This is a genomic window from Sphingomonas sp. dw_22 (genome assembly GCF_018449795.1).
In the GTDB taxonomy this organism is placed as follows: Bacteria; Pseudomonadota; Alphaproteobacteria; order Sphingomonadales; family Sphingomonadaceae; genus Sphingomonas.
Genome location: NZ_JAAVVE010000012.1, coordinates 1 through 52,539, shown reverse-complemented (window position 1 = coordinate 52,539; position 52,539 = coordinate 1). Strand labels below are relative to the sequence as shown.

The 52,539-nt window shown below is 66.8% G+C and carries 61 protein-coding genes and 2 tRNA genes (1 of these 63 only partly in view); 40 read left to right on the top strand and 23 right to left on the bottom strand.

Annotation, left to right across the window (positions count from 1 at the left end):
• Window positions 1-256: the beginning of a class I SAM-dependent methyltransferase gene (locus HB724_RS07940; RefSeq protein WP_213980380.1), read on the bottom strand. The gene continues 341 nt to the left of window position 1, outside the view; 256 of the gene's 597 nt are visible here — the first part of the coding sequence; it begins with the start codon at window positions 254-256; its stop codon lies beyond the left edge, outside the window.
• A gap of 91 nt (window positions 257-347) precedes the next feature.
• Between HB724_RS07940 and HB724_RS07935 the strand changes: the two genes are divergently transcribed.
• Complete coding sequence (locus HB724_RS07935) at window positions 348-518, top strand: CsbD family protein (protein WP_213980379.1); 171 nt, start codon at window positions 348-350, stop codon at window positions 516-518.
• Between the two features lie 71 nt (window positions 519-589).
• On the top strand, window positions 590-1,303 hold the full coding sequence (locus HB724_RS07930; RefSeq protein WP_213980378.1) for an ankyrin repeat domain-containing protein: 714 nt from the start codon (window positions 590-592) through the stop codon (window positions 1,301-1,303).
• Here the strand turns inward: HB724_RS07930 and HB724_RS07925 are convergent.
• Window positions 1,279-2,085, bottom strand: a complete 807-nt coding sequence (locus tag HB724_RS07925; RefSeq protein ID WP_213980377.1) for an SDR family oxidoreductase — start codon at window positions 2,083-2,085, stop codon at window positions 1,279-1,281. The genes HB724_RS07930 and HB724_RS07925 overlap by 25 nt on opposite strands.
• Window positions 2,086-2,153: 68 nt before the next feature.
• Between HB724_RS07925 and HB724_RS07920 the strand changes: the two genes are divergently transcribed.
• On the top strand, window positions 2,154-2,639 hold the full coding sequence (locus HB724_RS07920) for a helix-turn-helix domain-containing protein (protein WP_213980376.1): 486 nt from the start codon (window positions 2,154-2,156) through the stop codon (window positions 2,637-2,639).
• On the opposite strand, the gene HB724_RS07915 is transcribed toward HB724_RS07920, so the two are convergent.
• Both HB724_RS07915 and HB724_RS07910 read right to left on the bottom strand, forming a co-directional pair.
• Window positions 2,599-4,251, bottom strand: coding sequence for a thiamine pyrophosphate-binding protein (locus tag HB724_RS07915; RefSeq protein ID WP_213980375.1), 1,653 nt, complete (start codon window positions 4,249-4,251; stop codon window positions 2,599-2,601). The two genes, HB724_RS07920 and HB724_RS07915, sit on opposite strands and share 41 nt — an antisense overlap.
• 183 nt (window positions 4,252-4,434) lie before the next feature.
• Window positions 4,435-4,965, bottom strand: coding sequence for a porin family protein (locus HB724_RS07910; protein WP_213980374.1), 531 nt, complete (start codon window positions 4,963-4,965; stop codon window positions 4,435-4,437).
• A gap of 228 nt (window positions 4,966-5,193) precedes the next feature.
• Between HB724_RS07910 and HB724_RS07905 the strand changes: the two genes are divergently transcribed.
• The 8 genes from HB724_RS07905 (at window position 5,194) to HB724_RS07870 (ending at window position 11,912) form a co-directional block, all read left to right on the top strand.
• The gene (locus HB724_RS07905; RefSeq protein ID WP_213980373.1) at window positions 5,194-5,901 is read left to right on the top strand and encodes a CoA transferase subunit A; all 708 of its coding nucleotides are present in this window, start codon (window positions 5,194-5,196) and stop codon (window positions 5,899-5,901) included.
• Window positions 5,898-6,989: an HAD family acid phosphatase gene (locus tag HB724_RS07900; protein WP_213980372.1), complete on the top strand. Its 1,092-nt coding sequence runs from the start codon at window positions 5,898-5,900 to the stop codon at window positions 6,987-6,989. The genes HB724_RS07905 and HB724_RS07900 overlap by 4 nt, the downstream gene beginning before the upstream one ends.
• On the top strand, window positions 6,989-7,639 hold the full coding sequence (locus HB724_RS07895) for a CoA transferase subunit B (RefSeq protein ID WP_213980371.1): 651 nt from the start codon (window positions 6,989-6,991) through the stop codon (window positions 7,637-7,639). The genes HB724_RS07900 and HB724_RS07895 overlap by 1 nt, the downstream gene beginning before the upstream one ends.
• Window positions 7,640-7,861: 222 nt before the next feature.
• Window positions 7,862-8,545 carry a ferritin-like domain-containing protein gene (locus HB724_RS07890; protein WP_213980370.1) on the top strand — a complete coding sequence of 228 codons (684 nt, stop codon included), beginning with the start codon at window positions 7,862-7,864 and terminating at the stop codon, window positions 8,543-8,545.
• 71 nt (window positions 8,546-8,616) lie between these two features.
• Window positions 8,617-10,068 carry a 3-isopropylmalate dehydratase large subunit gene (gene leuC, locus HB724_RS07885; protein ID WP_213980369.1) on the top strand — a complete coding sequence of 484 codons (1,452 nt, stop codon included), beginning with the start codon at window positions 8,617-8,619 and terminating at the stop codon, window positions 10,066-10,068.
• Between the two features lie 3 nt (window positions 10,069-10,071).
• Window positions 10,072-10,209, top strand: coding sequence for a hypothetical protein (locus HB724_RS07880; protein ID WP_213980368.1), 138 nt, complete (start codon window positions 10,072-10,074; stop codon window positions 10,207-10,209).
• Between the two features lie 109 nt (window positions 10,210-10,318).
• On the top strand, window positions 10,319-10,948 hold the full coding sequence (leuD, locus tag HB724_RS07875) for a 3-isopropylmalate dehydratase small subunit (protein ID WP_213980367.1): 630 nt from the start codon (window positions 10,319-10,321) through the stop codon (window positions 10,946-10,948).
• Entirely contained in the window at window positions 10,911-11,912 is a 1,002-nt protein-coding gene (locus HB724_RS07870; RefSeq protein WP_213980366.1) for an NADPH:quinone oxidoreductase family protein, read from the top strand. Before leuD ends, HB724_RS07870 begins: the two co-directional genes overlap by 38 nt.
• A 143-nt stretch (window positions 11,913-12,055) precedes the next feature.
• Here HB724_RS07870 and HB724_RS07865 read toward each other — a convergent pair whose 3' ends face one another.
• Window positions 12,056-12,376 (bottom strand): hypothetical protein, encoded by a 321-nt coding sequence (locus HB724_RS07865; RefSeq protein WP_213980365.1) that lies wholly within the window; start codon window positions 12,374-12,376, stop codon window positions 12,056-12,058.
• Window positions 12,377-12,536: 160 nt separating this feature from the next.
• Here HB724_RS07865 and HB724_RS07860 point away from each other — a divergent pair, with 160 nt between their 5' ends.
• The 3 genes from HB724_RS07860 to grxD are packed head-to-tail and all read left to right on the top strand — an operon-like array spanning window position 12,537 to window position 13,438.
• Entirely contained in the window at window positions 12,537-12,860 is a 324-nt protein-coding gene (locus HB724_RS07860; RefSeq protein WP_213980364.1) for a DUF1476 domain-containing protein, read from the top strand.
• A complete protein-coding gene (locus tag HB724_RS07855) occupies window positions 12,860-13,099 on the top strand; it encodes a BolA family transcriptional regulator (RefSeq protein WP_213980363.1) in 240 nt (79 codons plus the stop codon). Before HB724_RS07860 ends, HB724_RS07855 begins: the two co-directional genes overlap by 1 nt.
• A gap of 6 nt (window positions 13,100-13,105) precedes the next feature.
• Window positions 13,106-13,438, top strand: a complete 333-nt coding sequence (gene grxD / locus HB724_RS07850; protein WP_213980362.1) for a Grx4 family monothiol glutaredoxin — start codon at window positions 13,106-13,108, stop codon at window positions 13,436-13,438.
• Between the two features lie 340 nt (window positions 13,439-13,778).
• On the opposite strand, the gene HB724_RS07845 is transcribed toward grxD, so the two are convergent.
• Window positions 13,779-15,185, bottom strand: a complete 1,407-nt coding sequence (locus tag HB724_RS07845) for a N,N-dimethylformamidase beta subunit family domain-containing protein (protein ID WP_213980361.1) — start codon at window positions 15,183-15,185, stop codon at window positions 13,779-13,781.
• Between the two features lie 171 nt (window positions 15,186-15,356).
• Here HB724_RS07845 and HB724_RS07840 point away from each other — a divergent pair, with 171 nt between their 5' ends.
• The 7 genes from HB724_RS07840 (at window position 15,357) to HB724_RS07810 (ending at window position 21,440) form a co-directional block, all read left to right on the top strand.
• A complete protein-coding gene (locus HB724_RS07840) occupies window positions 15,357-15,725 on the top strand; it encodes a BlaI/MecI/CopY family transcriptional regulator (protein ID WP_213980360.1) in 369 nt (122 codons plus the stop codon).
• On the top strand, window positions 15,722-17,299 hold the full coding sequence (locus HB724_RS07835) for a M56 family metallopeptidase (protein WP_213980359.1): 1,578 nt from the start codon (window positions 15,722-15,724) through the stop codon (window positions 17,297-17,299). The genes HB724_RS07840 and HB724_RS07835 overlap by 4 nt, the downstream gene beginning before the upstream one ends.
• 170 nt (window positions 17,300-17,469) lie before the next feature.
• Entirely contained in the window at window positions 17,470-18,330 is an 861-nt protein-coding gene (locus HB724_RS07830) for an MBL fold metallo-hydrolase (protein ID WP_213980358.1), read from the top strand.
• Window positions 18,327-19,019: a DUF4230 domain-containing protein gene (locus tag HB724_RS07825; protein ID WP_213980357.1), complete on the top strand. Its 693-nt coding sequence runs from the start codon at window positions 18,327-18,329 to the stop codon at window positions 19,017-19,019. The genes HB724_RS07830 and HB724_RS07825 overlap by 4 nt, the downstream gene beginning before the upstream one ends.
• A gap of 61 nt (window positions 19,020-19,080) precedes the next feature.
• Window positions 19,081-19,857, top strand: coding sequence for a hypothetical protein (locus tag HB724_RS07820; RefSeq protein ID WP_256731381.1), 777 nt, complete (start codon window positions 19,081-19,083; stop codon window positions 19,855-19,857).
• A gap of 52 nt (window positions 19,858-19,909) precedes the next feature.
• Window positions 19,910-20,920, top strand: a complete 1,011-nt coding sequence (gene nadA, locus HB724_RS07815; RefSeq protein ID WP_213980356.1) for a quinolinate synthase NadA — start codon at window positions 19,910-19,912, stop codon at window positions 20,918-20,920.
• A 58-nt stretch (window positions 20,921-20,978) separates the two neighbouring features.
• On the top strand, window positions 20,979-21,440 hold the full coding sequence (locus HB724_RS07810; RefSeq protein WP_213980355.1) for a hypothetical protein: 462 nt from the start codon (window positions 20,979-20,981) through the stop codon (window positions 21,438-21,440).
• Between the two features lie 138 nt (window positions 21,441-21,578).
• Here HB724_RS07810 and HB724_RS07805 read toward each other — a convergent pair whose 3' ends face one another.
• A complete protein-coding gene (locus HB724_RS07805; RefSeq protein ID WP_213980354.1) occupies window positions 21,579-21,962 on the bottom strand; it encodes a helix-turn-helix transcriptional regulator in 384 nt (127 codons plus the stop codon).
• Between the two features lie 195 nt (window positions 21,963-22,157).
• Between HB724_RS07805 and HB724_RS07800 the strand changes: the two genes are divergently transcribed.
• From HB724_RS07800 to HB724_RS07790, 3 genes are read left to right on the top strand one after another with little or no spacing between them, the layout of a single operon-like run.
• Window positions 22,158-23,057: an ArsR family transcriptional regulator gene (locus HB724_RS07800; RefSeq protein ID WP_346344692.1), complete on the top strand. Its 900-nt coding sequence runs from the start codon at window positions 22,158-22,160 to the stop codon at window positions 23,055-23,057.
• Window positions 23,058-23,078: 21 nt separating this feature from the next.
• Window positions 23,079-23,927: a carboxylating nicotinate-nucleotide diphosphorylase gene (nadC, locus tag HB724_RS07795; protein WP_213980352.1), complete on the top strand. Its 849-nt coding sequence runs from the start codon at window positions 23,079-23,081 to the stop codon at window positions 23,925-23,927.
• Between the two features lie 17 nt (window positions 23,928-23,944).
• Window positions 23,945-24,652, top strand: coding sequence for a ribonuclease T (locus HB724_RS07790; protein WP_346344694.1), 708 nt, complete (start codon window positions 23,945-23,947; stop codon window positions 24,650-24,652).
• A 133-nt stretch (window positions 24,653-24,785) separates the two neighbouring features.
• Here the strand turns inward: HB724_RS07790 and HB724_RS07785 are convergent, their stop codons facing one another.
• Window positions 24,786-25,193: a DUF4112 domain-containing protein gene (locus HB724_RS07785; RefSeq protein WP_213980423.1), complete on the bottom strand. Its 408-nt coding sequence runs from the start codon at window positions 25,191-25,193 to the stop codon at window positions 24,786-24,788.
• A gap of 25 nt (window positions 25,194-25,218) precedes the next feature.
• Complete coding sequence (locus HB724_RS07780) at window positions 25,219-26,685, bottom strand: ABC transporter substrate-binding protein (RefSeq protein ID WP_213980351.1); 1,467 nt, start codon at window positions 26,683-26,685, stop codon at window positions 25,219-25,221.
• 165 nt (window positions 26,686-26,850) lie between these two features.
• On the opposite strand from HB724_RS07780, the gene HB724_RS07775 reads away from it, so the two are divergent.
• Entirely contained in the window at window positions 26,851-27,084 is a 234-nt protein-coding gene (locus tag HB724_RS07775; protein ID WP_213980350.1) for a hypothetical protein, read from the top strand.
• A gap of 13 nt (window positions 27,085-27,097) precedes the next feature.
• Here HB724_RS07775 and HB724_RS07770 read toward each other — a convergent pair.
• The 3 genes from HB724_RS07770 to rpsA form a co-directional block, all read right to left on the bottom strand.
• A tRNA-Leu gene (locus HB724_RS07770) sits at window positions 27,098-27,184 on the bottom strand.
• A gap of 56 nt (window positions 27,185-27,240) precedes the next feature.
• Complete coding sequence (locus HB724_RS07765) at window positions 27,241-27,519, bottom strand: integration host factor subunit beta (protein WP_213980349.1); 279 nt, start codon at window positions 27,517-27,519, stop codon at window positions 27,241-27,243.
• 174 nt (window positions 27,520-27,693) lie between these two features.
• Window positions 27,694-29,415, bottom strand: coding sequence for a 30S ribosomal protein S1 (gene rpsA / locus HB724_RS07760; protein ID WP_213980348.1), 1,722 nt, complete (start codon window positions 29,413-29,415; stop codon window positions 27,694-27,696).
• A 335-nt stretch (window positions 29,416-29,750) separates the two neighbouring features.
• Here rpsA and HB724_RS07755 point away from each other — a divergent pair, with 335 nt between their 5' ends.
• A complete protein-coding gene (locus HB724_RS07755) occupies window positions 29,751-30,503 on the top strand; it encodes a hypothetical protein (RefSeq protein WP_213980347.1) in 753 nt (250 codons plus the stop codon).
• A 3-nt stretch (window positions 30,504-30,506) separates the two neighbouring features.
• On the opposite strand, the gene HB724_RS07750 is transcribed toward HB724_RS07755, so the two are convergent.
• The 3 genes from HB724_RS07750 to aroA are packed head-to-tail and all read right to left on the bottom strand — an operon-like array spanning window position 30,507 to window position 33,544.
• Window positions 30,507-31,136 carry a d(CMP) kinase gene (locus HB724_RS07750; protein WP_213980346.1) on the bottom strand — a complete coding sequence of 210 codons (630 nt, stop codon included), beginning with the start codon at window positions 31,134-31,136 and terminating at the stop codon, window positions 30,507-30,509.
• Between the two features lie 59 nt (window positions 31,137-31,195).
• A complete protein-coding gene (locus HB724_RS07745) occupies window positions 31,196-32,182 on the bottom strand; it encodes a proline iminopeptidase-family hydrolase (RefSeq protein ID WP_213980345.1) in 987 nt (328 codons plus the stop codon).
• A gap of 33 nt (window positions 32,183-32,215) precedes the next feature.
• Entirely contained in the window at window positions 32,216-33,544 is a 1,329-nt protein-coding gene (gene aroA / locus HB724_RS07740) for a 3-phosphoshikimate 1-carboxyvinyltransferase (RefSeq protein ID WP_213980344.1), read from the bottom strand.
• A 102-nt stretch (window positions 33,545-33,646) separates the two neighbouring features.
• Here aroA and HB724_RS07735 point away from each other — a divergent pair, with 102 nt between their 5' ends.
• Together HB724_RS07735 and HB724_RS07730 are read left to right on the top strand one after the other, a co-directional pair.
• Window positions 33,647-33,970, top strand: coding sequence for a TIGR02300 family protein (locus HB724_RS07735; RefSeq protein ID WP_213980343.1), 324 nt, complete (start codon window positions 33,647-33,649; stop codon window positions 33,968-33,970).
• Window positions 33,971-34,053: 83 nt separating this feature from the next.
• A tRNA-Ala gene (locus HB724_RS07730) sits at window positions 34,054-34,129 on the top strand.
• A 56-nt stretch (window positions 34,130-34,185) separates the two neighbouring features.
• On the opposite strand, the gene HB724_RS07725 is transcribed toward HB724_RS07730, so the two are convergent.
• On the bottom strand, window positions 34,186-35,070 hold the full coding sequence (locus tag HB724_RS07725; protein ID WP_213980342.1) for a metallophosphoesterase: 885 nt from the start codon (window positions 35,068-35,070) through the stop codon (window positions 34,186-34,188).
• A gap of 210 nt (window positions 35,071-35,280) precedes the next feature.
• Between HB724_RS07725 and HB724_RS07720 the strand changes: the two genes are divergently transcribed.
• The 5 genes from HB724_RS07720 to HB724_RS07700 all read left to right on the top strand — a co-directional run bounded on the left by HB724_RS07720 (window position 35,281) and on the right by HB724_RS07700 (window position 41,323).
• Window positions 35,281-35,817, top strand: a complete 537-nt coding sequence (locus HB724_RS07720) for a sigma-70 family RNA polymerase sigma factor (protein WP_213980341.1) — start codon at window positions 35,281-35,283, stop codon at window positions 35,815-35,817.
• Window positions 35,814-36,740 carry a FecR domain-containing protein gene (locus tag HB724_RS07715; protein ID WP_213980340.1) on the top strand — a complete coding sequence of 309 codons (927 nt, stop codon included), beginning with the start codon at window positions 35,814-35,816 and terminating at the stop codon, window positions 36,738-36,740. The genes HB724_RS07720 and HB724_RS07715 overlap by 4 nt, the downstream gene beginning before the upstream one ends.
• 115 nt (window positions 36,741-36,855) lie before the next feature.
• Window positions 36,856-39,846 carry a TonB-dependent receptor gene (locus HB724_RS07710; protein ID WP_213980339.1) on the top strand — a complete coding sequence of 997 codons (2,991 nt, stop codon included), beginning with the start codon at window positions 36,856-36,858 and terminating at the stop codon, window positions 39,844-39,846.
• 180 nt (window positions 39,847-40,026) lie between these two features.
• On the top strand, window positions 40,027-41,037 hold the full coding sequence (locus tag HB724_RS07705) for a LacI family DNA-binding transcriptional regulator (RefSeq protein ID WP_213980338.1): 1,011 nt from the start codon (window positions 40,027-40,029) through the stop codon (window positions 41,035-41,037).
• A gap of 118 nt (window positions 41,038-41,155) precedes the next feature.
• Window positions 41,156-41,323 (top strand): hypothetical protein, encoded by a 168-nt coding sequence (locus tag HB724_RS07700; protein WP_213980337.1) that lies wholly within the window; start codon window positions 41,156-41,158, stop codon window positions 41,321-41,323.
• Window positions 41,324-41,412: 89 nt separating this feature from the next.
• Here the strand turns inward: HB724_RS07700 and HB724_RS07695 are convergent, their stop codons facing one another.
• Window positions 41,413-42,711: an MFS transporter gene (locus tag HB724_RS07695; protein WP_213980336.1), complete on the bottom strand. Its 1,299-nt coding sequence runs from the start codon at window positions 42,709-42,711 to the stop codon at window positions 41,413-41,415.
• A 200-nt stretch (window positions 42,712-42,911) separates the two neighbouring features.
• On the opposite strand from HB724_RS07695, the gene pgsA reads away from it, so the two are divergent.
• Genes pgsA through HB724_RS07670 form a run of 5 tightly spaced genes read left to right on the top strand, consistent with a single transcriptional unit; the run spans window position 42,912 to window position 44,767 of the window.
• The gene (pgsA, locus tag HB724_RS07690) at window positions 42,912-43,466 is read left to right on the top strand and encodes a CDP-diacylglycerol--glycerol-3-phosphate 3-phosphatidyltransferase (protein WP_213980335.1); all 555 of its coding nucleotides are present in this window, start codon (window positions 42,912-42,914) and stop codon (window positions 43,464-43,466) included.
• A complete protein-coding gene (moaD, locus tag HB724_RS07685) occupies window positions 43,466-43,723 on the top strand; it encodes a molybdopterin converting factor subunit 1 (RefSeq protein WP_213980334.1) in 258 nt (85 codons plus the stop codon). The genes pgsA and moaD overlap by 1 nt, the downstream gene beginning before the upstream one ends.
• Window positions 43,720-44,157: a molybdenum cofactor biosynthesis protein MoaE gene (locus HB724_RS07680; protein WP_213980333.1), complete on the top strand. Its 438-nt coding sequence runs from the start codon at window positions 43,720-43,722 to the stop codon at window positions 44,155-44,157. Before moaD ends, HB724_RS07680 begins: the two co-directional genes overlap by 4 nt.
• Window positions 44,158-44,189: 32 nt before the next feature.
• Window positions 44,190-44,456: an addiction module antitoxin gene (locus HB724_RS07675; RefSeq protein WP_213980332.1), complete on the top strand. Its 267-nt coding sequence runs from the start codon at window positions 44,190-44,192 to the stop codon at window positions 44,454-44,456.
• The gene (locus tag HB724_RS07670) at window positions 44,453-44,767 is read left to right on the top strand and encodes a type II toxin-antitoxin system RelE/ParE family toxin (protein WP_213980331.1); all 315 of its coding nucleotides are present in this window, start codon (window positions 44,453-44,455) and stop codon (window positions 44,765-44,767) included. The genes HB724_RS07675 and HB724_RS07670 overlap by 4 nt, the downstream gene beginning before the upstream one ends.
• A 7-nt stretch (window positions 44,768-44,774) precedes the next feature.
• On the opposite strand, the gene HB724_RS07665 is transcribed toward HB724_RS07670, so the two are convergent.
• From HB724_RS07665 to HB724_RS07650, 4 genes are all read right to left on the bottom strand, one after another.
• On the bottom strand, window positions 44,775-45,674 hold the full coding sequence (locus HB724_RS07665) for a hydrogen peroxide-inducible genes activator (protein ID WP_213980422.1): 900 nt from the start codon (window positions 45,672-45,674) through the stop codon (window positions 44,775-44,777).
• A gap of 95 nt (window positions 45,675-45,769) precedes the next feature.
• Window positions 45,770-47,347: an alkyl hydroperoxide reductase subunit F gene (gene ahpF / locus HB724_RS07660; RefSeq protein ID WP_213980330.1), complete on the bottom strand. Its 1,578-nt coding sequence runs from the start codon at window positions 47,345-47,347 to the stop codon at window positions 45,770-45,772.
• A 180-nt stretch (window positions 47,348-47,527) separates the two neighbouring features.
• Window positions 47,528-48,091, bottom strand: coding sequence for an alkyl hydroperoxide reductase subunit C (gene ahpC / locus HB724_RS07655; RefSeq protein ID WP_213980329.1), 564 nt, complete (start codon window positions 48,089-48,091; stop codon window positions 47,528-47,530).
• Window positions 48,092-48,230: 139 nt separating this feature from the next.
• Entirely contained in the window at window positions 48,231-48,989 is a 759-nt protein-coding gene (locus tag HB724_RS07650; RefSeq protein WP_213980328.1) for a sulfite exporter TauE/SafE family protein, read from the bottom strand.
• Between the two features lie 156 nt (window positions 48,990-49,145).
• On the opposite strand from HB724_RS07650, the gene epsC reads away from it, so the two are divergent.
• Both epsC and HB724_RS07640 read left to right on the top strand, forming a co-directional pair.
• The gene (gene epsC, locus HB724_RS07645) at window positions 49,146-49,838 is read left to right on the top strand and encodes a serine O-acetyltransferase EpsC (RefSeq protein WP_213980327.1); all 693 of its coding nucleotides are present in this window, start codon (window positions 49,146-49,148) and stop codon (window positions 49,836-49,838) included.
• Window positions 49,838-50,176 (top strand): DUF2794 domain-containing protein, encoded by a 339-nt coding sequence (locus tag HB724_RS07640; protein ID WP_213980326.1) that lies wholly within the window; start codon window positions 49,838-49,840, stop codon window positions 50,174-50,176. The genes epsC and HB724_RS07640 overlap by 1 nt, the downstream gene beginning before the upstream one ends.
• Window positions 50,177-50,227: 51 nt before the next feature.
• On the opposite strand, the gene HB724_RS07635 is transcribed toward HB724_RS07640, so the two are convergent.
• Window positions 50,228-51,340, bottom strand: a complete 1,113-nt coding sequence (locus HB724_RS07635; RefSeq protein ID WP_213980325.1) for a hypothetical protein — start codon at window positions 51,338-51,340, stop codon at window positions 50,228-50,230.
• A gap of 71 nt (window positions 51,341-51,411) precedes the next feature.
• Window positions 51,412-52,302, bottom strand: a complete 891-nt coding sequence (locus tag HB724_RS07630) for an SDR family NAD(P)-dependent oxidoreductase (protein WP_213980324.1) — start codon at window positions 52,300-52,302, stop codon at window positions 51,412-51,414.
• Window positions 52,303-52,539 lie beyond the last annotated feature (237 nt).

Sequence of the window (52,539 nt, the reverse complement as noted above, 5' to 3'; positions counted from 1 at the left end):
GATGGCGGGCGAAGCGGGTGCTGGCGAGGCCGATCAGGGCTTGGGAGAGATCGACTCCGGTGAGCGCATGGCCGCGATCGATCAGGTAGCGGGCGATCGGCTCGCCGCCGCCGCAGCCGAGATCGAGGACATGGCCGCCCCGGGAAACGCCCAGCAGGAAGCGATCCAGCCACGGCCTTTCGACGAAGCGCTCGCGCCGCGCGGCATCGAAGGCGTGCGCGTTGCGTTCATAATGTGCGGCAATTCGATCGGGCATCGGGGGAACCTCGCCGGGCGCGAGCCGTTGTTTTTTCTAGAACGGAACCGGATGCGACCAAGCGCCGGCTCACTGCCAGGAGATTGAAATCATGGGCGAACTTACCGACAAGATCAAGGGCAACGTCAATGAGGCGCTCGGCAAGCTCAAGCAGAACAGCGACGATCCCGCCACCCGCGACAAGGGCGCCGCCCAGGAGATCAAGGGCAAGGCGCAGCAGGCGATCGGCAAGGTCAAGGGCGCGCTCGGCGACGATATCTGAGGCCGGATTTTCGGCAAGGAAAGGGCCACTCCGGAATGCCGGGGTGGCCCTCTTCATGTTAGCCTTGCGCCATGGTTTCGAAGACGAGCCTGCGCGAGAGCGTGCGTGCCCATCGCTGGGCGGAAGTGGCGGAGGGGCTTGCCGCCCGGCCGGACCTGCTCGGCGTGCGGGACGAGCGCGGGCGGGGCTGGCTGCACCAGGCCTGCATGGCGCCTGCGGCCGATGCGGGTGCCGCCATCCGCACCGCCGATCTGCTGCTCGGGCTGGGATTGGGGCTGAACGATGCTGCCTTCACCGAAGGCGCGTGGAAGGCGACGCCGCTCTGGCATGCCGTTTCGCGGGGACGGAACCTCGCGCTGGTGGAGCATCTGCTGAAGCTCGGCTGTGATCCCGACTATTGTCTGTTCGCCGCGGCGTGGAACGAGGATCGGGCGGCGATCCGCCTGCTGCTCGCGCATGGCGCGGACATCGAGGAGGGCGCCGCGCGTGGCGAGACGCCGCTGCTCGGCGCGATCGCGTGGAGCAAGTTCGGGCCGGCGGAGGAATTGCTGATCGGCGGAGCGAACCCCGATTTCCAGGATCCGAAGGGCCGGACGGCGCTGCACCTGATGCTCAAGAAGGGCAGCGCGGCCGAGCATTTCGCGATGTTCGTGCGGCACGGCGCGCGCGGCGATATCCCCGATGGCGAGGGCCGCACCGCCGCCGAATTGCTCCGGCGGAAGCGCGACCCCGGCTATCATGCCGTCGCGGACAGGCTCGCTCAGGCGTCGACTGTCTCGCGGTAGCGCGGCGCGACATCGCGGTGCGAGAGGTGCGGCGCGAGTGCGACGCGCGCTTGGGTGTAGGTCTCCCACAGCCCTTCGTCGGCGAGCGGGGGGATGGTGACGGTCTCGCCGCGATCGAAGCCGAGCAGCGAGGCGTCGACCAGGTCGTCCACGCCCATCACCATCTCGGGTGGGAAGCTGTCGACATCCTTGCCCGAACGCGCCCAGATCTCGGTGCGCGTGGCGCCGGGGAGGACGGCCTGGACATGGACGCCGTTCTCCGCGAGTTGCTGGGAAAGCGAGAGCGACAGGTTGAGCAGATAGGCCTTGGTGCCGCTATAGACGCCGTCGAACATCTCCGGGACGAGCGCCAGCACCGAGGCGATGTTGATGATCGCGCCCTTGCCGCGTGCCTTGAACGCCTTGCCGGCGGCCGAGGCGAGCAGGGTCGGCGCGGTGATGTTGAGCGTGACGATGCGCTCCAGCGCCGGTGCCTCGTTGTCGAGCAGCCCGCCGTTCAGCGACATGCCGGCATTGTTGACGAGCAGGGTGATCGAGGCGTCGGCGGCGAGCCGCTTCGCGACGCGGTCGAGATCGTCGCCGTCGGTCAGGTCGGCGGGGAGGACTTCGATCGCGCGGCCGGTATCGGCGCGCAGTTTTTCGGCAAGCGTCTCCATGCGGGCGCCGTCGCGGGCGACGAGGATCAGGTCATGGCCGCGGCGGGCCAGGCGATCGGCATAGACCGCGCCGATGCCGGACGAAGCGCCGGTGATCAGGGCAGCGCCAAGGGAAGAATTGGTCATTTTCATGTCTCCATGCGGCCCTGAAGCGAGTCGCTTGCATTTTAATAGTAACTCACTATCATTATGCAATGGACCCGAGAGAAGAAAATTCGACTTGCTGCCCGATCGCCCGCAGCGTGGCGCGGGTGGGCGATGCGTGGAGCATGCTGATCCTGCGCGACGTGAGCCTGGGGCTGACCCGGTTCGATCAGTTGCGCACCAGCCTGAAGATCGCGCCGAACATCCTGACGGCGCGGCTGCGCGCGCTCACCGAGGCGGGGGTGCTGGAGAAGCGCCGCTACAGCGAGCGGCCGCCGCGCGACGAATATGTGCTGACCGCGGCGGGGCGCGATTTCCTGCCGGTGCTTCATGTGCTGGGCGAATGGGGCCGCACGCATCATGGCGAGGGCGGCGTCACCCGGCTGGTCGATCAGGAGACCGGCAAGCTGGTCGAGCCGATGGTGGTCGACCGGCTGACCGGTGTGCCGCTGGCGGGCCGGGCGCTCGGCGTCGTCCAGCCCGACGATCCGCTGGTCAGCGGTTCCGGAGCGCGGAGATCGTGGTTGCTGGAGTGATGAACTCCACATCGGTCTTGAGGTGGAGCAGCTTGACGCCCGGCTGCTCCAGCGCGCGGGCGAGGGCGGGGGCGAATTGCGCGGTGGTCTCCACCGTGTCCGCCCAGCAGCCATAGGCGCGGCCGAGCGCGGCGAAATCGGGGTTCTTGAGCGCGGTGCCCGATAGGCGCGCGGGATATTCGCGCTCCTGGTGCATGCGGATCGTGCCGTAGGTGGAATTGTCGACGACGATGACCAGCATGTCCGCGCCGTGCTGGACGGCGGTGGCGAGTTCCTGGCCGTTCATCAGGAAATCGCCGTCGCCCGCGACCGCCACGACCTTCCGATCGGGCGCGCGGAGCGCTGCGGCGACGGCGGCGGGGACGCCATAGCCCATCGCGCCGGCGGTGGGGGCGAGCTGGCTCGGCTGGGTGCCATAGCGCCAGTAGCGGTGCCACCAGCTCGAGAAATTGCCGGCGCCGTTGCAGATGATCGTGTCCGCCGGCATCGCCTCGCGCATCGCCAGCACGCATTGGCCGAGGTCGAGCGTCACGCCTTCGCGAGGCTTGGGGGTAGACCATTCGAGCCATTCGGCATGGGCTTCGGCGCCGGCAAATACCGGCAGATCGAGCTGCTCCTCGGCTGCAATCGCCACCGCGAACTCGAAGGGTCGCGCGCAGATCGGCAGATCGGCGCGATAGGTACGGTTGAGCTCATTGGGATCGGGGTGGACGTGGATCAGCGTCTGGCCGGGATGATCGGGCGTAACCAGCGTATAGCCGTCCGTGGTCGCCTCGCCGAGCCGGGCGCCGACGACGAGCAGCAGATCGGCTTCCTTGATCCGCTGGACCAGCTTTGGATTAGGGCCATAGCCGAGATTGCCGGCCCAGGCCGGCGAACTGTTGAGGATCGAATCCTGCCGCCGGAATGCGCCGGCGACGGGCAGGCCGATCCGCTCGGCGAATTTGGCGAAGTCCTGACCCGTCTCCGCGTCCCAGCCGGCGCCGCCGACGATCGCGATCGGTCGCTTCGCCGTGCGGAGCTGCGCGAACATCAGGTCGAGGTCATAGGCGTCGGGGGCCTGGAGCGGGGGCACGAGCTCGGGCCGATCCACCGCATCGACCACATCGCACAGCATGTCCTCGGGTAGTGCGATCACCACCGGCCCCGGGCGGCCCGAGGTCGCGACGTGCCAGGCGCGTGCGACATATTCGGGGATGCGGCGGGCGTCCTCGATCCGGGTCGCCCATTTGGCGAGCGGCGCGAACATCGCGGGGAAGTCGACTTCCTGGAAGCCTTCGCGATCGCGCATCCCGCGATCGACATCGCCGATGAACAGCAGCATCGGCTGGGAGTCCTGCATCGCGACATGGACGCCGATCGAAGCGTTGGTTGCCCCCGGCCCGCGAGTCACGAAGGCCACGCCCGGCCTGCCGGTCATCGCCCCGTCCGCGCAAGCCATGAAGCCGACCCCGCCCTCCTGCCGGCACGTCACCAGATCGATCTCCAGCGTGTCGTGCAGCGCGTCGAGCACGGCGAGGAAGCTCTCACCCGGCACATGGAAGATACGGTCGCAGCCCTGCGCGACCAGATTGTCGACGAGGATCCGGCCCCCGGTTCGTTTCGCGGTCATGCGGCCTGTCTAGTTCGGGTGGGAGGCTCGCGTAACCCCCGGCGCCATTCCGATCCTTGGCGGGGGTGTGCCGCCCGGCATTGGGGGCGACGATGGGGTTTTCGGCCGCCCAAAACATCCGCCCCAGGCACGAAAAAGGCCGCGCGGCGAGTGCCGCGCGGCCCTTTCTCGATCGTCGTCGGATCAGAAGCGGACGCCGAGGCCCGCCAGAACCTGGTGACGCTCCACGTCCTGGCTGTAGTTCGAGTAGCGATACTCGACCTTGCCATAGAACTTGCCGAAGCTGCGCTCCAGGCCGGCGCCCAGGCGGAAGCCGTCCAGGTTGTCGGCGACGTGCACGTCGGCGGTCTCGCCGATCACGCGGGCGTTGGTGTAGCCGCCCTTCACGTAGAGCAGCGTGCTCGGCAGGATGACATAGCCCGCGCGGACGCCGGCATAGAAGTCGCGGCCGGCCTTCAGCGTGACGTCGTTCTCGGTCTTCTTGGCGGTCGAGCCGGTGATTTCACCCTCGACGCCGAACACCGCGTTGCCGCGCTGCAGGTCATAGCCCGCCGCACCGCCATAGACGAAGCCCGAGGCGTTCTGATCGGCGCCTTCGACATGGTCCCAGCCGCCGACGATCTCGGCGCGCGGACCCTGGAACGAGCCATCCTGGGCGAGGGCGGGGGTAGCGGCTGCCGTCAGGGCGAGCGCCGCCGTTGCGAGAATTCGCATTGTTTTTCCTACTCTTTTGGACTTTTACTCTAACTTCGGATGGCCATCCGAGCCGCTACGTAAGCACCCGTTTCGCGGGTGCAATATGGCAATTTAATTACAACCTATAATGTGACTTTTTCGCCACAGCGCCACATTGTGTCGAAACCTGAAAGTCGGTTCAGGTTCGCTTGACCGATGCGATGCCGCAGGATTATCGCCGCCACGCAGTCAGGAGAGAATCGGCGCATGGACAAGCTCTACCCCAACGCGGAAGCAGCGCTGGAAGGGCTGCTGTTCGACGGCATGACGCTCTGCGCGGGCGGCTTCGGCCTGTGCGGCATCCCGGAGCGGCTGATCGATGCGATCCAGGCCTCGGGCGTCACCGGGCTCACCATCGCCTCCAACAATGCCGGCATCGATAACGAAGGGCTCGGCAAGCTGCTGCGCAGCCGCCAGGTGAAGAAGATGATCTCCTCCTATGTCGGCGAGAACAAGGAATTCGAGCGGCAATATCTCGCCGGCGAGCTGGAGGTGGAGTTCTGCCCCCAGGGTACCCTGGCCGAGCGCTGCCGCGCGGGCGGGGCGGGCATTCCGGGCTTTTACACCCGGACCGGCGTCGGCACCCAGGTCGCCGAGGGCAAGGAAGTGAAGCTCTTCGACGGCGAGGAATATATCCTCGAGCGCGGCATCCGCAGCGACGTCTCGATCATCAAGGGCTGGAAGGCCGACGAAAGCGGCAACCTCATTTTCCGCAAGACCGCGCGCAATTTCAACCAGCCGATGGCGACCGCGGGCAAGGTCTGCGTGGCCGAGGTGGAGGAAGTGGTGCCGGTGGGCAGCCTCGATCCCGACCAGATCCACTTGCCGGGCATCTATGTGCAGCGGCTGATCGTCGGCGCGCCCTATGACAAGAAGATCGAGTTCCGCACGACGCGGCCGCGCGAGGCGGCATGACCTTGTCCGCCTGCGGGCGCGCGATCGGCGGAATCGTCGCGGCGTCGCTGCTGTCGGGCTGCATCGCGGCGGCGGCGGTACCCGTCGTGGCGGCGGGCGGAGTCGTCAAGTCGCGGCAGGATTCGCAGAAGCGCAAGCAGCGGCGCGCGCCGCAGCCGCAACCTGCCAGGCCGCTGAACGTGCAGGTGCCCGAGGGCAATTGGCAGGTGACCCAGCTCAAGGAACTGCCGGCGCCCACCGGCGCGCCCGGCCAGCCGCCGGTCGCGGCCTTGCCGACCTCCGCGGGCGCGGTGCCGGTGCCGCCGGGGATGCAATATCTCTACGGATCGGGCGAGGCGGCGGCGCTGAGCGTCCAAGCCTATCAGGCGCTCTGGTCCTATGTCCGCAACCGCGCGCTCGATCGCAAGACGGGCGGCAATGTCTGGTCGGTCGTGCTGGCGCCCGAGGGCACGCTGGCGGCACCCAAGTTCACGTCGTGCGAGAAGAAGCCGCTCGCCGTGGTGCTCGACATCGACGAGACGGCTTTGCTCAACCTGGGCTATGAGGCGTCGGACGCCCAGCGCCAGGGCGCCTATGACGAGCAGCGCTGGGAACGCTGGGAGCAGACCGGCGCCGACAGGGTGGCGGCGGTGCCGGGCGCGGTCGACGCGCTCCAGGCGGCGCGGCGCGAGGGCGTGACGGTGATCTTCAATTCCAATCGCCTGGCGGCCAATGCCGCGCAGACCGAGGCCGCGATCGACGGCGCCGGGCTGGGGCCGGCCGAGCATGGCAAGACGCTGTGGCTGCGCGGTGACGACGGCACGACGAGCAGCGCCAAGGATGCGCGGCGCTGGCAGATCGCCGATCGCTACTGCGTGATCGCGCTGGTGGGCGACCAGCTCGGCGATTTCAGCGACCTGTTCAACGCCAAGGAGCTCGGCCCGGCGATGCGGCGCAACGCCGCGACCGAGACGATGGTGGCGCCGCTCTGGGGCGCGGGCTGGTTCATGCTTCCCAACCCCGTTTACGGCAGCGGCCTGAAGGGCAGCTTCGACGAGGTTTTCCCCGCAGACAAACGCTGGAGCGATCCGGCCGAGGAGAAGAGATAATGTCCTGGACCCGCGACGAAATGGCAGCGCGCGCCGCGCGCGAGCTGGAGGACGGCTTCTACGTCAACCTGGGTATCGGCATCCCGACGCTGGTGGCGAACCATATCCCCGAGGGCGTGGAGGTGACGCTCCAGTCCGAGAACGGGATGCTCGGCATCGGGCCGTTTCCCTATGACGACGAGGTCGATCCCGATCTCATCAATGCCGGCAAGCAGACGATCAGCGAGCTGCCCAGCTCGGTCTATTTCAGCTCGGCGGACAGTTTCGCGATGATCCGCGGCGGGCATATCGACCTGACCGTGCTCGGCGCGATGGAGGTCAGCGAGACGGGCGACATCGCCAACTGGATGATCCCCGGCAAGATGATCAAGGGCATGGGCGGCGCGATGGACCTGGTCGCGGGCGTCAAGAAGATCATCGTGGTGATGGAGCATGTCTCCAAGAACGGCGATCCCAAGTTCATCCCCGAATGCACGCTGCCGCTGACCGGCAAGAATGTGGTCGACATGGTCATCACCGATCTGGCGGTGTTCCAGCGCCCGGACCATGGTTCGCCCTTCCGGCTGATCGAGCTGGCGCCGGGCGTGACCGAGGAGGAAGTCGCGGCGAAGACGACGGCGCATTACGAGGTGGCGCTGGCTGCGGCTTAGATTTTGTTCGCGCGACGGCGCGGCGACGCGCCGATTGCAGGTTGCGCTGAAAGCGCTTGCGTCACGCAAACGGCGGTTCCCGCTGAACCGCTTGAATGACGCCAGCCGCTATCGCGGCGGACAACATCGTCGCGTCGCTGCGCCGTCGCGCGAACAAAATCCACCCGCCCAACCACCGCTGTCCGCGTTGACGCTGTTCCGGGCGAGGCGTAGCATCCGGCGATGTTGACCTGGTTTCGTACCCGCTATCTGGACCTGCTGGGTTCGATCTATATCTACAACGAGCATCGGGGGTATACGAGCATCGACCGGGTGCTCGATGCGGTGCGGGCGCGCGCGCCTGACGATCATGCGCTGATCGCCTCGATCGAAAGGCACCGCGCCGACGAGCGCAAGCATTATGTGATGTTCAAGCGCTGGTTCGAGCTCCAGGGCAAGATGCCGCTCAAGGTGGACCGCACCTGCGGCCATATCGACCGTTTCGTCGAGATTATGTTCCGCCGCACGATCGACGATCTCGATACCCGGCGGATCATCGCCGAGGACGACCAGTTCGAGAAATTGTGCCGGGTGATCTCGCTCACCGAGAAGCGCGGCTATCGCCAGGTCGATATCCTGCTCAGGCACCCGCTGGTCCGCCACGACAAGACGCTGGTGAAGATCTTCCAGATCATCGAGAAGGACGAGCCGAGCCATTGGGCGCCCTATGACGGCTGGCTCAAGGCGAACGGCAAGCGCGATCCCAGATGGTGGGAGCATGCGATCGATACCTTCATCCATTCGGAGCTGCTGTTCCTCAAGCTGCCGGCGCTGTTCCTCAACCCCTGGGTCAAGCGCCGCACCGAATGGGCCGATGCGCACGATCCGGCGGAAGTGCTGGCGTCGCCGCTGCCCGTGGCGGCCTGAGATAGCCGAACTTCGGGACGCAAAATTGCGGAGCGGGTTGCACGCGCGCAATATTCGCCTAGATCGCCAGCATGGCGAGCAAACCCCTCACGCTCTATGAGAAGATCTGGGCCGATCACGTGGTCGAGCGCCGCGACGACGGCACCTGCCTGATCTATATCGATCGTCACCTCGTCCATGAGGTGACCAGCCCCCAGGCATTCGCGGGGCTCCGCGCCGCCGGGCGTCCGGTGCGCCGGCCCGACCTCACGCTTGCGGTGCCCGATCACAACCTGCCCACCACCGCGCGCGCGGATGTCGAGGGGCATGCGCTGCCGATCGCCGATCCGGCGAGCGCGGGGCAGCTTTCGGCCCTCCGGACCAATGTCGCCGACTATGGCGTGCCCTATTTCGACGCGCTCGATGTGCGGCAGGGGATCGTCCATGTCGTGGGGCCGGAACAGGGCTTCACCTTGCCGGGCGCCACCCTGGTCTGCGGCGACAGCCACACTTCGGCGCATGGCGCGCTGGGGGCGCTGGCGTTCGGCATCGGCACCAGCGAAGTCGAGCATGTGCTGGCGACGCAGACGCTGCTGCTCGGCCAGTCGAAGACGATGGAGGTCCGCGTCGACGGGACTTTGGGCTTCGCCGTCAGCCCCAAGGACGTCGTACTGGCGATCATCGGCAAGATCGGCGCGGCGGGCGGCACCGGCTATGTCATCGAGTTCACCGGCGAGGTGATCCGGGCGATGTCGCTGGAAGGGCGGCTGACCGTCTCCAACATGTCGATCGAGGGCGGGGCGCGCTCGGGCCTGATCGCGCCGGACGAGACGACTTTCGCATACCTCAAGGGCCGCCCGATGGCGCCCCACGGCGCCGATTGGGACAAGGCCGTCGCCTATTGGAAGACGCTGCCGACCGATACCAATGCTGTCTACGACAAGGTGGTGAAGCTTTCCGCGAGTGACATCGCCCCGTCGCTCACCTGGGGCACCAGCCCCGAGGACGTGGTGCAGATCACCGGCGCGGTGCCCGATCCGGACAGCTTCGCCGATCCCTCGAAGCGCGAGGCGGCCAGGCGCTCGCTCGATTATATGGGGCTTTCCGCCGGCACGGCGATGCAGGACATCGCCATCGAGCATGTCTTCATCGGCTCCTGCACCAACAGCCGGATCGAGGATCTGCGCGCTGCTGCGGCGGTGGTGGAGGGGCGCCATGTCGCGGATCGCATCCGCCAGGCGCTGATCGTTCCGGGCTCCGGACTGGTCAAGCTTCAGGCCGAGGCGGAGGGGCTCGATCGCATCTTCGTGGAGGCTGGCTTCGAATGGCGCGAGCCCGGCTGCTCGATGTGCCTGGCGATGAATCCGGACAAGGTTCCGGCCGGCGAACGTTGTGCTTCCACTTCGAATCGAAATTTCGTAGGAAGACAAGGGCCTGGAGCCCGCACGCATCTCGTTTCGCCGGCAATGGCGGCGGCGGCGGCGGTCACCGGGCGGCTAACCGACGTCAGAGATCTAATGACCGGCGGCGGCCAAAAGGGATGAGAAATGAAACGGGCGCTAGTGGCGTTGATTACCGCGACCGTGCTGAGCGGGCTCGCGGCGGCTTATGCCAGTGCATATCCGCGGGCCGAGGCACCGGCCAAGACCCTTCCTTCGGCCAAGATCCTTGCAAGGACGCGCTGAGCGTCGCGACGATCGGCTGGGGCAGGGCTGGAACGCAGGGCGCGATGCCTTCGCGCCCCGGGGATTCTGTTTCCCGGAAGATCGCACATTTTAGCAGGGGTTCGCGCTGATGGATCCGGTTCGCCAGGTGGAAGGGCGCGCCTATCCGTGGGGCGCCAAGAATATCGATACCGACATCATCATCCCCGCGCACTGGCTGAAGACCACGACGCGCGAGGGGATGGGCAAGGGCGCGTTCGAGACGGTGCGCGCCCAGCCGGGCAATATCTTCGACGACCCCCGCTATACCGGTGCGCCGGTGCTGATCGCGGGCGAGAATTTCGGCTGCGGATCGAGCCGCGAACATGCCGCCTGGGCGCTGGGCGACATGGGCATCAAGGCGGTGATCGCGCCGAGCTTCTCCGACATCTTCTCGGGCAACGCCTTCAAGAACGGCATCGTCACGGTCGTTTTGCCGCAGGAGGCGGTCGATCGGCTGGTGGAGGTCGCGAGGACCGACGAGATCACCGTCGACCTGGAGACGATGACCGTCACCACGCCCTTCCAGGATCGCTTCACCTTCGAGCTCGATCCCTTCCGCCGTGAATGTCTGCTCCAGGGGCTGGACGAGATCGGCCTGACGCTGGCAAGAGATACCGCGATTTCGAAATACGAATCCGCGGTGGCCGATGCGCGCCCGTGGATCGCTGTAGGAGGCGGGCATGAGGGCATTGCTGTCGAAGGCGCCGGGCGGACCTGAAACTCTAAGCGTCGAGGAATTGCCCGATCCCGTGCCGGGCAAGGGCCAAGTATTGGTCGCGGTGAAGGCCTGCGCGATCAACTATCCCGACGTGCTCATCATCGAGGACCGATACCAGTTCAAGCCGCCGCGCCCTTTCGCGCCGGGCGGCGAGATCGCCGGCGTGATCGAGGCGGTGGGCGAGGGTGTGACCGGCTGGGCGCCGGGCGATGCGGTGATCGCGGTGCCGGGCCATGGCGGACTTGCCGAGAAGCTGGTGATCGAGGCGGCGCGGCTGTTCCGCCTGCCCGAGGGGCGCAGCTTCGAGGAGGGCGCGGCGCTGCTGCTGACCTATGCCACGACGATCCACGCGCTGCTTGATCGCGGGCATCTGCGCGAGGGGCAGACCTTGCTGGTGCTGGGCGCGGCGGGCGGCGTGGGGCTGGCGGCGATCGAGCTGGGCAAGGCGTTCGGCGCGACGGTGGTCGCGGCGGTATCGTCCGAGGAGAAGGCCGAGGCGGCGAGGGCGGCGGGCGCGGATCGCACGATCGTCTATCCCCGCGCGCCGTTCGACAAGGACCAGTCCCGGGCGCTGGCCGAGCAGTTCAAGGCCGCTGTCGGCCCGGCGGGCGCGGACGTGATCTACGATCCGGTGGGCGGCGACTATGCCGAGCCGGCGCTGCGCGCGATCGGCTGGGAAGGGCGCTATCTGGTCGTCGGCTTCCCGGCGGGCATCCCGAAGCTGCCGCTCAACCTGACCCTGCTCAAGAGCTGCGACGTGTGCGGCGTGTTCTGGGGCGCCTTCGCGGCGCGCGACCCGAAGGCGAACCAGGCGCATGTCGAGCACCTCTTTCGGCTATGGGACGAGGGGCGGATTGCGCCGCGCGTCACCGAGGTCTTCGCGCTGGCGGACGGCGGCAAGGCGATCGCGAAGATGGCGGCACGGGGTGCTATCGGGAAGCTGGTGGTGCGGGTGGCGGGCTAGGACGATCGAGAATTTTAGTCACGATGGACCCGCCTTCTTTCGTGACCCGGCCGAAGTGCCGGGGGCCACTCTTCCGCGAGCGAGCCCCTCACACCTCTAGCGGCTCTCCCAGCCTCCCAGCTCACCGCGCCTCGGTACGCGAATCAGGCGAGTACGTTTGCGTTCATGCCGGTGGGGGCCGCGCCGGGCTTCGCGCCCTTGGTCCATTGTTTCACCGTGTCTTCGATCTCTTTCTGGATCGAGGCCTGCTCGCTGGCCGGCAATTGCTCGAAAGCCTCTTTCGTCAAATTATGCTTCTTCAGGATCGAATCCTGGATGCGTTCGATCGGTGACTTCTTCGCTTCCGCAAGAAACGCCTCGCTGGCATCGTCGAGCTTCGGGGCGCTTGCCTGCCGTGACGCGGGCTGCCGCGTGCCTGCCATGAGGCCGCCCAGAGCCATTGAATTACCGCTGTTCAAGGTCATGAATGCACTCGTTGCTGCCTGACTAGCCTATATATAGCAGGGTGCGGCCGGCTTCTGGCGGGGCGAGGCGTTTATGTTGCTCCGGTGTGGTCTTCGATCGGCCGTTGCCACGCGCCGTCACCCCTCCTATCTCGGCGGAAACGTAATCAAGGGGCTTTTCATGACCACATTCGACGATCGCGAGCGGGCGTTCGAGGCGCAATATGCGCGTGACGAGGATATGGCGTTCCGCGTGATCGCGCGGCGCAACCGGCTGCTCGGCCAATGGGCGGCGGCGAAGATGGGCCTGACCCCGGAAGAGACCGATGCCTATGCCAAGGCAGTGGTCCGGGCCGATTTCGAGGAAGCGGGCGACGAGGACGTGATCCGCAAGCTCCTGGGCGACCTGCTCGCCGCCGGCATCGAGATCGACGACGCCACCGTGCGCCGCGCGATCAGCGAGCAGACCGTCGAGGCCCGCCGCCAGTTGATGGAATCCAAGTAATGCCGATGGCCGCCGCCGATATCGAGGCGCTGATCCGCGCGGGCATTCCCGATGCCCATATCGAGATCACCGATCTCGCCGGTGACGGCGACCACTATGCAGCGCGGGTCGTCGCCCCCATGTTCCGGGGGATGCCGCGCGTGCGGCAGCATCAGGCAGTATATGCGGCCCTCGGTGGGCGCATGGGCGGCGTGCTCCACGCGCTCCAGCTCACCACCGAAGCGCCCATCGAGGAGTGAGCCCAAGTGACCGACGAAGTGCAGGACCGTATCCAGGGTCTGGTCGATTCGAATGACGTGCTGCTGTTCATGAAGGGCAGCCCGCTATTTCCGCAATGCGGCTTTTCGAGCCGCGCGATCGCGATCCTCAACCATCTTGGCGTCGCGTTCGAGAGCGTCGACGTGCTCCAGGACCAGGGCGTCCGCCAGGGCATCAAGGCCTTCTCGGACTGGCCGACCATCCCCCAGCTCTATGTGAAGGGCGAATTCGTCGGCGGATCGGACATCATGATGGAGATGTACGAGAGCGGCGAACTGGCGCAGTTGCTGGCCGACAAGGGCGTGGTGGCTTCGGCCTGATATTTTGGTCCGACCCTCAAGTCGTAATCCCCGCGCAGGCGGGGATCCAGGGTAACGAAGCAAATCCCTTGGGACTCTGGATCCTCGCCTGCGCGGGGATGACGCGTGGTGGGGAGCGGCGGCTTCCGCATATTCTGATCTGGGGAAAACCCGGTGCGGGCGGGCCGATGCGAGACCGGTTGGAGCATCGACCCGCCCTATGAAGCGTAGAAACGCTCGGGTGCCTGATACTTTGCAGGCGGCGTGCCAGTTCCGCCGAGTGGCGGTTTTCCGCGGGGCTTCGTGGTTAGCGGGAATTAACCAGGCCCCGTACCTGTAAGCGTATCCGACAGTTTTCCGGCTATTCCGCTGGCTGGCCTGTAAACGCCTCCAGCACATTGGCGGTGATACGCGACACCACGGCATGGGCCGATGCGTCGCGATCGGTGAGGACGCGCACCCAATCGGTCGTTCCGCTGTTGAAGACCAGGCCGGCTTTGGGGCCGGAGCCGCTTTCGGCGCCATGGATGCCCATCGCCCCGGCGCCGCCCATATCCCACCCGTCCAGCCGCACGGTATCGGCGAGGACGTGGAAGCCGTTGGGAACGCTCGGCACGCCATCGACCTCATAGCCGATCAGCCGGTCTTCGGTGCCGAAACTCTGCCCATCCGCCAGCCCGCAGCCGGCGAACGCCCAGTGCCCCGCGTCGCGCACGGTGAAGCCGATCGGATCGCGGGCGGTGTTGGTCCAGCCTGCGCCCGGCTCCCAATCGCCCCATCTGCCGCCGCCGAAGCCGTAGCTCAGCCCCAGCAGGTCGGATTCGTTGTGATCGGGCCATTGGTCGGCGAGCTTGTTGACCACCTTCATATGCTCCGCTGTGCCGGGCGCGCCGAAATCGACCGGCCGGAAGCAGGTATTGCCGCTGAACACCGCGAGGTTGCCGCCGCCCGCCAGGAAGCGCGCGACCGCGCCGCGCATGGCGGCGCTCCAATATTCGTGGTGCCCGACGCTCAGCATGCACTTGTAGGCGCCGAGATCGAGTTGCCCTGAATGCAGGTCCATGTCGGTGTAGAAATCGCAGGCGGTGCCCCAGGCGGCCAGCCAGCGGATGAACCTGGCGTCCCAATGGGTGAATTGCTGGCGCGGCGAGGTCAGGTCATAGGGATCGGGCGGCTCGCCCTGCTGCGCGCCCAGGCCGCCGCCCGGACGCAACAGGCTCACCTTCCATTGCGGTGTCGTCTTGTGGATCAGGTCGTCGTAGAAACAGCCGCCGCCGGTCGAGTTGTACGCCTGATAGGTGGCGATCGGGATGACATAGGCGATCGCTGCGCCCGCCTCGCGCGGGCGGCAGACGACCAGCGCCATATTGTCGCTATCGGGCGGGGATCCGTGGATCGGCGCGCCGGCCTTGCAGCGCTCGCCGAGCGGCGTCGTCGGCTGGCCGTCGGCATCGACTTCATAGGCGATGACGGCATAGGCGCCGCTGGGAATCGAAGAGGTGTCCGGCACCAGCGTGATCCTGGGCCAGGACCAGTCCTGGTCGTAGCCGGTCGGCGCGCTGCTCTCGCCCGAGACGAACACGAAGCCGTTCTCGTGCTCGCCATAGGTGACGTTCTCGGTCGCGACCGGCGAGACTTTGCCGAACTTTTCCAGCCGCTCGCCGCCGCCCTGGGCGTAGAGCGCCACCGCGAAGCTCGAACTGGGCTGGACGCCGATGGTGAAGGGCTGGCCGGAGACGAAGCTGGCGTCGATCGCATAGACTTGCATGGGCTCCCTCCTATCACGCGGCTGCGCGGATTGAAGAGGCGAATGCCGTCGCGGAATCCGTGCGGCCCGGCGCTGGACGGGGCTTCCTGAAACGCGTCGTTCAGCCATCGTTCACGCTATTGACTACAGACGTAATCGAGGTGATTACACACGTAGTCAGAGAGGGATGACATGGCCGAACGGATCAGCGATGCAGAGCATGCCGTGATGGAGGTGCTCTGGGAAGAGTCCCCGCTCACCGCGCAGGAAGTCGCCGAGCGGGTTCCCGCCGAGCGCGACTGGAGCGCCAATACGGTCAAGACCCTGCTCGGGCGGCTGCTCGCCAAGTCGATCATCGCGCATCAGGAAGAGGGGCGGCGCTACCTCTATCGCCCGCTCGTCCAGCGGGCCGACTATGTCGCCGGCGAATCGCGCAAGCTGATGGACCGGCTGTTCGGCGGACGCCTGACGCCGCTGGTCGCGCATCTCGCCGAGCGCGACGAGATCACCGACCAGGACATCGCCGAGATCGAAGCCCTGCTGAAGGATCTCAAGCAATGAGCTGGGCGATCGAGACCTTCGTCGCCACCACGCTGCTGATGCTGCTGGTGCTGGCGATCCGCGGCCCGGTGCGCAAGGCGTTCGGGGCGCACATGGCCTATGCGCTGTGGCTGCTGCCGGTGCTGCGCCTGCTACTGCCGCCGCTGCCGGGCAACTGGCAGCTCAGCGGGCTGATCGCGCCGCTCACCCGCGAGGCGACCGAGGCGCCCGCCGTGGCGATGGGCGTTCTCAACGCGGACGCGCTGCCGCCCGGAATCGACAAGTCAGTGCTGACGCAGGTCGATTTCGAAGTCGCCGGCCATCATGCGGCGGCGGCGCTGGTGCCGCCGATGCAGGTGGCGCACGGTCCGAGCGTGGCGCTGCTGCTGCTCGGCCTGTGGGCGCTGGGTGCGCTGGCCTTCCTCGCCTATCACCTGATCGCGCACAGCCGCTATTGCCGCACGCTGCTCAACCGCGCGCGGGTCGATAGGACGGTGGCGCAGGGCAGGGTGCGCGTGATCGAGACCGATGCCGCGCATGGTCCGCTCGCCTTCGGCATCTTCCGCAAATATGTCGCCTTCCCGCGCGACTTTTCCGAGCGCTACGACGAACTCGAGCGCGATCTGGCGCTAGCGCACGAGCTTGGCCACCATGTCCGCGGCGATCTGATCGCGAACTGGGTCGCGCTCGTCGTGCTCGCTATCCACTGGTTCAATCCGATCGCCTGGAGGGCCTTCCGCGCCTTCCGCGCCGATCAGGAAATGGCCTGCGACGCCCTGGTGCTCGCCGGCCGCGCCCAGGCACTGCGCCATGCCTATGGCCGTGCGATCGTCAAGTCCGCGCATGGGGGTGCGGTCTCGGCGGCATGTCACTTGCACACGATCAACGAAGTCAAAGGGAGGCTACGCATGCTTTCGAAGACACGGAAACTATCCCCCACCCGCATCGCCACGGGACTGGTCGGCGTGAGCGCTCTTTCGCTGGCGGCGCTGGGGCTCACCGCCTCGGGCACCCAGGCGGCCGAGCGCATCAAGAACAAGGTCGAGACGAGCATCGGCCTGCAGGAAGTGCCCGCCCCGCCGGCACCGCCCGCGCCCGTCGCGCCGGGCGCCGCGCCCGAGCTTCCCGAGGCGCCGGAAGCCCCGGCGGCCCTGCACAAGGGCGAGCGGCACGTCTATCGCTATGTCCGCGAGGACAAGAAGGACGGCAAGCAGGTCAAGAAGATCGTCATCGTCCGCGGCGACGGCGACCGGGAAGAAGTCGAGATGCCGGACCTGGCCGAGATCGAGGCCTCGATCCCCGAGGTCCGCGACGGCAAGTGCGGCAAGGGCAAGCCCACGGTCGAGCATCGTAACGAGGGCAGGAAGCAGGTCATGATTATCTGCTCCGATCGGATCGCGATGATAACCGCCGATGCCACCCGGACGGCGATGGAAGGCAAGCGCATCGGCATGGATGCCGCCGCGGTGGCGATCCGCCATGCGCGCATCTCCATCGAGCATGAGGGCAATATCTCCGAGGCCGAGCGTGCCAGGGCGCTGGCGGGCCTCGACAAGGCCATGGCCGAGATCCAGGCGGACAAGGACAAGGATTGACGAGAGGGGAAGGGTGTCCTGCGGCCCCGCAGGCACCCTTCATGGCGGGGCCGGCTGAACTCCTTCGCAGTCGGCCCCGTCTTCCAGATCCTCTCCCAGCTTGCTGGGGGAGGATTTGCGAATCCCCCGCGCCCTTGTGCAACGGTCCGCCAGCCGCCATCTGCAGGGACATGAACGACGCCCCTACCGGCATCGCGATCGCGGTCGATCCGCTGGTCACGCGCGTGCTGGCGCCGAATCCGTCGCCCTTCACCTATACCGGCACGCAGACCTATCTGGTCGGCACGACCGATCTGGCGGTGATCGATCCCGGCCCCGACGATCCCGATCATATCGCGGCGCTGCTCGCGGCGATCGCCGGCCGTCCGGTGACTGCGATCCTCTGCACCCACACTCACCGCGACCACAGCCCCGCCGCACCCGCGATCCAGGCCGCAACCGGCGCGCCGATCGTCGGCTGCGCGCCCTTGTCGCTGGACGATGCCGGGCCTCGCGCCGATGCGGCGTTCGACACCGGCTATGCGCCCGATCGCGTGCTCGGCGACGGCGAGACCGTATCGGGCGAGGGCTGGACGCTGGAGGCGGTGGCGACGCCGGGGCATACCTCCAACCATCTCTGCTTCGCGCTGCCCGAAAGCGGCGTGCTGTTCACCGGCGATCATGTGATGGGCTGGTCGACCACCGTCGTCGCGCCGCCGGACGGCGACATGGCGGCCTATATGGCGAGCCTCGACAGGCTGATGGCGCGCAAAGACGATCGTATCTATTTCCCTGCCCATGGCGAGCCGATCGAGCGGCCGCACCGCTTCGTGCGCGGGCTGATCGGCCACCGCAAGCAGCGCGAGGGGCAGATATTGCGGCTGCTGAAGCAGGATATCGGCTCGGTCCCCGCGATGGTCGAGCGCATGTATGTCGGCCTCGATCCGCGCCTCACCGGGGCGGCGGGGCGATCGGTTCTGGCGCATCTGATCGATCTCGGCGCACGCGGGCTGGCCGTCCGACAGGGCGAAGACTGGAAGGCCGCCGCATGAAGCAGGGCAATGGCTGCCTGAAGCTGCTCGCGGCGCTGATCGCCTTCGCGCTGGTGCTGGGCGCGGGCGTCTGGTTGGCGGGCGATTATCTCAAGAGCCGCTTCCTCGCGCCCGATCCGGTGACGGTCGCCTCGGCCAGCCTCCAGGGCCTGCGCGAGCAGAACCGGCTTTCGACCTTCGCGGCGCGCTATGTCGCGGTGGTGACGTCGAAACAGTCTCGGATGGGGCTGAGCGCGCAGAAGACGCTCATCATGCCCGGTGCGGTCCGCTACGAGGTGGACCTCGCCAAATTGCGCCAGCAGGATCTGCAATGGGACGCGGCGAACAAGCGGCTGACCGTCACGCTGCCGCCGGTCGAAGTGGTCGGCCCCGATATCGATATGGGCGCCATCCGCGAATATGATTCGGGCGGACTGCTGATGCGCTTCACCGATGTCGAGGGGCAGCTCGACGATGCCAATCGCAAGGCCGGCCAGACCGAGCTGATCCGCCAGGCGCGAGAGGCGGCGCCGATGCGCCTGGCCCGCGACGCGACCCGCCGTGCGGTAGAGCACAGCTTCGCGCTGCCGCTCAAGGCGGCCGGGCTCGACGCCGATATCGCGGTGCGCTTCGCCGACGAACCGCGCGGCCCGGGCGAGCGCTGGGACGAATCGCGCCGCCCCGAGGATGTCATCGCCAACAAATGGTGAGCCGTTGAGTGCCGGGCCGCGCTAGGCTATATCTGCGCGCCTGTGCAGATGGGGGCTGCCGATGGCGACGCTTGCAGAACCGGTTCGGGTGCCTGCGCGGGACGATACCCGCTTCTTCCTGACGATGGCGATCGTCATGGCGCTGACGATCGCAGCCGGCTTCTCGCTCCAACTCGCAATGGGGCGATCGAGCTTCGGCGCGCCGATCCATGTCCATGTCCACGCGCTGGTCTTTTTCGGCTGGACGATGCTGTACGTGGCGCAGAACGCGCTGGCGGCATCCGGATCGATTGCGCTGCACCGGCGGCTCGGCTGGCTGGGCGCGGCGTGGATGACCGTGATGCTGGTGGTCGGCATCTATACGACGGTCCTGATGGTCCAGCGCGGCGCGGCGCCCTTCTTCTTCCAGCCGGCCTATTTCCTGGTGATGAACTCCTTGTCGGTGCTTGCCTTTTTCGGGCTCGGCGTCGCCGCGATCCTGCTCCGGCGCCGGACTGACTGGCATCGGCGGCTCCACTATTGCGGCATGTCGGTGCTCACCGGACCCGCCTTCGGTCGGCTGCTGCCGATGCCGCTGCTGATCCCCTGGGCCGGATGGGTCGTGTTCGCCGCGACGCTCATCTTTCCGCTGATCGGCATCGCCGCAGACCGGCGCCGCACCGGATCGGTGCATCCGGCCTGGTGGTGGGGGCTGGGGGCGATGGTCGCGATGCAACTCGCCATCGTCCTGATCGGCGAGAGCAGCCTGGGCGTGGCGCTGTACGACCTGGCCGTCGCCGGGACGCCGGGCGCCGCGCTGGCGCCGCTCGCCTATCCGCCTTTTCCGCCGCTCCCTTGATCCCTGCCGCCGCCGGGGCCATGTGCCGGGCGACCAACGGGAGCATGGATGGATGGACGCGCGTAACGGTATCGGCGGCAGCCTGGCGGGGCTCGATCTTCGCGCGGAGATCGATCGCCTGCGCAAGGAGCGCAACGCCGTCATCCTTGCCCATTATTATCAGAAGCCCGAGCTTCAGGATCTCGCCGATTTCGTAGGCGACAGCCTGGACCTCAGCCGCAAGGCGGCCGAGACCGACGCGGACGTGATCGCGTTCTGCGGCGTGCGCTTCATGGCCGAGACCGCGAAGATCCTCTCGCCGCAGAAGATCGTCGTGCTGCCCGACATGAACGCCGGGTGCAGCCTGGAGGACAGCTGCCCGCCCGATCAGTTCGCGGCGTTCCGCGCGGCGCATCCCGATCACATCGCGCTCACCTATATCAACTGCTCGACCGAGGTTAAGGCGCTGAGCGACATCATCGTCACCAGCTCCTCGGCCGAGAAGATCCTCAGCCAGATCCCGCTCGATCAGAAGATCATCTTCGGGCCGGACCGCAATTTGGGCGGCTATCTGACGCGCGTGCTGAAGCGCGAGATGCTGCTGTGGCCGGGCGTGTGCATCGTCCACGAGGCGTTCAGCGAAACCGAGCTGCTCAAGCTGCGCGCCCAGCATCCGGGCGCGCCGATCGCGGCGCATCCCGAATGCCCGCCGCATATCCTGGACCATGCCGATTATGTCGGATCGACGCGGGGCATCCTCGATTTCGCCAAATCCTTCCCCGGCGACACGCTGATCGTCGCGACCGAGCCGCACATCATCCACCAGATGGAAAAGGCGTTGCCGGAGAAGACCTTCATCGGCGCGCCGGGCGCGGACGGCAACTGCAATTGCAATATCTGCCCGTATATGGCGCTCAACACGATGGAGAAGCTCTACGTGGCGCTGCGCGACCTGGAGCCGAGGATCGAGATCGAGGAAGGTCTGCGGCTACAGGCCAAGAAGAGTCTCGACCGGATGCTGGAAATGGCGAGCGCCACCGTGGGGCAGGGCGATCTGGGGCCGGTGCGCGTGGCGGGAGCCTGAGGGGCCGGCCTCGATCCTATAATGGACTGCGCGCGCTGCGCGCGTTGGAGGCATCCGGATGATCTCAGCAGTTCAAGGAACGCATACCCCGCAGATTGCGCCGCGTCCCGCCGCGGCGGCGACCGAACCGGAACCTGGCGAAGCTCATGACGGCATCGCGATCTCCGGCTTCACCTATCTGGGCCGGCTTACCGACCTGCTCGTCGCCAAGAGCGGCGCGCCGATATATGTTCCTCCGCTGAGCCCGGAGACGTTCGATGCCGTCTCGTCGCTTTCCGGCGATGCGGTTCCGGACAACGATGCCTCCAGGATCTGGGGCAATATCGAGGTGGGCGGCCGGGTGATCGCGCAGATCTATGAGTCCGGGGTCATCGCCACCCGTTCGGGCTTCGATCTGCCCGGTGGCTCGGGCGCCGAGAGCGATCCCGCTGCCCGCGCGCGGCTGATGGTCGAGACCTATGGCGGCAAGCTGATCGAGCGTAGCGAGATGGATAACCCGACGCTGTTCAACGGCGTCTGAGAGTACTCGGCGGGCATTATGCCCGGCACCGTCGTGCCGTCGCGCGAAGAATCGGTTCGCGCGACGGCGCAACGATTTGAGTAAATGGGTCCGGCGTGGCGGAATGCGTCGTATCGGGACGCCGAAACTCGATCCGGTTTAAGGCCGCAGCCCCGGGATCAGCGACACCACCACCGACAGCGCCACCGCCGCTGCGGCGGAGAGGCCGAGCGCGAAGCCGAGCGAACGTGCTTCCGGTTCGGCGATCGGCGCCGGCGCGAGCTGGGCGATGCCCGCCTTGATCGCATCGACGATCGGCTGCTCGTCCACGCCCAGCGTCCGCGCGACGCTGCGGGCGAAGCCCACGGCATAGATCGGCGCGCCGAAGCGACCGAACTCGGCCTGCTCGATGGCGGTGAGGTGATGACGGGAAATGCAGGTCTGCGCGGCAAGCTCGTCGAGCGAAAGGCCACGCGCCTCACGCGCCTGGCGCAGCACGCAGGCGGTCGAGGTCCAGCCTTCAGGCGATCCCGTCTTATCCATTCGAACGCGCCCCCCGGTACGTCACGCACCGTTCTGGGACAGAGTTGCGCCGAATTGCAAATATTTCGTTACAGTATTTTACAGAATCGGCCTTGTCCGGCGGCCGGCCGAGGCAGATGTTGCCTATTGATGCAGGTCCCCCGGCCGCCATCGGCAATCCGGCAACGCAATCCCTTCTCGCAGGGAAGGCTCTTGGTGCGCCTGCTCGCCGAGATGCAGACCGGCTCCATCGCCGTGGGGATCCGCGCCTTTGACGGGGATCTCGATCGCGCGATCATCTTCATGGTCGTGGCGCGGGAAAGCGAGCTTCTGTCGGGCCATTCGGAGGGGCATGCCCGTCCCGGCGAACGGGGAGCGAGGGCGATCAGCATCAACGGGCTCGCCGCCTCGCTGGCGCGGCCGTTCGAGACGGTGCGGCGGCATATCCATGGGCTGTGCGACGCGGGGCTCTGCGTCCGGACCTCCGCGGGCGTGACGGTCCCGCCCGAGGTGCACGAGCGGCCGGCGATCAAGGCGATGTTCCATTTCCATCACGATGCGCTGGTGCGGCTGATCGAGGACATGGCGTGGTTCGGCCTACCGCTTCCCGAGCAGCGGCCGCAGGTCGATTATGACTGGCGCACCGGGCTGGCCGCCGCGCACGACGTGCTGCTGACCGGGGTGGAGTTCCATGCGCATCGGTTCCAGCGCTGGATCGACCTGGCGATCCTGGTCGCGGTGACCTGCGCCAATGCGCGGCCGTTCATCTATAATCGGGAAGTGTCGCTGGCCCATGCCGATTTCACCCAGATCCCGGACGAGGCGCTGCGCGCGCCGGTCTCCACCGGGGCGGTGGCGCGGGCGATGGGCCTTGCGACATCGACGACGCACCGGCGGGTGAGCGCGCTGATCGAGAAGGGCGTGCTGGTGCGCAGGGCAGGCGGGCTGCTGGTCTCCGACGCGGAACTCGACGATCCCGCCGCCGTGGCGGACAGCCGGACGAGCACCGATCACACGCGCCAGATATTGATCCGGCTGGCGGCGGGCGGCTTCTGCTTCGAGGATCCGGCGCGCTGCTATGTCGAGGGCCGCCCGCCGCTCTTGTCGTTCGCCTAGGGACAAGCCTAGAGGCGATCCATGACCTTCCGCCTCGACCATTTCGATCTCGACCGCTTCGTGCGCGATACGCTTGCCGAGGATCTGGGCGATCTCGGCGACATCACCTCGGCGGCGGTGATCCCGGCGGACGCGGTGTTCGACGGGGTGATGGACAGCCGCGATGCGATCGTCGTCGCGGGGCTGCCGATCGCCGAGGCGTTCTTCCGCGCGCTCGATCCTGATGTGGCGATCGAGCGGCTCGTGGAGGATGGCGACCGGGTGGAGGCGGGGACCGATCTGCTCCGGCTGCGCGGAAGCGCGCGGGCGATGCTCACCGCCGAGCGTTCGGCGCTCAACACCGTGCAGCACCTCTCGGGCATCGCGACGATGACGCGCAGCTATGTCGATGCGATCGCCGGCACCGGCGCGACGCTGCTCGACACGCGCAAGACGCTGCCGGGGCTGCGCGTGCTGGAGAAATATGCGACGCGGATGGGCGGCGCGACCAATCATCGCATGGGCCTGTGGGATGCGGCGATGATAAAGGACAATCACGTTGCGGTGGCGGGTTCGGTCGAGGAGGCGGTGCGCCGTGCGGTGGCGGCCGGGATTGCCCGGATCATCGTCGAGGTCGACCGGATTGCCCAGATCGAGCCGGCGCTTGTCGCCGGGGCCACGCACCTGCTGCTCGACAATATGGGGCCGGAGATGCTGCGCGAGGCCGTCGCGCTGGTCGATGGGCGCATCCCCACCGAGGCTTCGGGCGGGGTGCGGCTCGACACGATCCGCGCGATCGCCGAAAGCGGTGTGACCTATGTCAGCGTCGGCCGGCTCACCCAGTCCGCCCCGGCGGCGGATATCGGGCTCGACTTCGCCCAGAGCGCTTGAGGAGATCGACCGTGAAGATTCTGTTCGGCGTCGCCGCATCGGCGCTCTCGCTGCTCCCTGGCCTGGCGAACGCCCAGGCGCTGATGTGCACGCCGCCCGCCAAGCTGCAACGGCCCCGGCCCGACCTGCCCAGCGCCGATCAGCCGCGCCGCGTGCTGCCGATCGGCAGCTACACGCTCGCGCTCACCTGGAGCCCCGGCTATTGCCGCGCCAATGGCGATACGCCCGGCGCGCGCTTCCAGTGCGGCGGCGGCACTCGCTTCGGCTTCACGCTGCATGGGCTGTGGCCGGACGGCTATGGCAAGGACTGGCCGCAATATTGCGCCAAGGCGGCGATCGTGCCGCCCGCCGTGCTCCGCAGCACGCTGTGCTCGACGCCGTCCGAACAGCTCATCCAGCATGAATGGGCCAAGCACGGCACCTGCACGGCCATGTCGATGCAGCAATTTTTCGGCCGGGCGACGCGGCTCTATTCGGCGCTGCGCTTTCCGGACATGGCGGCTCTGTCACGCCGCACGCTTACCGTGGCGCAGTTCAAGCAGGCCCTCGCCGCCGCCAATCCGGGCCTGCCCGCCACCGCGATCCGCGTGACGACCACACGGCAGGACTGGCTCGACGAACTCTGGCTCTGCCTCGACAAGGGCTTCCGCTACGAGCGCTGCAAGCCGGGCACCGGCGGCACGCCCGATGCCGCGCTGGTGAAGATCTGGCGCGGCGGGCGGTAAGGCATCCACCAATATTTTCCCCGGCGAAGGCCGGGATCCAGTTGCGATGTGGCTTGGGATGGAGCGGCCCTTTCCTCATGCCGGCTCGATACTGGGCCCCGGCTTTCGCCGGGGAAGGGCTTTGCCAACGACCTCAGGCGTGCTGGTCGATCGTCACGGTCGATGGGTAATGCTTGTCGAGATGCTTGCGGATGATCTTCAGGTTGCGCGTGTTCGACCGGAAGAAGAAATCGGGGATCATGCCCACCCAGGGGATCAGCCCCAGCGCCCAGTCGATCCCGACATTGCCCAGCATCCGCGCGATTGCCGACTTCGACATGCCCAGGTTGCGCGCCTCGATCACCATGTAGATGCCCATCGCGGCCGCGATGAAGTCGCCGCCGACCGGGATCAGGTCGAGGATCACGTCGAGGCCGAACACCTGCCTGGTGCCGGGAATGGTGAAGCCGCGTTCGAGCAGCTTCTCCATCGCCTCGATCCGGCGGCGGACATCGGCCGGGTTCTTGCCCAAGGGCAGGCCGGCCATCGGCCCCGAGGCCATCCGCGTCGTCTTCACTGCCACCATCTCACTCCGCATCGTTGCGCAGGTGGTTCAACGGGTGCCAGGCGCGGCTGTTCCGCTGCCACGCGCCCAGCCTGAGTGCGACAACCGACCAGCGCAGCGGCTGCGCGATCGGGATATAGGTAGCGTCGGCGGCGATTGCAGCGTCCGCCTCGGCGATACGCTGGGCGCGGCTCGCGAGATCGGGGGCGTCGCGCGCCGCCTCGACCAATGCCGCAGCGTCGCTGGAGCAGGCGCGGCATGCCGTGGCGACGAACCAGCGGCCGCTGTCATAGGGCGCGACGGCGTCGATCAGGCGCAGGCCGGCGGTCCGTTCGTCCAGGGCCGTGCGCTCCGGGACAAGGCCGATGTCGTACAACGCCTTGGCGAGATATGCCCAGACCAGGGTGGCGCCGGGGCCGGAGGGGAGGGCGATCCGAACCGTCGCCGGCCCGGGATGGGCCCGCTTCCAGGCCGCGACCCTGGCGCGCGCGTTCTGGCGCCGGGCATCGAGCGGCAGCGGCGCCCAGTCCGGCTGGGTCGGCTGCGTGGCGGAATCGAGCTGGCTCGGCAGCAGCGTTTCGATCGGCGCCCAATCGGGAAGCACTGCGGACGTCAGCGCGACGCGATCGATCGCCATCGCGATCGCCGCGCGATTGCCGGCATCGGCCAGGAAGCCCTCGGGACGGACGACCGCCAGCCCGAACAGGCCGATGGCGGGATCGATCTGGACATTGGCTGCGGCGATCCCGGCCCGGGCGACGATCGGCCAGTCGGCAAAGGTGCCGCCCAGGATGAGATCGGACTGGCGCGCGCGCAGCCGGGCCAGCGCCACCGCCGCCCGCTCGCCGAACAGGCGCACCGTCTCCTCGGGTGCCGGCCCGCTATGGTCGTCGGGCTGGGTGGGGTCCGGGGCGGGGCGCAGCAACAGGCCGGCATGGCTGTCGCGCGACGCGATGAAGGGGCCGCTTCCCACGAAGCTGCGCGTGCGGAAGATTGCCAGTTCAGGCTGGGCGAAGAGCTTGAGCAGGTCTGGGCGCGGCCGCTTGAGCCGCACCTCGATCACCTGCGGCGTCATCTCGACGACTTCCTCGATCACCGCGAGGAAGGGCGCGAGCGCGTTGCGGCTGTTCGGCGCGGCGGCGCGGCGCAGCACGCGCACCACCTGTTCGGCGGTGACCGGCTGACCATCGGACCAGGCGGCGTCGCGCAGGCGGAAGATATAGCTGCGGCCGTCGTCGATCACGATCCAGCGCTCGGCCAGGCCCGGCTCGATCTGGCCGGTCGCGTCGAAGCGGACCAGCCCCTGGGCGGTGGCGCCCATCAGCACGCGCTGGGCCGTCGTCATCTCGCTGGCGCTGGGATCGGCCGGCTCGGCAGGGCCGCCGATCGCGCTCACCACTACCGGCGCATCGTCGCGGCGCTGGCCCACGGTCCCGCACCCGCCCGCGAGCAGGGCGAGAGTCAGAGCGGGCAGGGCAAGTCGATGCATGGCGGTTCCGGCGGGGACGACGAAGCGGGTGTATGGCCTCGCCACCGGGCTGCCAACCCCGCTGGCCGCCGTTGCCCAGCGCCGCCTTGCCGCAGCGCGGCATGGGCGATGGAACCGAATGGCAGTGCGCCGGTTTAAGCGGCTGACATTATAGGGAGTTCCACAATGTCGCGTATCCTTGGCAAAGCCGCGGTCAGCCTGGCCGCCCTCTCGCTCGCTGCGGTGCCCGCGCTGGCGGCGCAAGCGCCGGCATCCAAATTGTCGCTGCGGGCGGCGACCAAGTCGGATAAATCGTCGCAGCTTGCCGGAGCACCGATCATCGCGCTGATCGGCATCGCCGCCATCGTGGCGGGCGGCGTCATCATCGCGACCGACGACGATGATCCCGACAGCCCGTAAGCGCTGAGGGATTTGGTGCGGACGGCGGGACTCGAACCCGCACGCCCCGAGGGGCAGAAGATTTTAAGTCTCCGGCGTCTACCGGTTCCGCCACGTCCGCATCCGCGTCACGAAGACGATGCGGGCTGACTCGTCAAGCGCGCGTTGCCGAGACGTTCAGACGTTCAGGCGGCCGCGCATTTCCTTGCCGGGCTTGAAATAGGGCACGCGCTTGGCATCGACGTCCACCGTCTCGCCGGTGCGCGGGTTGCGGCCGGTGCGGGCATCGCGGGCGCGGGTGGAGAAAGCGCCGAAGCCGCGTAGCTCGACACGGCCATCCTCGCTCAGCCGGTCCACGATCTCATCGAAGAAGACCGATACGATCTTCTCGACCTCGCGGATCGACAGGCCAGGATTGTCCTGCACCAGCAATTGCACCAGCTCCGAACGGATCATCCGTACCCTCCCATGGCGCGCGACGAGTAATCGTTTACTCCCCGCGCAACGCTTCCCCTGCGGAAGACCCTAGCGCCCTTCCGTAACTTGCATCAACCCGAACATTTACGGAATTCTGCAAATAATTCAATTTGTCGGGGTGGGGAGCGGCCGAAACCGCTCCCCGTTTCCGGATCAGTTCTTCTCGTTGCGGGCCTTAAGGGCCTCGCCGAGGATGTCGCCGAGCGACGCGCCCGAATCGGACGAGCCATACTGGGCAACGGCCTGCTTCTCTTCGGCGATCTGCATCGCCTTGACAGAGAAGGTCGGCTTCTTCGAACGATCGAAGCCGGTCACCATCGCGTCGAACTTCTGGCCGACAGCGAAACGCTCCGGACGCTGCTCGTCGCGGTCGCGGCCGAGATCGGTACGCTTGATGAAGCCGGTCGCGCCGTCGTCGCCCACCTGGACCTCAAGGCCCGCGTCGCGGACTTCGAGAACGGTGACGGTGACGACTGCGTTCTTGTTGAGGCGATCACCGGCGCTCGCGCCACCGGCCGCAACCGCCGCCGACGGACCGCCGCGCTCGAGCTGCTTCATGCCGAGCGAGATGCGCTCCTTGTCAGGCTCGATCGCGAGCACGATGGCCTTCACGGTCTCGCCCTTGCGGTGCAGGTTGAGCGCGTCCTCGCCCGAGATGCCCCAAGCGATGTCCGACATGTGGACCATGCCGTCCACATCGCCGTCCAGGCCGATGAACAGGCCGAACTCGGTGGCGTTCTTGACTTCGCCCTCGACCTCGGTGCCGACCGGATGGGCAGCCGCGAAGGCTTCCCACGGATTGGCCTGGGCCTGCTTGAGGCCCAGCGAGATGCGGCGCTTCTCGGGATCGACCTCGAGCACCACCACGTCGACTTCCTGCGAGGTCGAGACGATCTTGCCCGGATGGACGTTCTTCTTGGTCCAGCTCATCTCCGAGACGTGGACCAGGCCTTCGATGCCCGGCTCCAGCTCGACGAACGCGCCGTACTCGGTGATGTTGGTCACGCGGCCGCTGAGGCGCGCGCCGACCGGGTACTTGGCGGCGGCGCCGTCCCACGGATCGCTCTCGAGCTGCTTCATGCCCAGCGAGATGCGCTGCGTGTCGCGGTTGATGCGGATGATCTGCACCTTCACCGTGTCGCCGATGTTCAGCATCTCCGACGGGTGCTGGACGCGCTTGTAGCTGAGATCCGTCACGTGGAGCAGGCCGTCGATGCCACCCAGGTCCACGAAGGCGCCGTAATCGGTGATGTTCTTGACGACGCCGTCGATCACCTGGCCCTCGGCCAGCGACTGGATCAGGCCCGAACGCTGCTCGGCGCGGGTCTCTTCGAGGACGGCGCGGCGCGAGACGACGATGTTGCCGCGCTTGCGGTCCATCTTCAGGATCTGGAAGGGCTGCGGGATGTCCATCAGCGGCGTGACGTCGCGCACCGGGCGGATATCGACCTGCGAGCCGGGCAGGAAGGCCACGGCACCCGACAGGTCGACGGTGAAGCCGCCCTTGACGCGGCCGAAGATCACGCCCTCGACGCGGGCGGTCTTGGCGAATTCGGTTTCCAGCTTGTCCCAAGCGGCTTCGCGGCGGGCGCGGTCGCGGCTGAGCATCGCTTCGCCACTGGCGTTCTCGACGCGATCGACATAGACTTCGACCTCGTCGCCGACCTTCAGATCGGCCTTCTGGCCCGGCGCGGCGAATTCGCGCAGCGGCACACGGCCTTCGGACTTGAGGCCGACGTCGATGACCGCAAGGTCGTTCTCGATGCCGGTGACGGTGCCGATCACGACGCGGCCTTCAAAGCCGTCCGCCTGACCGAGGGTCTGTTCGAGGAGCGCCGCGAAATCGTCGCGGCTGGGGTTTGCCGTAGTGGCCATAAAGGGTTTCGTTCCTAGTTCAGTTTTTCCGGCCGGTCGGTTGGATCCGACGGTCTTTTAGGCCAGAATTGCCGCGACAGCCGGATGCCGGACGCGGCGTCCGTCGCGCGGATGCAATAAGGAATTCACATCGTCAAAAATGCGAAAAGAGCGCGCGGGAAACCTCCCGGTGCGCCTTCCTTCACGAGCACCCGCTCGTTGGACCGCGCGCCCTTAGCGCAAACGGCCCCCGATCGCAAGCTTGGCAGGGAAGGGCACCGCCGCCATTCGCCGCCGCCGATCCTCTATAATGGGATATCAGGACTGGCGCCGGGGATGAGCAAAGGAGACAGGACATGCTTGAGATGGGCGCCTATCGCGACATTTCCGTCATTGTCGCCGTGCGCGAGGGCAGCAGCCGCGTACGCGGCAAAATCTTCCTGCCTTTCGACGGCGAGAAGACGCTGCTGGACTGGAAAATCGAGCAACTGAAGCAGGTCCAGGATCCCGATCTGATCTTCCTCAGCTCCAATTCGGAACGAGTGCGCGAGGCTGCCGAGCGGCACGGCGTGCAGTTCCTGCCGCGGTCTGACTATCTCTGCACCGCCCATCTCGCGGCGCTGAGCGAAGTGATTACCGGCGTGGTGAAGGACGTGAAGACGCCCTATTTCGCCTGGGCGATGGCGGTGGTACCGCTGATGTCGCCGGACGAATATCGCGAGGGCTTCGACCTGTTCCTGCGCCATGTCGCGCTCGAGCGGACGCATGACAGCCTCGTCTCGGCCAATCTGCTCAAAGAGTTCCTGTGGAACGCCGAGGGGCCGATCAATTACAAGGCCGATCGCGGCCATGTGTACACGCAGAACCTGCCCGATATCTTCCGCATCACCAACGGGCTCTACATGCGCTCGACCGAGGACACGATGCGCGATGCCTATTTCCTAGGCCGCAAGCCGTACATGCATCAGGTGCGGAAAGCCTCCGGCATCGATATCGACGAATATGAGGATTACGAGGCGGCGCTCGCGATGAAGGCGCTCTATTATTCCGGCGCAAGCCATGTGCCCGGCGCGCAGCGCGGACCGGGCACGCAGCACGCTCGCGTCTGAGGGCTAGGCGCTCTGGCGCTTGCGCGCCTCTACCAGCGCGATCGCGCGCTGCACGGCGGCGTCGATCGAGAGGAAGCTGGTGTCGAGCGTCGCGGCGTCGGGCGCCTGGGTCATCGGCGCCTCGCTCCGCCGCGAATCGCGTTCGTCGCGGGCGCGGATATCGGACAGCACCTTGTCGAGGCTGGCGGCGGTGCCGTTCTTGCGCAGTTCCAGGTGGCGCCGTTGGGCGCGGATCATCGGCGTCGCCTTGACGAACAGCTTTACGTCCGCATCCGGCGCGATCACCGTGCCGATGTCGCGGCCGTCGAGCACGGCGCCGCCGGCCTGATGCGCGAACTTCTTCTGCCGGCTGAGCAATGCGGCGCGGACCAGCGGATGCGCCGAGACGATCGAGGCGGTCTTGCCCACCTCGTCGCTGCGCAGCCAGGGATCGTCGAGCAGCCGGTCCTCGAAGCTGCAGGCGGAGACGGCATCGGCTTCCTTCTCCGGATCGAGCCCCTCGCGCAGCACCATGGCCGCGACCGCGCGATAGAGCAGGCCGGTGTCGAGATGCGGCAAGCCGTAATGGCGCGCGAGCGCCCGGGCGATGGTGCCCTTGCCCGAAGCGGCCGGTCCGTCGACTGCGATGATCATGGCGCCCGCCTCGCCATGCGCATCGCCCTCGTCAAGCGGAAAGCGGTGCCCCGTTGCGATCAGGCCCGATCGTGGCGCGCCAGCCAGGTGCGCAGCAGCGTGAGATAGGAATCCGGCGCGTCGGTGAGGATGCTGTGCGCCGATCCCTTGATCTCGCGGAAGGTGGCGCCGCGCACGCGATGCGCGAAGGCGGCGACGGTGGCCGGCCGCGCCTCGTCATATTCGCCGCAGACGAACAGGGTGCGCGGGCCGTCCAGCTTCGCGAGCAGCGGCTCGCCGTCATAGTCCTTGAGCGTGCCGGTCGAGACGAACTCGGCCTTGCCCCACATCTCCTGATAGATCTTCCGGCCGGCGTTGCGCGGCAGGCCGGCGCGATATGCGGCGATCTCCGGCGATCGGTTGCCGCGCGCCACATGGAGCTTGTAGAAGGCTGCCGTGGCCGCGTCGCACTGGCTGGCTGCGGGCGGCGCCGCGCCGTCGCAGGCGTCCAGCGTGGCGCGCCATCCGGCGGGCAGCTGGCTGCGCAGCAGGTTCGCGTCGGCGATCCAGCGACGGGTGGAGACCAGCGGGGACTGGATCACCAGGCTCGCCATTTCCGGGCGCCGCCGCGCGCCATATTCGAGCGCGAGCGTGCCGCCCCAGCTTCCGCCGCCCACGTGCCAGCGCGTGATGCCCAGCGCGTCGCGGATATGGTCGAGCTCGTCGACGAAGCGCGAGACCTGCCAGTTCGCGGGATCCTGCGGCGCATCCGATCGGCCGCTATCGAGCTGGTCGTAGAGGATCACGGCGCGGTCATCGGCGAGCGCGGTGAGCGGGAGCAGCCCCGAATGGCCGCTGCCCGGGCCGCCATGCATGTAGACCAGCGGAGGATTCGGCCCCTTGAGATCGCCGTTGACGCGCACATAGATGCTGCCGCCCTGCACCGGCACCATCAGCTCGCGATCCGGCGCGATCCGCATCGCCTGGCCGGCGGCGCGCGCCAGGACCGGTGCTGCGAAGGCGCCAGCGGCAAGTCCGCCCAGCAGGGCACGACGGTCAAACTTCATGGACGATCCCCTTTTCGGAGATGGTATACGAAATCAGGCGCCGGTCAACGCATCGAGCATCTGGAAGAAATTGGGGTAGCTGGTCGCCACCGGCGCGACATGGTCGATCGTCACCGGCGTAGTTGAGGCCAGGCCGGCGATCGTCATGCTCATCGCGATGCGGTGGTCGAGCAGCGAGGCGATCGTAGCGCCGCCCTGCAGCGGCTCGCCGCCGGAGCCCTGGATGGCAAGCCCGTCCTCGAACTCCTCGACGGTAACGCCGATCGCGGTGAGCGCGGTGGCCATGGCGGCGATCCGATCCGATTCCTTGACGCGCAGCTCATGCGCGCCCCGCGCCACGGTGCGCCCCTCGGCCAGCGCGGCGGCTACGAACAGCACCGGATATTCGTCGATCATGCTGGGCGCGAGCTCGGGCGGCACCTCGATCGCCTTCAGGGGCGCGTGGCGGACGATCAGGTCGGCGACCGGCTCGCCGCCGACGATGCGCGGCTGGGCCTCGGAAATGTCCGCGCCCATCATCCGCAGCGCCTGGATCAGCCCGGTGCGCGTCGGATTCATGCAGACATTGGCGATCGTGATCTCCGAACCCGGCACGATCGACGCCGCGACCATCCAGAAGCCGGCCGACGAAGGGTCGCCGGGAACGACGATGTGCTGCGGCTTGAGCTCCGCCTCGCCGGTGATCGAGATGATCCTGCCGTTCGGGCCGTCCTCGACCGTGAGCTCGGCGCCAAAGCCGCGCAGCATCCGCTCGCTATGGTCGCGGGTGGGAACCGGTTCGATGACCCGGGTGATGCCCGGCGTGTTGAGACCGGCGAGCAGCACCGCGGACTTCACCTGCGCCGATGCGACGGGCAGGGTATATTCGATCGGGATCGCCGGGCACAGGCCGCGCAGCATCAGCGGCAACTTGCCGCCGGGGCTGGCGGTGATGTCCGCGCCCATGCGCGAGAGCGGCTCGATCACACGGCCCATCGGCCGGCTGGAGAGCGAAGCGTCGCCGATGAAGGTGGCGGTGATCGGGTGGCTGGCGACCAGCCCCATCAGCAGCCGAGTCGAGGTGCCCGAATTGCCCATGTCGAGCGCCTGTGCCGGCTGGAGCAGGCCGCCGACGCCCACGCCGTGCACGCGCCAGACGCCGTCCGCGCCGCGCGCCACCTCGGCGCCCATCGCCCGCATCGCGGCGGCGGTGGCGAGCACGTCCTCGCCCTCCAGCAGCCCCTCGATCCGGCTTTCTCCCACCGCGAGCGCCGAGAACATCAGCGAACGATGGCTGATCGACTTGTCGCCGGGCACGGTGACGATTCCGCGCAGCGGACCACGGGCGGAGAGGGTGAAGGGGCGGGGAGCGGCGTGCGACATCGCGCGCGGCTTTGACAGCCGGCTTGCACCATGGCAAGGCGCCCCCCACTTTCCGGGGTCAACACCCGAAATCACGATATTTTGAAAGGCAAGAGGCAACACATGGTGAAGCCGGAATGGGGCACCAAGCGCGCGTGCCCGAAGTGCGGGACGCGATTCTACGATCTTACCAAGGACGAGCCCGTCGTCTGCATCAACTGCTCCTTCTCCTGGGAGCCGGAGCCGATCCTGAAGTCGAAGCAGCCGCTTCCCTTCGAAGCGGCGAAGCCCGACAAGGTGAAGCCCGAGAGCGAGGATTCGGATCTGGGCGATGAGGATCTGGACATCGGCGCCGACGACGAGGAGCCCTCGCCGGACGACGACGTCGATCTGGGCGGCGACGACGACCTGGGCGTCGAGACCGGCGGGGACGACGACGAGCAATAAAATCACCGGATTGGCGAGGACGTGAAAAACCGTCCTTGCCAAACCCGCAAGGCCCTTCTAATGGGCCTGCCTTCCCGGGGAATGGGGCCGTAGCTCAGCTGGGAGAGCGCTGCAATGGCATTGCAGAGGTCAGGGGTTCGATCCCCCTCGGCTCCACCATTTCCCTGAAGAATCGCCCGGCCTGTCAGGCCGGGCTTTCTCTTTCTCCAGACATTTCACCGGAGCGGCAGTGTCAGATCCTGCTGACGGCCGGTGCCGTGCACCACGACCTTGTCGGCGAAGAAATCGAGCCGGGCATAGGACGTCTCGGGCGTGTCGAGCATCGCCTTCAGGTTGACATAGTGGATGCCCGCGCGGACGCCGTAATTGCCTTCATGATTATGCCCGTCGAGCCAGATCTTGGCGGAGGGGTGCCGTTCGAGCAGCGCCATCACCGCCGGCGCATTCCACAGGTTGTGCGGATTCTCCGGCCAGAGCGGGAAATGGCTGAAGATCATCGCCTTCAGCCCCTTCCGATCTGCCTCGGCGAGCTGCGCGTCGATCCAGCGCATCTGCGCGTCGCCGATACCGCCGTCCCATAACGGCTTGTCGGCATAGAGAGCGGCGTGCGCTTCCATGCTGCGCTGGTGCTCGGGGCTGCCCTCGGGCCAGGCATAGCTGCTCAGGTCATTGCCGTCGGTGACGATGAACAGCCAGCCCTGCTGGGCGAAGCTGTAATAGCGCGCCGGCATGCCGAGCTTGGCAGGCACCTGGGGCTTATGGGCATCGTCGATCGCGAATTCGTGATTGCCCAGCACGAAATGCCAGGGATGCTTCAGCTTCCGCGCGACCGGCAGCAGCGCGTCGTAGCTCGGCCAGTCCTTGTCGATGAAGTCGCCGAGATGGACGACGAAGGCGAGCTTCTGGCGATTGAAGTCCGCCACCGCGGCGGCGAGCTTGTCCGGCGTGGTGTGATAGAGGCGGGGCGGGGCATCGGGCTCGGCGGCGTATTGGGCGTCGGCGATCGCGCCGATGCTGAACTGCGGCTTCGCTTCCTCCGGCTGCGGGGCCGGCGCGGCGCTCAATCCGATCAGTGCCGCCAGCATCATCCCCAAGCGCATCGCCTACTCCATCGGTTCTGAAAAGGGGCTGCTTAGGATTCGATTGTTTCAGATTGAGCATCGGGCGCGGGGATGTCGCACGATTGTCATGCGGGCTTCACGGAGCGCGCCTAGCCGTGCCGGGACTCGGGGCGAATCCGGAGCGGGGAGGCAGATGATGACGTCGCCAGCGCGGCTGCGTGACCGGCTCCCCCAGGGAAGGCCGGCGCGATGAACGAGATCACGGCCATCGCCGCGCGCCGCCGCGCGGATGGCGAGGAAGCGGAGCTGCGCCGCGCGCTCCAGCGCTTCGTCGAAGGGCGGCTGCGCGATCGCGGCGAAGGCGAGGACATCGTTCAGGAAACCTATGTCCGGCTCTACGATTATCGCCGCACGCGGCCCGTCGCCGATGTCGGGGCGTTCTGCTTCGCGGTGGCGCGCAACCTCGTCCACGATCATTTCCGCCGCCGCCAGGCCCAGCCGGCTACCGATGAACTGGCCGAGGATCTCGTCTGCCCCCAGCCGCGCGCGGAGGAGATACTCGACTATCGCCAGCGCGTTGAGATTCTGGTGCGGGCGCTCAAAGTGATGCCGCCGCTGCGCCGGGAAGTGTTCCTGCGCCGCCGGCTCGACGGCGTTCCCACCACGACGATCGCCGCCGATCTGGATCTCAGCATCGCCGCGGTCGAGAAGCATTGCAGCCGCGCGCTGGCCGATCTGCGGGTCGCGCTCGAGCGCCGCGGGCTGCCGGCGGGGGCACGCGCATGAGCCGGCGTGGCGCGCTTCGCAACGCGGCCCATTGGTCGCTTGCCGATAGCGGCGGAGCGGCGCCGCCGCACGCCGCCGATGTCCAGGCGACGCTCGAAGATCCCGCGCTGGCCGAAGCACTGGAGCAGGTGGCGACGTTCGGCCGGCTTTCCGATGGCGATATCCGCGCGATGCGGGCCGCGCGGCGGCGCAATGCCGCCGGCCTGGGCGTCGTTGCGCTGGTTTCCGCGGCCGGCATCGGCGCCTGGTCCAGTGGGTGGTTCGTGCCCCAACCCGCAGCGCCCGCCGTCGCGCATTACGAAACCCAGCGCGGGCAGCAGCGCGACGTCAGGCTGGCCGACGGATCGACGCTGCACCTGAGCGGCGCGACCAGCCTCGACGTGACGCTAGGCGAACGCGAGCGCAGGGTCGCGCTCAATCGGGGCGAAGCCTATTTCGACGTCGCGCACGAGCCGAAGCGGCCCTTCGTGGTTCAGGCCGGCGATTCGGCGACGCGCGTGCTCGGCACCGCCTTCGACGTCGATGTCGCGCGCGGCGAAGTGAAGCTCTCAGTCTATCGCGGGCGGGTGCGGTTCGGCAGTGCTTCCTATGAAGCGGGTAGCGTCGAAGTGCCTGCGGGCTGGCGCTCGCGGTTCAGCGAGGGCGTCGCGCGGGCGCCCACGCGCTTTGATGCGACGCAGCAGGATTGGCGCCAAGACTGGCTCGATACCGATGACGTGCGGCTGATCGACCTGGTCGATGCGCTCAATCGGCGCGGCGGGCCGGTGGTGATGGATCCGCCGCGGAACCTGGCGGGGATCAGCCTGTCCGGCCGCTTCAAGCTTGATGATTCACGCCAATTGCTCGACGCGATCGGCGCGGCCTATGGCTTTGCGGTGGTGCAGGAAGGCGATCGGCTTCGGCTGGTTGCGACGGACGATTGAGTCACGCAATCGACATTTCCATGTCATTGCATTGCAACAAAATTCTTTTGTCCGGACCGGGCGGAAAGTCCCGTCCTCCGTTCGAGGCGCACGAGCGCCTGAGCGGAGGAACATCATGCACAATACAAAGGGACTCTCGTTGATCGCGCTGGCGGTGGCGCTTTCGGCGCCGGCCATGGCGCAGGCGCGCTCCGCCGATGCGGCATTCGCGCGCCAGATGCATTTCGACATCTCGGCATCGGATCTGCGCACGGCGATCTCGCAATTCTCCAAGGCGACGGGCGTCCAGGTCGTGGTCGCGCCCGATGCCGTTTCGGGCCGCCGTACCTCGGGCGTGCGCGGCGCCTTCACGGTGCGCGAGGCGCTCGACCAGATGCTGCGCGGCACCAACCTTGCCGCCTCGATCCGCGGCGGCGTCGCCGTGCTGAAGCCCGCCGCTCCGGTGTCGCGCCGTGCCGATCGCGCCGAACCGGTCCGCGTCGCCGCGCTCGATCCCGCGCCGATCCAGGCCGCCGAGCAGGAAGAGCCCCAGGAGCCGACCGAGATCGTCGTCTCGGGCTATCGCCAGAGCCTGGCGGCCGCGCAGGATCTGAAGCGCCGCGCAGTAGGCGCGGAAGATGACATCCTCGCCACCGATATCGCCGCCTTTCCCGATCTGAACCTGGCTGAATCGCTCCAGCGCATCCCCGGCATCACGATCACCCGCGACAGCGGCGAGGGTCGCCAGATCGCGCTGCGCGGCCTGGGCGCGGACTTCACCCGCACCCAGCTGAACGGCATGGAAGTGCTGGGCAACACCGCGTCGGGCATGGACAATCGCGGTGCGGTCAGCCGCTCGCGCTCGTTCGATTTCAGCCTGTTCGCCTCGGAACTGTTCAACCGCGTCTCGGTGCAGAAGTCCTTCTCGGCCGAGCAGGATGAGGGCGGCATCGCCGGCACCGTGCAGCTCACCAGCGCCAAGCCGCTCGAAACCGACGGCACCCGCTTCGTTGTCTCGGCCAAGGGCCAGACCAACGACAACACCACCGGCATCACCCCGCGCCTGGTCGGCCTTGCGTCGATCCACAAGGGCGATTTCGGCGCGCTCGTCTCGGTCGCGTACAGCCGGATCAAGAGCAACGAATATGGCTATCGCAACTGGGGCTGGGGCCTCACCACCTATGGCGCCGCCAATATCGGCCCGGACATCGATGCGGCGACGCGGCAGAAGCTGCTGAACGGCGTCTTCCAGCCGCAGGCGGAATCGCCGTCGAGCTGGTACACCGATCGCAAGCGGCTGGGCGTCACCTCGTCGCTGCAATATCATCCCGGCAGCAACTTCAAGCTCGACGTGGATCTCCTCTACGGCCGCCTGAAGGACTATCGCGACGACTATGCTATCGCCAGCGCCGGCACCAACGCGCTGACCGGCAACGTGGTGAACGGCGGCCAGATCATCCAGAGCGCGGTGATCGACGACACGAACACGCTGCGCGCGGCCAGCTTCACGCACATCGATCAGCGTTCCGAACATCACATCGTCCAGAACCACACCGATTTCTATCAGGGCGTGGCGCATGCGAGCTGGAACGTCACCGATCGCCTGACGGTCAACGCGCTCGGTGGCTATGAGGAATCGGACTTCAGCCAGCCGGTGTTCGACAAGGTGTTCATGGAGGCCAAGGACATGGCCTTCAGCTACGACACGCGCCCGACCATCCCGGTCAACACCTATGGCAAGGATCTCACCGATCCGAACAACTGGGCTCTCCAGCGTCTCGACACGCAGGAGAATTCGATCACCAACCAATATGCCAACGGCAAGCTGGACGCCGCCTACAAGCTGAGCGACACGCTGACCTTCAAGACCGGCGGCGAGTTCAAGCACTTCATCAACAGCGGCTATCAGTACAACAACAAGGTGTTCCACAACGTCCCGGCCGACGTTGCCATTCCGAACGACCTGAAGCAGCTCGTCGGCCCCGATACGCTCACTCAATATATCGTCGGCAATGTCGACGGCGTATATGCCTTCATGGGAGATCCGCGGAACCTGACCGCCGCCAATCTCCAGGCGGGCACCGACTTCCGCGTCGACGAGAAGACCTGGGCCGGCTTCGCCCAGTTCGATCTCGACACGATGCTGGGCGGGATGCGGCTGCGCGCCAATGCCGGCCTGCGCTATTATTCGACCGATCTGCTCTCCTCGGGCCATCTGGCGACTGCCACGGGGCTGGTGCCCGTGGACGTGCCGTCGAACTCGCATGGCTGGCTGCCCGCCGCCAATGTCGCGCTCGACGTCGCGAAGGATCTGGTGGTGCGTGTCAGTGCCAGCCGCAACGTCAACCGGCCGGGCCTGGGAGACCTCTCCGCGGCGGGTTCGATCACCACGCGTCCGAACGGCGGCAGCGTGAGCTTCGGCAACCCCTTCCTGAAACCGTTCAAGGCGACTTCGGTCGAGGGTTCGGTCGAATATTACATGGGCGGCAGCGGCTTCGCGTCGGTTGGTTTCTTCTACAAGAAGATGGACAGCTACATCTCCTCGGCCACCAAGCAGATCCCCTATGGCCAGACCGGCCTGCCGCTATCGTTGCTGATCCAGGGCGAGGATGCCAACACGATCTTCGATGTCAGCCAGCCGATCAACGGCCCCGGCGCCGACATCAAGGGCATCGAAGTCGCGTTCCAGCACGACTTCACTTTCCTGCCGGGCGTGCTGAAGCATCTCGGCGTGGTCGCCAACGGCACCTGGTTCGACGGCCATCAGACGGGGTTCTACAACAATGTTCCCCGGCGCCTGCCGCTGCTCAATCTCTCCAAATGGGCGGCTAACGGCACGCTCTATTATGAAAACAAGCTGTGGGGCGTCCGCGTCTCCGATGCCTATCGTAGCCAGTATCTCACCAGCATCGGCAGCGTCGGCAATGTCGGCGACGGCATCAAGGGCACCAATAACGTGGACTTCCAGGCCCATTACAACATCCTGCCCGGCGTTCGCCTGATCGCCGAGGGCATCAATCTGACCAACGAGCCGATCCGGCAGTTCGCCAGCATCGATGCTGATCGCACCGAGGTCTACACGACCGCGGGCCGGACCTTCACCTTCGGCTTCAGCGCCGAATTCTAAAGTCCTGCGATCCTCCCCGTCCGGGTCCAGTCGGGCGGGGAGGTCGTCTTGAAATCGTCCCCCACCCTCGTCATCCCGGCCTGCGCCGGGATGACGCTTCTTTCGCCGGCCGCTAGCCCCCACGTTTCCACTCGGGCGCAAATCGCGCTAGAGACCCCCGATAAGCCTCCGGGGGAAGCAATGTCAGGCCGGCCGACGATCAAGGAAGTCTCGAAGATCGCGGGGGTCTCGTTCAAGACCGTCTCGCGCGTGCTCAACAACGAGAAGCATGTGAGCGAAGAGACGCGCCGCCGCGTCGAGGAAGTCGTCGCCCGGCTCAATTTCCGCCCCAGCCATGCCGCCCGCACGCTTGCTGGGCGGCGATCGTTCCAAGTGGCGCTGCTCTACGACAATCCCAGCCCCTATTATGTCTATCACGTCCAGTCGGGCGCGCAGCAGCGCTGCACCGAGCTGGGCTATCGCCTGCTGCTCCAGCCGATCGACAGCCAGTCGCCGGATCTCATCGCCAATGTGGTGGCGCTGATCGATGAGGCGCATCTCGACGGGCTGATCCTCTCCCCGCCGGTGACCGAGGTGACGGCGCTGCTGGAAGCGCTCGATCGGCGCGGGCTGCCTTATGTCCGCATCGCGCCGGGCGTGCAGAAGGAGAACGGCATGTCGGCGACGATGGACGACGTCGCCGCCGCGCGTGAGCTGACCCGGCACCTGATCGATCTGGGGCATCGCTCGATCGCGTTCATCCGCGGCCCCGAAAGCCATGTCTCCTCGTCCGATCGCCTGGAGGGCTATCGCCTCGAGCTGGAGGCGCATGGCATCGTCTTCGATCCCGCGCTAGTGGTGGCGGGGGATTACAGCTTCCAGTCGGGCTGCGACGCCGCCCGCATCCTGCTGGCGCGCACGCCGCGGCCCACGGCGATCTTCGCCGGCAACGACGACATGGCGGCGGGCGCGCTCGCCGTGGCGCATGAAAGCGATATCGCCGTGCCCGAAGCGCTGTCGATCGTCGGCTTCGACGATTCGGACCTGGCCAAGGCGGTCTGGCCGCCGCTCACCACGATCCGCCAGCCGGTGCGCGAGCTCGCCTATGCCGCGGCGGACCTCATGCTTTCGGGCAACGCGCCCGAGCCGCGCGTGACGCTGGAGCACAAGCTGATGGTGCGTTCGACGACGGGGCCTGCGCCCAAGGCTTGAGCTGCGATCACGGCACGCGTTAACTGAAAACCTAAGCCAAACAGCGTCCCGGAGCAGGACGTTGGTTAACCATCAACTATGCTGGCGGAATTCGTAAACAAGGCGTTAACTTCCGTGCATGCAACGCCAGCTCGTCCTTGAGGGCAACGCCCGCCGCCACCCCTTCCGCCAGCATATGCGCCGCGTGGTCGCCGAGGAGCGCAAGGTCCGCGACGACAGCGACATCAAGCTGTTCGTGCTGAGCTTCACGGCCTTCTTCGTCTGCTTCTATACCTTCGTGCTCTGAGAGCTTGTTTGGAAACGCGCTGAGGTGCGTTTCGAGGCGGCACCGGCCCGGTGCCGCAATGCGCCAATAGGCGCATTCTCAAACAAGCATCAGCCGGGGATATGCGCGTCCCGCGTGCGCGGCACGTCGCCCGCCTTGTAGAGCCGCCACGCGCACCAGGCCGAGGCGAGGCAGAGCAGGAACACCACCCAGATCGCATCCTCGACGCTGACGCCGGGAATCTGGGTGATGCCGAAGATGCCGACCGAGCCGACCACCATGAAGCCCGAATTGACGATGTTGTTCGCCGCCACCGTCCGCGCGGTCTGCGATTTCTCGACCGTGGTGGTCAGGAACGCATAGAGCGGCACGACGAACATGCCGCCGGTGATCGCGATCATCGCCAGGTCGAACACGATATGCCAGGCGGCGGGCAGGGCGATGAAATGCACCGTCTTGAGCAGCGGCCCGCTGTTCACCGGCCAGAATTTCGCGGCGAAATAGAAGTCGACGACGAACGCCGCCATCGCCAGCACCGAAGGCACCGCATAGCGCGCCGAGACATGGCCCTTGAGCATCCGGTTGATGATGACCGATCCGATCGCGATGCCGACCGAGAAGATGCCGAGGAACACCGAGGCGACGTCCTTCTGCGCATGGAACACGTTCTTGACGAGCGGCGGGAAGAGCACGCCGAGCACCGCGGCGATCGTCCAGAACACGCTGATCGCGATGATCGCCAGATAGAGCCGGCGGATATGCATCGTGCCGTAGATCAGGCGATAGGAGGCACGGAAGATATTGTAGTCGAGCTTGAGCTTGGTCAGCGGCGGCGCCGGCGGGATCTGGAGCGAGGCGAACCAGCCCAGGATTGCGACGCCCACCACCGCGAAGGCCGCGGCATGCGGGCTGATGACGCCGCCCGCGATCGTGCCGAACAGGATCGCGATATAGGTGCCGGCCTCGACCATGCCGGTGCCGCCCAGCACGTCGTCCTGCTTCAGATGCTGCGGCAGGATCGCATATTTGATCGGCCCGAAAAAGGTCGAGTGGATGCCCATGCCGACCAGCGCGACGAGCATCAGCTCCAGGCTCTTCAGGAAGATGCCCGCGGCGCCGACCAGCATGATAAGGACTTCGGCGGCCTTGATGATCCGCATGATCTTCGCCTTGTCATACGTGTCCGCCAACTGGCCGGCGAGCGCGGAGAACAGGAAGAAGGGCAGGATGAAGATGCCGGTGGCGATCGCGCTGAACCGCGTCTCGTCCTCCACCGAATTGAAGATCTGGTATGTCGCGAAGAAGATCATCGCGTTCTTGAACAGGTTGTCGTTGAAGGCGCCGAGGAACTGGGTGACGAACAACGGCAGGAACCGGCGCTCCCTCATCAAACCGAGCGCACCTATCATTCCGGACCTTGCTCCCAACCGGCGGAAACGGCCGCCAAACGAGCTGGCGGCATAGCCGAGCGGCAGCGGTCGCGGCAACGGAAATTCCCTCGGTGCTTGCGGCGGACGTGCCGGGAGGCCATGTCCGGGCCTGGGTCGGACTTGGCCCGATCCCACCGGCCCCTCCCGTTCTCGGGCGGGCAATGCTAGGACGCGGTTCGATGCTGACCCTGCCCAACATCCTGACATTGTCCCGAATCCTGGCCGTGCCGCTGCTCGCGGGCTTCCTGTGGTGGCCCGAATGGCGGCTGGGCTATGGAATCGCCTTCGCGCTCTACTGCCTGATGGGCATCACCGATTATTTCGACGGCTATCTGGCGCGTGCGCAGGGGACGGTCTCGAAGCTCGGCGTGTTCCTCGATCCGATCGCGGACAAGATCATGGTCGCGGCCGTGATCCTGATCCTCTCCGGCCGGCAGGTGATCGCGGATTTCCACCTGATCGCGGCTTTGGTGATCCTGGTGCGCGAGATCGCGGTTTCGGGGCTGCGCGAGTTCCTGGGGGGGCTGCAGGTATCGCTCCCGGTCTCGCGGCTCGCCAAGTGGAAGACGACGCTCCAGCTCGCTGCGCTGGGGCTGCTGATCCTCTCGGGCACGCTGCCGGGATGGCCGTGGATGCAGAGCGTCAGCCTGGCGGCGTTGTGGGTCGCGGCGGGGCTCACCCTCGTCACCGGTTGGGATTATCTGCGCGTCGGCCTGAAGCACATGGACACCTGATGGCGATCACGATGCTCTATTTCGCCTGGGTGCGCGAAGGCGTCGGCAGCGGCGAAGAGCAGGTCGATCCGCCCGAGGCGGTGCGCAACGTCGCCGATCTGATCGACTGGCTCGCCGGGCGGAGCCCGGGCCATGCCGCGGCTTTCGGGGAGCCGGCGAAGTTGCGTGCGGCGATCGACCAGAAGTTCGTGCCGCTCGACGCGCTGCTGGGCAATGCGCGCGAGATCGCCCTTTTTCCGCCGGTGACCGGGGGATGATCCGAATCTCGGTCCAGCCCGCACCGATCGATCTCGGCACCGAGATCGCCGGAGTCGAAGCCAGGGGCGCGGGCGCGATCGCCAGCTTCACCGGCACGGTGCGTGGCGATGACGGCGTCACCGAGCTGCTGCTCGAACATTATCCCGGCATGACCGAAGGCGCGCTGGTCGCTTTGGCCGAACAGGCGATGGTGCGCTGGGGCCTGATGGCGGTGACGATGGTCCACCGCGTCGGCTCGATGGAGCCGGGCGACCGCATCGTCTTCATCGCGACTGCCGCCGCCCACCGCGCCGCCGCCCTCGAATCCTGCGCCTATCTGATCGACCGGCTCAAGACCGACGCACCCTTCTGGAAGCGCGAGCGGCGCGGCGGGGACGCGCGCTGGGTCGAGGCGCGGGAAAGCGACGCGGCGGCGGCGGAACGTTGGGGCTAGGCGTCCACGATATTCCACGTTATCTTTACGGTATGACCAAGCCGATCAACCTCAATGTCCGTGTCAGCGGACCGCTCAGCGAGTTCATCGCCGCCAATGTCGGCGAGGATGGGCTCTACGAGAACGTCAGTGAATATGTCCGCGACCTGATCCGCCGCGACCGCGAGCGGGTGGAACAGGAGAAGTTCGAGGCGCTGAAGGCGGAATTGCAGCGGGCGTTCGCTACGCCTGACGATCAATATGTCGAGGTTACCGCCGACGAAGTGATCGCGCGCAATCTACGGCGCAGGCGCGGGTGACGAGGTTTCGGATCGAGCCTTCCGCTAACCACCGGCTTGACGAGATCTTCGAATATAGCTCCTTGCAATGGGGCGAGGCCCAGGCGGAGCGGTATGTCCGAGATCTCTTTGCACGCTTCCAGGCCATAGCCGATCGAGCTTTGCCGTGGCGGCGCATTGCTGCCGAGTTCGGCGTGGACGGCTATGTATGCCGCCATGAGCATCATTTCATCTACTGGAAGGTGATGGACGGCGGCGCCGTTGCGATCGTCACTATCCTCCACGAGCGCATGCAGCAGATGGATTTGCTGAAGGAAGCGTTCGAGGGCTGAGTACTGCTCAGTGCGACGCCGCCAGCACCTCCGCCAATAGCCGGAAGTCGCGTTCGCGCGGGGATGCCTTGCGCCACACCAGCGCGATGTGGCGCGCGGCGTTCTCCGCCTCCAACGGGCGGGCGGTGACATGGGTGTGGTCCAGTATCCCTGCATCCACCGCCATTTCGGGCAGCATCGTCACGCCCAGGCCGTTATCGACCATCTGGACCATGGTGTGGAGCGAGGTGCCCAGCATCGTCGCCTCGGCCCGCAACTCGGGGCGGTTGCACGCCGCCAGTGCATGGTCCTTCAGGCAATGCCCGTCCTCGAGCATCAGCAGCCGCGTCTCGTCGATCGCGGCGGGGCGGATCATCGGCGTCGCGTCCATCTCGCCCTCGCGGAAGGCGACGAACAGCCGGTCGTCGAACAGCGGCGCCGTCTCGACGTCACCGCAGGCGAAGGGCAGGGCGAGCAGCACGCAATCGGTGCGGCCATGGTTCAGCCCCTCACAGGCCTGGCCGCTGGTCTCCTCACGCAGATAGAGCTTGAGGTCGGGATATTCCCTGCGCAGCTTGGGCAGGATGCGCGGCAGCAGGAACGGCGCGATCGTCGGGATCACGCTCATCCGCATCTCGCCTGACAAGGGGCGACCGGCGGCGCGGGCGAGATCGCCTAGCTCATCCGCCTCGCGCAGCACGCGCCGGGCCTTCTCCACGATCCGCTCGCCCAGTGGCGTGAAGCGCACGACTCGCCGGGTGCGCTCGACCAGCACGACGCCGATCAGCGTCTCCAGCTCGCGGATGCCCGCCGACAGCGTCGATTGCGTCACGAACGTCGCCTCGGCCGCGCGGCCGAAATGCCCCGAATCGTGGAGCGCCACCAGATATTGGAGCTGCTTGAGCGTCGGAAGATAGGTGGCGGCCAGTGATCGTCTCCGTCGATTGTTTGGCCGCTATATAGTGACGGAGGCGATAAAGCCAACCGTCATCCCGGCAGGTGCCGGGATGACGGCGACAGGGGTCAGGCCGCCTCTTCCAGCTCGGCGGGCAGCCGGATCAGATAGTCGAAGGCCGAGAGCGCCGCGGTCGAGCCCGCGCCCATCGCGATCACGATCTGCTTGTAGGGCACCGTGGTCGCGTCGCCCGCGGCGAAGATGCCGCGCTGCGAGGTCTCGCCGCGATGATCGATCTCGATCTCGCCGCGCGGAGTGAGCGCCACCGCGTCCTTCAGCCATTCGGTGTTGGGCACGAGGCCGATCTGCACGAAGATGCCCTCCAGCTCGACTTGGTGCATCGTGTCGTGGTTGCGGTCCTTGTAGCTCAGGCCGGTCACCTTCTCGCCGTCGCCCTGCACTTCGGTCGTCAGCGCCGAAGTGATGATCTTGACGTTGGGCAGGCTCGCCAGCTTGCGCTGGAGCACCGCATCGGCGCGAAGCTGGCTATCATATTCGATCAGCGTGACGTGCGCGACGATGCCGGCCAGGTCGATCGCCGCTTCGGCGCCCGAATTGCCGCCGCCGATCACCGCGACGCGCTTGCCCTTGAACAGCGGGCCGTCGCAGTGCGGGCAATAGGTCACGCCCTTGTTCCGGTAATCGTCCTCGCCGGGCACGTTCATCTGCCGCCAGCGCGCGCCGGTGGAGAGGATGAGCGTGCGGCCCTTCAGCGACGCGCCATTCTCCAGCACCACTTCGTGCAGGCCGCCCTCGACCCGCGCCGGGATCAGCTTCGCGGCGCGCTGGTGGTTCATGATATCGACGTCGTAATCCTTGACGTGTTGCTCCAGATGCGCGGCAAGCTTCGGCCCTTCGGTGTGCGAGACCGAGATGAAATTCTCGATCGACATGGTGTCGAGCACCTGGCCGCCGAACCGCTCGGCGGCGATTCCGGTGCGGATGCCCTTGCGCGCGGCATAGATCGCCGCCGCCGCGCCGGCCGGGCCGCCGCCGATGACGAGCACCTCGAACGGCTCCTTGGCCTTGATCTTCTCCGCCGCCCGCGCGCCGGCGCCGCTGTCGATCTTCGCGACGATCTGCTCCAGCTCCATTCGGCCCTGGCCGAACGGCTCGCCGTTCAGGAACACGGTGGGGACCGCCATCACCTTGCGTTCCTCGACTTCCGCGGGGAACAGGCCGCCGTCGATCGCGGTGTGGGTGATGCGCGGATTGAGCACCGCCATCAGGTTCAGCGCCTGCACCACGTCGGGGCAGTTCTGGCACGAGAGCGAGAAATAGGTCTCGAAGGCATAGTCGCCGTCGAGGTTCTTCACCTGCTCGATCAGCTCCTGCGCCGCCTTGGACGGATGGCCGCCGACCTGGAGCAGTGCGAGCACCAGGGAAGTGAACTCATGGCCCATCGGAATGCCGGCGAAGCGCACGCCGATATCGGTGCCGGCACGGCGGATCATGAAGCTGGGCTTGCGCGCATCGTCGTTCGCCGGGATCACCGCGATCAGATCGGACAGCGCTGCGATTTCGTTCAGCAGCTCGCCCAGCTCGCGCGACTTGGCGTCGTCGCCCAGGCTGGCGACAAGCTCGATCGGTTGCTTGATGTTGACCAGATAGGCCTTGAGCTGCTGCGTCAGATTGGCGTCGAGCATCGGGGGAACTCCTGTGTTCTGGATACAAAACGGCCCGGGACGGGAGGGGGGGGTCCGTCCCGGGCCTTCTTGAGCACCCGTAAGGGGGATGCGGTCAGATCTTTGAGTGAGAGATGCTCCCAGCATCTCTCAGGCCATGCCGGGGGCATGGCCGGCTCAAAGATCTGCGCCGCATGGTGCTTAGATCTTGCCGACCAGGTCGAGCGACGGGGCCAGGGTCTCTTCACCCTCTTCCCACTTGGCCGGGCAGACTTCGCCGGGGTGCGCCGCAATATATTGCGCCGCCTTGATCTTGCGGAGCAGCTCGGTCGCGTTGCGGCCGACGCCTTCCGACGTGATCTCTACGAGCTGGATCACACCCTCGGGATCGACGACGAAAGTGCCGCGATCGGCCAGGCCCTGACCTTCACGCAGAACCTCGAAATTGTTCGAGAGAGCATGATTCTGGTCGCCCAGCATGAAATAGTTGATCTTGCTGATCGCCGGCGACGTGTCATGCCAGGCCTTGTGGCTGAAATGCGTGTCAGTCGAGACCGAATATACTTCCACGCCTATCTTCTGGAGGGTCGGATAGATGTCGGCGAGATCTTCGAGTTCGGTCGGGCAGACGAAGGTGAAGTCGGCCGGATAGAAGAAGAAGACTGCCCACTTGCCCTTCACGTCGCCATCGGTGACGGTGACGAACTTGCCTTCCTTATAGGCCTGCGCGGTGAACGGCTTGAGCGAGCTTCCGATGAGAGCCATGTGGTTTCTTCTCCGTGGGTTGATGTTGCAATGCGGCAGATAGGGTGTCGCGAGGGCTTTGTGAAATTGGAAGCCTCATTCGCGCTGATCGATTGCATCACTCAATAGGAGGAAATTGATCGACTGGCTTGCAAATGGCTTATCGGAGCGCCGCGTAGATCGTATAGGCGCTGGTGAGGGTCAGCAGCACGCCCACCATCGCCATCAGCGTCCGCGCCGGCACGCGCTTGGCGAGCAGCCCGCCGAACGGCGCCGCGATCAGCCCGCCGATCAGGATGCCCAGCGTGTGGAGCGTGAAGGCCGCCCAGCCCATCGTCGCGATGAAGGTGGCCGATACGGTCGCGGTGAGGAAGAACTCGCTGGTGTTGACCGTGCCGATCGTGCTGCGCGGGCTCGCGCCCTGGACGAGCAGGTTGCTGGTCACCACCGGCCCCCAGCCGCCACCGCCCGCCGCATCGAGGAAGCCGCCGGCAAGGCCCAGCGGCTCGATGATCTTGGGCGTGCGCGGCTCCACGCGACCGCGCCAGGCGCGATAGAGGAGATAGAGCCCGATTCCGGCGAGATAGGCCATGACGAAGGGCTTGGCGTCCTCAGCCTTGACATTGCTCAGCACATAGGCGCCCAGCGCGCCGCCGATCATGCCGGGAATCACGAGCCGGCGGAACAGCCGCCAGTCGACATTGCGGTGATAGATATGGCTGGCGCCGGAGGCGGCGGTGGTGAAGGTCTCCACCGCATGCACGCTGGCCGATGCGGCCGCGGGCGGCACGCCCAGCGCCACCAGCAGCGTATTGTTGATGACGCCGAAGGCCATGCCGAGCGCGCCGTCCACCATCTGCGCGGCGAATCCCACCGCGATGAAGGGCAGGATGGCCGTGAGGTCGATTCCGAAGATCATTCAGGGCCTTTTCCGCGCGGTTGGTTCCGCGGGGAATGCCGGGCCGCGCTAATTCCCACAAGATACATCGTGTTTAGGCGGGACAAGCATCGGTCGGGGTGTTCTGGAAATCGGTTCGTATAGGCATTAGATGAACCCGACAAAGGGGAACCGGCCATGTTCCAGCGTCTGACGACGTATCTCGATTCGATCCGCGCGCGCGATCCCGCGCCGCGCAGCCGTGCGGAAATCCTGCTCTATCCGGGCGTGTGGGCGCTCGGCTATCACCGCATCGCGCACCGGCTCTATCGCGGCGGCTGGTTCTTCCTGGCGCGCGTGGTCAATCACTGGTCGCGCTGGGCGACGGCGATCGACATCCATCCGGGCGCCAAGATCGGCCATAACTTCTTCATCGACCACGGTTTCGTCGTGATCGGCGAGACCGCGGAGATCGGCGACGACGTCACCATCTACCAGTGCGTCACGCTGGGCGGCACCAGCCCGGACAATGGCGTGGCGGGCAAGCGCCACCCGACACTGCTGGACGGCGTCATCATCGGATCGGGCGCGCAGGTGCTCGGGCCGATCACCGTCGGCGAGCGGGCGCGGATCGGCGCCAATGCGGTCGTCACCCGCGACGTGGCGCAAGGCGCGGTGATGGTCGGCATCCCCGCCAAGCCGACCCTGGTCGAGGCGACGGCGTGGCAGAAGGATTTCGTGCCCTATGGCACGCCGTGCAGCGACGTGTTCGATCCCTCGACCCAGAAGCTGGAGCTGATGCGCTGCGAGCTCGATGCGCTGAGAAAGCGGCTCGACGCGGTGCTCGCCGAGCGCGCCGACGGGCGCAAGCCGGAGCGTGATCGCGCCTGATGGGAACGGTGACGCCGCTGCCCATCGGCCGCCCCAGCCAGGTCGGCTTCGAACGCCTCGAACTCACGCGGATCCTCGATCTCTACGGTCGGATGGTCGCGGCGGGGCATTGGCGCGACTATGCGATCCAGTTCGATCGCGACGCGGCCGTCTTCGCGGCCTTCCGCCGTGCCGCCGAGCGCCCTGAGTTCCGGATCGAGAAACGCCCGGCCCTGCGCAATCGCCAGGGCATGTGGGCGCTGGTCAACGAAGTCGGCGCGGTGCTCAAGCGCGGCCATGAGCTGGGGCCGGTGCTTGCCCCCGTCGAGCGGCGGCTGATGAAGCTGGTCGGGGAATGAAAAAGCCCCGGAGCGCGAACGCTCCGGGGCCGAGTGTCGCCCGGTTACAAGTCAGGCGGGTATGATCTGCTGGGTCGGGGGCAGGCGATTGCCGATGCCGCCGAGCGATCCGACCACGACGCGCCGCATCGGCTGCCAGAAGGCGGAGAGCGTGAGCAGCGCCGAACCGATCACCAGCGCGGTAAGCGCGGCGCTGAGCTCCACCGTCGCACTCTGGTTGAAGAGCGTGTACATCGCCCACAGCACATAGGCGAGGCTGGAGACCAGCAGCGCCCGGCGGTCCACCGCCAGCGCCACCGCCGCGAACACCACGTAGAGCGCGATCACCAGCGCCGCCATCGCCGGGGCGATCACCCCGTCGAACACGCCGAGCATGTGGAACACCGGATGCGCGATCAGCGGCGCGGCGGCGAGGTGCAGCCAGAAGGCCACGTCCGAACGGCGCGTGCGGCGCTTCAGGTCGGTCATGTCCCAGCGCATCGCCAGGGCGAAGACCAGCACGCCGGCGACGAGCAGGATCGGATTGATCGACTCCTTGGCGGCCGGGATCAGCGTGACGATCAGCCCCACGCCGACGCCCACCACCGCAAGCGCGCCCGCGGCGACCGTGATCGGCACCATGAAGCGGCGCCAGTGGATCCAGGCCGCAACGGCGGTCAGCGCGCCCGCCACCGTCGCGATCACGCCGGCCAGCCGCTGTTCCTGCGCGTCGGTCACGACGTGGAAGGTCTCGGTGATCCAGGGGATGTTGGCGACGAACAGGCCCGCGATCGTCGCGCCCGCCCCGGCGACGAAGCCGAGCAGCAGCAGGATCGAGGGCAGGGCCATGCGGCGCCGCGCGGTGAAATATTCGGCGAGCATCCAGCTCGTCGCGGCCACCGCCGCACCGCCGCCGATCAGGTTGGCGCCGATCTGGCGCGGTTCGTTGCCGATGCCGATCAGCCATTCGCCGACGAATCCGCCCAGCCTGCCCGCCGCGACCAGGATCAGCGCCGCGGCGATCGCGACGAAGATGTCGTTGAAACCGCTCAGCAGCTTGAAATGCTCTTCGTCCACCGCCGGTGTCTCGCGGCTGCTCGCCACGTGGTTCCGGAACGCCGCCGCGGCCTCGGGCGTGAGCACGCCCGCCTCGACCGCACCTGCCAGTTCGCTTTCGCTGTACATGGGCCATCCTCCTTCTGGGGCGGAGATTGCCACATGTGTATTAGTATAGCAATACGCTAAGGCGCCCAACCTCAGCCCTGCAGCTTGCCCATGATGAGCATCGTCTGCTCGGCGCCCGAATTGGGGACGATCTCGCCGGTGCGGTCGATGATCTCGGCCCATTGGGCGGCGACGCTCTCGGGTGTCAGCTCGGCCAGCTTGGCGCCCTGGGTCAGCGTGACATAGGCCGCCTGGACCACGCCCGCGCCCGCGCCGAGGATCATGTTGGTCGGCGCGTCCTCGGAAACGAGATACAGTGCGGCAGGCGCGACTGCCTCGGGCGCGAAAGCCTTGAACGCGGCTTCGGGGAAGATATCCTCGGTCATGCGCGTGCCGGCCACCGGCGCGATCGTGTTGACCTTGATCCCGTATTTCGCGCCTTCGAGGTGCAGCGTCTTGGTGAGCCCGGCCAGGCCCAGCTTGGCCGCGCCGTAATTCGCCTGGCCGAAATTGCCGTAGAGGCCGGTGGAGGAGGCGGTCATCAGGATGCGGCCGTAATTCTGCTCGCGCATCGTCTCCCACACCGCCTTGGCGCAATTGGCAGATCCGAGCAGATGGACCTTCACGACGAACTCGAAATCCGCCGGCTCCATCTTGGCGAAGCTCTTGTCGCGCAGCACGCCGGCATTGTTGATGAGGATATCGACGCGGCCCCAGCGATCCTTGGCCTGTTCGACCATCGCGACCATCTGGTCATATTCGGTGACGCTGCCGCCGTTCGAGAAGGCCTCGCCACCCAGCGCCTTGATCTCCTTGACCACCGCCAGCGCGGCGTCGGAGTGGCCGGTGCCGTCGCGCGCGACGCCCAGATCGTTGACCACCACCTTGGCCCCGCGCCGCGCCAGCTCGAGCGCATAGCCGCGACCGATCCCGCCGCCGGCGCCCGTCACGATGGCGACGCGATTCTCGAAGCTGATGGTCATTCACGCTCTCCCGTTGGTGGTCGAGCGCATTCCTAGCCGGGCTTTACCGAAACGGAAACCGGCGGGGAGCATGCCCCCGCCGGCTCTCGGGATCAGCGGCCGCCGCGCTGGCGGCAATGGTCCTTCACCGAGCGCGAGCGCGAGGGAGATCGTCCCGTTGGTCGGAGGGGTGGCGCGGGGGTGGGGTGTGTTGGTGCGGGCGGGGGGGGGGTCTGGCGCGGCCCGCGCCGCTGGCGC

What these genes read in the sequence shown, in the direction of transcription:
- HB724_RS07935 (WP_213980379.1), top strand. Translation starts at nt 348, where the DNA reads ATGGGCGAACTTACCGACAAGATCAAGGGCAACGTCAATGAGGCGCTC.
- HB724_RS07930 (WP_213980378.1), top strand. Translation starts at nt 590, where the DNA reads ATGGTTTCGAAGACGAGCCTGCGCGAGAGCGTGCGTGCCCATCGCTGG.
- HB724_RS07925 (WP_213980377.1), bottom strand. Translation starts at nt 2,085, where the DNA reads ATGACCAATTCTTCCCTTGGCGCTGCCCTGATCACCGGCGCTTCGTCC.
- HB724_RS07920 (WP_213980376.1), top strand. Translation starts at nt 2,154, where the DNA reads ATGGACCCGAGAGAAGAAAATTCGACTTGCTGCCCGATCGCCCGCAGC.
- HB724_RS07915 (WP_213980375.1), bottom strand. Translation starts at nt 4,251, where the DNA reads ATGACCGCGAAACGAACCGGGGGCCGGATCCTCGTCGACAATCTGGTC.
- HB724_RS07910 (WP_213980374.1), bottom strand. Translation starts at nt 4,965, where the DNA reads ATGCGAATTCTCGCAACGGCGGCGCTCGCCCTGACGGCAGCCGCTACC.
- HB724_RS07905 (WP_213980373.1), top strand. Translation starts at nt 5,194, where the DNA reads ATGGACAAGCTCTACCCCAACGCGGAAGCAGCGCTGGAAGGGCTGCTG.
- HB724_RS07900 (WP_213980372.1), top strand. Translation starts at nt 5,898, where the DNA reads ATGACCTTGTCCGCCTGCGGGCGCGCGATCGGCGGAATCGTCGCGGCG.
- HB724_RS07895 (WP_213980371.1), top strand. Translation starts at nt 6,989, where the DNA reads ATGTCCTGGACCCGCGACGAAATGGCAGCGCGCGCCGCGCGCGAGCTG.
- HB724_RS07890 (WP_213980370.1), top strand. Translation starts at nt 7,862, where the DNA reads ATGTTGACCTGGTTTCGTACCCGCTATCTGGACCTGCTGGGTTCGATC.
- leuC (WP_213980369.1), top strand. Translation starts at nt 8,617, where the DNA reads ATGGCGAGCAAACCCCTCACGCTCTATGAGAAGATCTGGGCCGATCAC.
- HB724_RS07880 (WP_213980368.1), top strand. Translation starts at nt 10,072, where the DNA reads ATGAAACGGGCGCTAGTGGCGTTGATTACCGCGACCGTGCTGAGCGGG.
- leuD (WP_213980367.1), top strand. Translation starts at nt 10,319, where the DNA reads ATGGATCCGGTTCGCCAGGTGGAAGGGCGCGCCTATCCGTGGGGCGCC.
- HB724_RS07870 (WP_213980366.1), top strand. Translation starts at nt 10,911, where the DNA reads ATGAGGGCATTGCTGTCGAAGGCGCCGGGCGGACCTGAAACTCTAAGC.
- HB724_RS07865 (WP_213980365.1), bottom strand. Translation starts at nt 12,376, where the DNA reads ATGACCTTGAACAGCGGTAATTCAATGGCTCTGGGCGGCCTCATGGCA.
- HB724_RS07860 (WP_213980364.1), top strand. Translation starts at nt 12,537, where the DNA reads ATGACCACATTCGACGATCGCGAGCGGGCGTTCGAGGCGCAATATGCG.
- HB724_RS07855 (WP_213980363.1), top strand. Translation starts at nt 12,860, where the DNA reads ATGCCGATGGCCGCCGCCGATATCGAGGCGCTGATCCGCGCGGGCATT.
- HB724_RS07845 (WP_213980361.1), bottom strand. Translation starts at nt 15,185, where the DNA reads ATGCAAGTCTATGCGATCGACGCCAGCTTCGTCTCCGGCCAGCCCTTC.
- HB724_RS07840 (WP_213980360.1), top strand. Translation starts at nt 15,357, where the DNA reads ATGGCCGAACGGATCAGCGATGCAGAGCATGCCGTGATGGAGGTGCTC.
- HB724_RS07835 (WP_213980359.1), top strand. Translation starts at nt 15,722, where the DNA reads ATGAGCTGGGCGATCGAGACCTTCGTCGCCACCACGCTGCTGATGCTG.
- HB724_RS07830 (WP_213980358.1), top strand. Translation starts at nt 17,470, where the DNA reads ATGAACGACGCCCCTACCGGCATCGCGATCGCGGTCGATCCGCTGGTC.
- HB724_RS07825 (WP_213980357.1), top strand. Translation starts at nt 18,327, where the DNA reads ATGAAGCAGGGCAATGGCTGCCTGAAGCTGCTCGCGGCGCTGATCGCC.
- HB724_RS07820 (WP_256731381.1), top strand. Translation starts at nt 19,081, where the DNA reads ATGGCGACGCTTGCAGAACCGGTTCGGGTGCCTGCGCGGGACGATACC.
- nadA (WP_213980356.1), top strand. Translation starts at nt 19,910, where the DNA reads ATGGACGCGCGTAACGGTATCGGCGGCAGCCTGGCGGGGCTCGATCTT.
- HB724_RS07810 (WP_213980355.1), top strand. Translation starts at nt 20,979, where the DNA reads ATGATCTCAGCAGTTCAAGGAACGCATACCCCGCAGATTGCGCCGCGT.
- HB724_RS07805 (WP_213980354.1), bottom strand. Translation starts at nt 21,962, where the DNA reads ATGGATAAGACGGGATCGCCTGAAGGCTGGACCTCGACCGCCTGCGTG.
- nadC (WP_213980352.1), top strand. Translation starts at nt 23,079, where the DNA reads ATGACCTTCCGCCTCGACCATTTCGATCTCGACCGCTTCGTGCGCGAT.
- HB724_RS07785 (WP_213980423.1), bottom strand. Translation starts at nt 25,193, where the DNA reads ATGGCCTCGGGGCCGATGGCCGGCCTGCCCTTGGGCAAGAACCCGGCC.
- HB724_RS07780 (WP_213980351.1), bottom strand. Translation starts at nt 26,685, where the DNA reads ATGCATCGACTTGCCCTGCCCGCTCTGACTCTCGCCCTGCTCGCGGGC.
- HB724_RS07775 (WP_213980350.1), top strand. Translation starts at nt 26,851, where the DNA reads ATGTCGCGTATCCTTGGCAAAGCCGCGGTCAGCCTGGCCGCCCTCTCG.
- HB724_RS07765 (WP_213980349.1), bottom strand. Translation starts at nt 27,519, where the DNA reads ATGATCCGTTCGGAGCTGGTGCAATTGCTGGTGCAGGACAATCCTGGC.
- rpsA (WP_213980348.1), bottom strand. Translation starts at nt 29,415, where the DNA reads ATGGCCACTACGGCAAACCCCAGCCGCGACGATTTCGCGGCGCTCCTC.
- HB724_RS07755 (WP_213980347.1), top strand. Translation starts at nt 29,751, where the DNA reads ATGCTTGAGATGGGCGCCTATCGCGACATTTCCGTCATTGTCGCCGTG.
- HB724_RS07750 (WP_213980346.1), bottom strand. Translation starts at nt 31,136, where the DNA reads ATGATCATCGCAGTCGACGGACCGGCCGCTTCGGGCAAGGGCACCATC.
- HB724_RS07745 (WP_213980345.1), bottom strand. Translation starts at nt 32,182, where the DNA reads ATGAAGTTTGACCGTCGTGCCCTGCTGGGCGGACTTGCCGCTGGCGCC.
- aroA (WP_213980344.1), bottom strand. Translation starts at nt 33,544, where the DNA reads ATGTCGCACGCCGCTCCCCGCCCCTTCACCCTCTCCGCCCGTGGTCCG.
- HB724_RS07735 (WP_213980343.1), top strand. Translation starts at nt 33,647, where the DNA reads ATGGTGAAGCCGGAATGGGGCACCAAGCGCGCGTGCCCGAAGTGCGGG.
- HB724_RS07725 (WP_213980342.1), bottom strand. Translation starts at nt 35,070, where the DNA reads ATGCGCTTGGGGATGATGCTGGCGGCACTGATCGGATTGAGCGCCGCG.
- HB724_RS07720 (WP_213980341.1), top strand. Translation starts at nt 35,281, where the DNA reads ATGAACGAGATCACGGCCATCGCCGCGCGCCGCCGCGCGGATGGCGAG.
- HB724_RS07715 (WP_213980340.1), top strand. Translation starts at nt 35,814, where the DNA reads ATGAGCCGGCGTGGCGCGCTTCGCAACGCGGCCCATTGGTCGCTTGCC.
- HB724_RS07710 (WP_213980339.1), top strand. Translation starts at nt 36,856, where the DNA reads ATGCACAATACAAAGGGACTCTCGTTGATCGCGCTGGCGGTGGCGCTT.
- HB724_RS07705 (WP_213980338.1), top strand. Translation starts at nt 40,027, where the DNA reads ATGTCAGGCCGGCCGACGATCAAGGAAGTCTCGAAGATCGCGGGGGTC.
- HB724_RS07700 (WP_213980337.1), top strand. Translation starts at nt 41,156, where the DNA reads ATGCAACGCCAGCTCGTCCTTGAGGGCAACGCCCGCCGCCACCCCTTC.
- HB724_RS07695 (WP_213980336.1), bottom strand. Translation starts at nt 42,711, where the DNA reads ATGATAGGTGCGCTCGGTTTGATGAGGGAGCGCCGGTTCCTGCCGTTG.
- pgsA (WP_213980335.1), top strand. Translation starts at nt 42,912, where the DNA reads ATGCTGACCCTGCCCAACATCCTGACATTGTCCCGAATCCTGGCCGTG.
- moaD (WP_213980334.1), top strand. Translation starts at nt 43,466, where the DNA reads ATGGCGATCACGATGCTCTATTTCGCCTGGGTGCGCGAAGGCGTCGGC.
- HB724_RS07680 (WP_213980333.1), top strand. Translation starts at nt 43,720, where the DNA reads ATGATCCGAATCTCGGTCCAGCCCGCACCGATCGATCTCGGCACCGAG.
- HB724_RS07675 (WP_213980332.1), top strand. Translation starts at nt 44,190, where the DNA reads ATGACCAAGCCGATCAACCTCAATGTCCGTGTCAGCGGACCGCTCAGC.
- ahpF (WP_213980330.1), bottom strand. Translation starts at nt 47,347, where the DNA reads ATGCTCGACGCCAATCTGACGCAGCAGCTCAAGGCCTATCTGGTCAAC.
- ahpC (WP_213980329.1), bottom strand. Translation starts at nt 48,091, where the DNA reads ATGGCTCTCATCGGAAGCTCGCTCAAGCCGTTCACCGCGCAGGCCTAT.
- HB724_RS07650 (WP_213980328.1), bottom strand. Translation starts at nt 48,989, where the DNA reads ATGATCTTCGGAATCGACCTCACGGCCATCCTGCCCTTCATCGCGGTG.
- epsC (WP_213980327.1), top strand. Translation starts at nt 49,146, where the DNA reads ATGTTCCAGCGTCTGACGACGTATCTCGATTCGATCCGCGCGCGCGAT.
- HB724_RS07640 (WP_213980326.1), top strand. Translation starts at nt 49,838, where the DNA reads ATGGGAACGGTGACGCCGCTGCCCATCGGCCGCCCCAGCCAGGTCGGC.
- HB724_RS07635 (WP_213980325.1), bottom strand. Translation starts at nt 51,340, where the DNA reads ATGTACAGCGAAAGCGAACTGGCAGGTGCGGTCGAGGCGGGCGTGCTC.
- HB724_RS07630 (WP_213980324.1), bottom strand. Translation starts at nt 52,302, where the DNA reads ATGACCATCAGCTTCGAGAATCGCGTCGCCATCGTGACGGGCGCCGGC.